The following is a 55,702-nucleotide window of genomic DNA, read 5'->3' as shown; positions in this document are numbered from 1 at the left end:
TTCAGGATCTTGTCGTCGATGTCGGTGACGTTCCGGATGAACGCGACGTCGTAGTCGTGTGCGAGCAGCCAGCGCCGCAGCACGTCGAACGCGACGCCGCTGCGCACATGGCCGATGTGCGGCTCGCCCTGGACGGTCGCCCCACACAGATAGATAGACGCGTGTCCGGGCACCAGCGGAAGGAAATCACGCAGGGCCCGCGTCTCGGTGTCGAATAGGCGCAGGGTCACGACGTGCAATCTTACCGGCCCGAACCGGCGTCAAGTACCAGCGCGGTCGCGACGGCCGCGATGCCCTCGCCCCGGCCGGTGAGCCCGAGACCGTCGGTGGTCGTCGCGGAGACCGAGACGGGGGCCCCGAGCACCTCGGAGAGCACGTCCTGCGCCTCCGCCCGACGGGGACCGATCTTGGGACTGTTGCCGATCACCTGGACCGCGGCGTTGCCGATCCGCAGGCCCTCGGTCTCGATCAGCCTGCGCACCTCGGTCAGCAGCACCGCGCCGCTCGCCCCGCCCCATTCCGGCCTGCCGGTGCCGAACACCGAACCGAGATCGCCCAGGCCCGCCGCCGACAACAGGGCGTCGCACAGCGCGTGCGCGGCGACGTCGCCGTCCGAGTGACCGGCGCAGCCGTCCGCGTCGGCGAACAACAGCCCGGCGATCCAGCACGGCCTGCCGACCTCGATCGGATGGACGTCGGTGCCGATTCCCACTCGCACGGTTGCCCGGCTCCCTACTGCTCGATCGGTTCGTCGTTCGCCAGCGCCCTGGCCAACGCCAGGTCCAGCGGGGTGGTGATCTTGAAGGCCATCGGATCCCCGACGATGGTCCGGACCCGCCCGCCGATCCTCTCGACGAGGCCCGCGTCGTCGGTGGCCAGCGAGTCGGCGGCCGCGTAGGCACGCCGAAGCAGATCCGCGGTGAATCCCTGCGGCGTCTGCACGGCTCGCAGTTCCGAGCGGTCCGGGGTGCCGGTGACCGCGCCGAGCAGGTCCACCGTCTTGATGGTGTCCGAGACCGGCAGGGCGGGAACCACGGCGTCGCGGCCGGCGCGCAGCTCGGCCACGACGCGGGCGATCAGGGACGGCGGGGTCAGGGCACGGGCGGCATCGTGCACGAGCAGCAGGTCCGCATCCTCGGCGGCCGCGATCCCCGCGCGCACCGAGTCTGTCCGCTCGGCGCCACCGGCGACGACGTCGACGCCCTCGGGGAGTTCGGCGCGCACCGAATCGATCCGGTCGGCGGGCACGATCACCACCACGCGGTCGACGACTCCGGACTCGATCAGCCCGTCGACCGCGAGCCGGAGCATGGAAACACCGCACAGGGTGACGAACGCCTTCGGGATGCCCTCCCCGAGACGCTCCCCGCGCCCGGCAGCGGGCACCAAAGCAATGACCCGGCCTCCGCTGCGCACTTCGGCCGGGTCAGTCACGTTGTTCATCTGTCAGGACGCTGCTGCGAGAACCTCATCGAGGATGATCTCGGCCTTGGCGTCGTCGGTGCCCTCGGCGAGCGCGAGCTCACCGACGAGGATCTGACGTGCCTTGGCGAGCATCCGCTTCTCACCTGCCGACAGCCCGCGGTCCTGCTCGCGACGCCACAGGTCGCGGACGACCTCGGCAACCTTGTTCACATCGCCGGAGGCGAGCTTCTCGAGGTTGGCCTTGTACCGGCGCGACCAGTTGGTCGGCTCCTCGGTGTGCGGCGCGCGCAGCACCTGGAAGACCTTGTCCAGGCCCTCCTGCCCAACAACATCACGGACGCCGACGTACTCGGCGTTATCCGCGGGGACCCGGACGGTCAGGTCGCCCTGAGCGACCTTGAGAACGAGATATTCCTTTTGTTCACCCTTGATGGTGCGAGTTTCGATTGCCTCGATCAGCGCCGCTCCGTGGTGGGGGTATACGACGGTGTCTCCGACCTTAAAAATCATCTGTCCCGTGCCCCTTTCGATCTTCACAGTTTAACACGGGGCCCGACGGCACAGTCTCCAACGGCCCTGGTCAGGGGCACAGTGGGGTGATCGGAGGGGTTGACAGCCGGACCTGAACGTGCATCCAGCGGGGCCCAAACCGACCATCTGGCCTCGGGTTTCGCCCGCCGCGACCCCGCCACGACGCCCCGAAGGACGACCCCGGGACCCGGTCCACGGAGCTGACTACTACTCTGCCTAGTGGAGTACGACCCGACGCCGTGGAGGACAACCCGTGACAGCCCTGAATGCGCCGACTCGACGAGTCGCGACCGCCGTTGCCCTGGCCGCAGCCGCGGCGATCTCGCTGTCCGCCTGCAGCGCGGGCCAGATCACCCAGACCGCGACGCAGGTCGCGGCCGTGAATGGCAACTACGCCAACCAGGGCGATATCTCCCTGCGCAACGTGCACATCCTGTACCCCGACAGCGAGGAGTACAGCCTCGAACCGGGTGGCAAGGCCGCCCTCGCGTTCACCGCTGTGAACAACAGCGAGGTGAAGGCCGACCGCCTGACCAAGATCACCACCGAGGCCGCCGGCTCGGTCACCATCGCGGGCGAGGTGGGCGGCCGGGTCATCGATCCGCAGACCTCCCTCGGCGCGGGCGTGCGCGCCGCGACCGTCCTCGACGACCCCGAGGACCCCACCCAGCTGATCCTGGTGGTGCTCGACGACATCAACGAGGGCGTCTACCCCGGCCTGACGGTCCCGATCACCTTCAGCTTCGAGCGGGCGGGCGACATCGTCGTCTCGGTGCCGGTCGATGCCGGGCCGGCGACCGAGCGCCACGAGTCGGACAAGTCCGGCAATGCCGATGCCAAGCCCCTCGGCAGCGGCGGACACTAGTCCCCACGGTTCACGAGAACGGCCCCCGACGCATTGCGTCGGGGGCCGTTCTGGTTTGACTACTCGCCGGCGGGTTGCGAGCCGAGGTCGGTGAGGCCCGGCGCACCACCCAACCCGAGTAAAAGCGACGAAGTCGTCACCGGGTCCGGGGGCGGCGTCAGCTGCGGAAAGGAAGGCTGAGGCCATCTCACCCTCCAGCGGGTCCGTACCAAACTTGACGTACCCAGCGCAACCTCGGTTGCGGAGGACGTCGAGAGCGGTAGTCGACGACGCGGGCCGGCGTCGAGGTCGGGCGGAAAACCGGCCGGCGGGCCTGCGCCTTCCCGAGGACAGCCTGGCCGCAGCACCAGGTTCGGGCGTAGCGGAGAACAGGGCTGTCAGCGGATCACTCGGGCACGTCCAGCAAGGGGCAGGGGTAGGGGTCTCGGTACTCGATGGTCGGCGACACCCATTCGTCCCATTCGGCTCGGGTCATGTTGGCGGTGAGCTTGTCGCAGAGTTCGTCGCGCCAGCTGCTGGGGCCGGGCGACAGCACCCAGCCGTCGTCCACTCCGCGGGACACGATGTTCCTGCCGTCGCCGGTGAAGGCCAGGCCAATCACGCTACCGGTGTGGCCGCCCATTGGGTTGCCGACCGGCCGGGCGGCCTGGACTTCCCAAAGCTGCAGTTGCGATGTTGTGCCGGCGGAAACGGCGTAGGTTCCGTCGGGACTAAAGGCGACGCTACCGACTGATTCGTCGCCTTTGGTTTGCCCGATCCACGGTTCTCCGACCAGCTCACCGGTGGCCACATCATGCAGGCGCAGCCCCTTAGTGGTGCTTACCAGAACGCGTTGGCCGTCGGGGCTGATCGCGGCGGCGCTGATCGGCACTTCGTCCCCTCGTTCCGCGAGGTCCATCACGCGGCCGCCGCGAGCGGTGACGGGTGGGCCAGCAGGCTCGCCGGTGTCAGTGTCCCACACCCGGACAGCTGACGGCGTCATTTCGGGTGAGTCGAAGACATTGCCGGTCTCCTCCACCCTGCTCGGGTCGCCGGAGGCGAAATGCGTCGGCGCCACGGTGATCAGCCGGTGCCCGTCGGCACTGAACCCGACGGTGGACACAAAGTCTTCCTCGACCGGTAGCGCTCTGCCGCGAGGTGGGCGCGTTCCGACATCCCAGAGCCAGGGGTCGGATTCGCCGCCGGAGGCGGCGAGGCGATGCCCGTCCCGGCTGAAGGTCAGACCTGCGATGGTCGTGGCGGGGCCGGTCAGGGGCGGACTTTCGGGCTCACCCGTCTGCGCATCCCAGATCCGGGCCGTATTGGCGAGAACGTCGGCGGATGCGATGGCCTGCCCATCCGGACGCCATGCCAGGGCGGAGACATACCCGACGTGGCCGGTTGCAATCGTGCGTACGAGCTCGCCGGTGTCGATCCGCCACAACGCGATGTCGGATTCGTTCTCCGCGTCACGTGTCGCGGCGATGCGCCCGTCGGGACTGACCGCAGCGGGCGCGAACCCTGCAGATGCGAGGCCCGGCAGCCGTGTCCCGATCCGTTGATCGGGCTCGGCTGCCCACACGTGGATCGTATTGTCACCGCCGCTAATGATCCGAGTGCCGTCGCGACTGTAGGCCACTTTGACAGCATCTGTGTGACCGCTCAGGGGTGGCCCGACCGCCACCCCGGTGTCGGCGTCGCGCACGCGGATTCTGCCATCGGGGCCCCCGATGGCGACCCGTCGCCCGTCGGGGCTGAACGCCAAGTCGTCGGCCCCATAACCGAATTCGGTCAGCCCGTCAACGAATGGCCTGCCCGTGTCGGCGTCGGTGATGTTCAGCTGCAATGCATGGGGTATAGGGGCTCCGTCGGCCAATGTTGCCGTACCACTCGGGTCGCTGCCGATCAGATAGCTCATCGACGCGATCCGTCGGCCGTCAGGGCTGAACTCCACATCGACGACAGGACCCTTGTGGGTGGGCAGCGGCGGGGCCGCCGGTAGGTGGGTGCTGACGTGCCAGAGCCGCACCGCGCCGTCTACTCCGCCGGTGGCCAGCCGGGACCCGTCCGGGCTGAATGCGACCACATATACCCAGCCGTTGTGTCCGCGAATCGGCTCGCCCAACTGCTCGCCGGTTTCCACCTTCCACAGCCGGGCCGTGCCATCGCGGTGCCCTGTAGCGAGCAGGGCTCCATCGGGGCTGATGGCGATACTTGACACGTCGTCGCCGAGACCCGTCAGCATGTGCACGGCGGCGCCGGTATGCGCATCCCAAATGCGCACGGACTTGTCCGCGGCGACCGCGGCAATCCATTGCCCGTTCCTGGTGTACTCGGCGCCCAAAGCCTTCTCCGAGTGACCTTCCAGCGGATCTCCGACCGGCTCCCCGGATTCGAGGTCCCACCTGCGGATGAGGCCGTCATCGCCGGCCGAAAGGACCAGTCGGCCATCGGGACTGATCGCGACGCCGTTGACGTCCGAAGGTGCCGTGATGACCTGCACCAAACGGCGTGTGTCGATCAGCGTGTTCAGCAAGGCATCCGGATCCGATCCGGGCGCCAAGGTCTCAGCTGCGAGCATTTGCTGTATCGCGCGCCGGTCACCGCCCAACCGGGCACCGCCGAGCATCGCGCGTGACTGCCCGACGAGGTTTGCCGCGATCGCCTCCTGGGCCTGTTGGCGGGCCTGCTGCTCGGCGGATTGTGCTCGGTTGAGGTTGATGACGGCGACGGCCGCAACGACGACGATCACCGCGAGCAGCGCGGCCAGCACCTGTGAGCGCCGCCGCAGCGAGCGCGCATGCGCTTCCGCCGCGGACTTCTCGTTCTCCAGCCTTTCGTTGACCCGCCGCCGCGACGCGAGCAGGAACTCACCGGCGGGGTTGAGGCGTGCTCCGAATCCCGGCCGTGCACTTAATGTTTCTGCCCGGGCCAGCCGTTCACCGTCGAGCAGCCAGTCGTCGTGACGGCCGCTTCGCTCCCACGCGACGACGGCCCGCTCGGTCGCGTCGGCGTCGCGCAGGTCCGACGATTCGGCACGTAACCAGCCCGCCAGCTCGTCCCACTGATGCAGCAGACTCTCCAACGCTGCCTCGACAACGATCTGGCCATCACGCTCTCCCTTGACCAGCAGCCGCCGACCGATGAAAGCGTTCAGCAGCGCGTGGCTGTGCTCTGGCAGGTCAGCCCAGCGCGCGATACGGCGCATCGGTTGATCGGTGTCCGAATTCACCGTCGCCAGCCAGGGAATAAAGGCGTCATGCAATCGATCAAGCTGCTCGGAGCGCTCTGCCGGATCCGCCGACAGCAGGTTGTCGATTTCGTTCTGCACTACTCGGCGCATCCCGCCCATCGCCTCGTAGCGGTCGACGGTGACGGCATCCTCGCCGCCGGCATAGTCCTCATAGAGCCGCGACAGGGTCAACGCCAATAGCGGCAACGTGTCGGCCCCGCCGGACGCGTCCTTGGCGAGTCGGTCGACGAGCTCCGGAGCAAGGTCGAACCTGGATCCCGACTCCGCTGCCCGTCGGGCGGGCCCGCAAATGACCTCGGTGAACTGAGCCTGCGGCATCGCCTTCAACCGGTCGAACAGGTGACTCTGCACGGCCGACAACTGCGGCGCGGTCTGCAGTGGCTCATACCGATCCGAGCGAATCGTGGCGACCACGATCATGTCCAGCCCGGTCGAATCGACGTCGCTCAACAGCCAGCCAAGCAGCTCCAGAAATGCTGGCCCCTCTTCCCCCGCATCGGCACCGAACAACTCCTCGGTCTGGTCGAGCGGCAGCACCAGGGTCGGCGGCGTCGTGGACGCCGGCGCATCTAACAGCCGGTTGCGCGCGGCCACGGCCGCCTCGGCCAGCCAGGCCCGGACCGTGCCGTCGTCGGAGATCGCGTTCTTGATCTCACCCAGGCTCGGCTCGATCAGACCGACCTCCTTGCGGAGGTCATGGATCGAGCGGGCCAGACCGGTCTCGCCGGTAAGCGTATGACGTTGCGGGCGCACCACAGTCATCGTCAAGAACCGTCGGTCGTCGCGGCGCAGGCGGGGCAGCAGACCGGCACGCAGAAACGACGACTTCCCGACCCCCGACGGCCCGAGAATGACGAACATCCGCTCGCTGCCCGCGACACGCATTTCGCGAAGTTCGTCCAGCGCACGCATGATCTGTGCGTCCCGTCCGAAATAGACTGCGGCATCGACTGATTCGAGCGGCTGCCAACCCCGATATGGCGATCGGTCCGGGTCTCCGGGCGGCGGCCACGCGAAACTGTCGGCGCCGATCCCTGCCGCCCGCAGCCCCGCCAGCAGCCGATGCAGCCCGTCGACCTGCAGCCGCACCGGCTGCTCATCACCGTCGACGACGACCTCAGCCGCAGGGCCGTCCCCGAACAGGTCGCAGCTCTGCCACGCACGGGTCACATCATTTTCGTCGTATGCTTCAATCCGCGCACAGAAGATCGGTTTGTGCATGCCCTCGGCCTGACGGTACTCGGCGTGACACTCCGCAGAGGTCGCCCAGCTGCTCGACAGCAGGCAAATCACCGCCTCGCAGCGCGCGTTCACCTGCCAAAGCGCCTCCGTCCACCGCATCCCCGTCTGGATACCGGTTTCGGGATCCAGATCGAGGTAAATCTCGTCGGCCAACCCCGGCTCGGCCTGCTCGAGCCAGCGCTTCAATGCGATCGCGTGACGATTGTCCCGTCTCGAATGACTCAGGAAGACGCGCGACATCTGATCACACAGCCCACGAACAGCACGCGTCGTTGAGCCGCGATGAGCCCACGTGCCACATCGTCAACCCCGCGGTCGCGTTTGGCTTCCGACGCACCATCGGCGGGTCCATATTGCCTCACTACGGAACGAAGGAACTTGATGCGGGCAGTAGCTCCCATTTTGAACCGCCACAGCGACTCGGTGAACGAGTAGTCCCATACTCGTTTTCCCAGATGTCACGGGGCTGGCGTCCTCACCAGTCGATATTGCGCTGCTCAGCCCGATGAGGCCCGCCGGCCGTATGAACGATCCGATGAGGCACTCAACGTCTGCGGCTCGCCCTTTCGCGCAGATGGAACGCACCTACACCCTCGAACCCACCGACCACGCCCGAGACGTCGCCACCGCGAGGGTTGGCCTCATAATCGGGGACCTGCCAGCAGTGCTGACGGCGCCAAGAGACATTCAGTCGCCCCCTTAGTTTGGATACCCGGAAAAGAAAACTCCCGAACAACCTGACGGTCTGCTAAAGCCGGGGCATGCTCGGGCCACCGGTTGCAACAAGAGGCCCGAGCAACCGGTCGCGCCGGTCGTGCTCGCTGTCGGACCCCACCCCTAGGCTGCTGTCGTGGCCAAACCCAAATCGAGCTTTCGGTGCTCGTCCTGTCAGCACTCGATGGCCAAATGGGTCGGCCGCTGCCCCGACTGCGGGTCGTGGGGCTCGATCGAGGAGGCCGCGCCGGCGCCGGCGGCGGTCGCCAATCGGCCCGGCTCGACCTCCGCACGTGCGGGCACGGCCCTGGTCCCCAACTCCCCCGCCACGCCGTTGTCTCAGGTCAGCGCAACCATCAGCAAGGCTAAGCCCACCGGCGTCCCGGAACTCGACCGGGTGCTCGGCGGCGGCATCGTGCCCGGATCGGTGGTACTGCTGGCCGGCGAACCCGGCGTCGGCAAGTCCACGCTGTTGCTCGAGGTCGTCCACCGGTGGGCCCGCCGCGGCCCCGACGACCGCTCGCTGTATGTCACCGGCGAGGAATCGGCCGGTCAGGTCCGGCTGCGGGCCGACCGCACGGGCGCGGTGCACGACCGGGTGTTCCTCGCGGCCGAGTCCGACCTGGCGACGATCTTCGGCCACGTCGAACAGGTCAAGCCGACGCTACTGATCGTCGACTCGGTGCAGACCATGCTCGCCGCCGACGTCGAGGGCGTCACCGGCGGCGTCACCCAGGTCCGCGCGATCACCGCCGCGCTGACCACCCTCGCCAAGACCAGCGGCATCCCGGTGCTGCTGATCGGGCACGTCACCAAGGACGGCGCCGTCGCCGGACCGCGCGCGCTCGAACACCTGGTGGACGTCGTGCTGCACTTCGAGGGCGACCGGCACTCCACGCTGCGGATGCTGCGGGGGGTGAAGAACCGGTTCGGCTCCGCCGACGAGGTCGGCTGTTTCGAACTGCACGAGGACGGCATCGAATGCGTCGCCGATCCATCCGGGCTGTTCCTGCACCACCGGGACGACACCGTTCCCGGCACCGCGGTGACCGTCACGATGGACGGCAAGCGGGCCCTGCTCGGCGAGGTGCAGGGCCTGGTGGTGCCCACCCAGAACCCCTCGCCGCGCCGTGCGGTGAGCGGCATGGATGCCGCCCGGGTGGCGATGGTGCTGGCGGTGCTGGCCAAGCACGGCAATATTCGCACCCACGACCGCGAGGTGTACGCCGCGACCGTCGGTGGCATGCGGGTCACCGAACCGTCCGCGGACCTGGCGCTCGCGCTGGCCGTGGCGTCCGCCTACCGCGACACCGCGCTGCCGACCGGGCTCGTGGTGCTCGGCGAGGTCGGCCTGGCCGGTGAGGTCCGTCGGGTCACGGCGGTCGGTCGCCGGCTCGCCGAGGCCAAGCGCCTCGGATTCACCCACGCGGTGGTGCCGGCCGGGTCCGGGCCGCACCCGGCCGGTATGGCGGTCACCGAGGTGGGCAGCCTGCGGGAGGCGATGCGCACGATGGCCCGGCCGGACTGATCTCCCGGTCGCGCTACAGCGAGGAGGACGTCCCGAACGGCGAGGTCGCATCGCCGTCGACGAAATCCTTCATCGGCAGGAAGTGCTCGGGCTTGATGGTCAGGAACAGGCCGCGGGAGGTGGCGACGATGTCATCGCCCGCGGTCGGGCCCTCGACGATCCGGGCCTCGGAGGTGGTGTAGACCTTGCGCCGGATCATGCCGTCGATGCGGGCACGGAACTCGAGCACGGAACCGAGCGGGATCGGCTTCGCGAAGTCGATCTCCAGGTGTCCGGTCACCACGGGCCCGCCGAGCACCATGCACGCCATGCCCTGCACCTCGTCGAACGCGACGGACAGGATGCCGCCGTGGATCACACCCGGGCCGCCCTGGTAGCGGTTCGCCACGGTCAGCCGGCCGGAGACCTCGAGGCCCTCACCCGCGGTGAAGGTCATCGCCATCCCGGCGGGCTGGTCGTCGCCGCATCCGAAGCACTTCGACCAGTGCTGCGGCAGGGCCCCGCCGGGCGCAGGGAAGAAGTCGGGGCGGATCGGCAGTTCGAGATCGTCGGGCAAAGTCCAGGTACTACTCACGGCTAATAAAGTATCGGTTCACCGATCGCGGTCCCGATGCGCCCCTGGCCGGTCCCGCACCGGCGCGTCCGGCCCCGGGGAGGCCGCCACCTCTCCCCCGCTGGGTAACCTGGACGCGACAGCGACGGCGGGTCGACCGACTCCGCCCGGCGATGAGGCGCCACACACGCGAACGAGGGGGACGGCAATGGACGACGTCACGCCGTCGGCCACCGTCCGCGAGACGATCGCCAGGCTGGCACCGGGGACCGAGCTCCGCGACGGCCTGGAACGGATCATGCGCGGCCGCACCGGCGCCCTGATCGTGCTCGGCTACGACGCCGAGATCGAGGAACTCTGTGACGGCGGCTTCGAGCTCGACGTCGAGTTCGCCCCGACGCGGCTGCGGGAGCTGTCCAAGATGGACGGCGCGGTGGTGCTGTCCACCGACGGGACCAGGATCGTGCGCGCCAACGTCCAGTTGGTGCCCGACTACAAGATCCCGACCGTGGAATCGGGCACCCGGCACCGCGCCGCGGAGCGGACGGCGATCCAGACCGGCTACCCGGTGGTCTCGGTGAGCCAGTCGATGAGCATCGTCAGCGTCTATGTCGGCGGCATCCGGCACGTGCTCGAGGGGTCACCGACCATCCTGTCGAGGGCGAACCAGGCGGTCGCCACGCTCGAGCGGTACAAGTCCAGGCTCAATCAGGTCACCAACCAGCTCTCCGTCGTGGAGATCGAGGACTTCGTGACCCTGCGAGACGCGCTCACGGTCGTGCAGCGGCTCGAGATGGTGCGCCGGGTGTCGGAGGAGATCGAGCGCGACGTGCTCGAGCTCGGCACCGACGGCAGGCAGCTGGCCCTGCAGTTGGAGGAGCTCGTCGGCGACAACGACATCGCCCGGCAGCTGGTGGCCCGCGACTACCTGGCCGGCCAGGGGCAGGCCACGACGGAGGCCGTCGAGCGGACGCTCGCGGCGCTGGACAAGCTCACCGACGCGGACCTGCTCGACCTGACCACGCTGGCCCGCGCGTACGGGTACCCGGCGACGATCGAGGCGCTCGAGGCGCCCATGAGCCCCCGCGGTTACCGGGTGCTGACCCGGGTGCCACGGCTGCAGTTCCACCAGATCCACCGGTTGGTCGGGTCCTTCGGGACCCTGCAGGGTCTGCTCGCCGCGACCGCGGCCGATCTGCAGTCGGTGGAGGGCATCGGCGGGCTGTGGGCCCGGCACATCCGGGAGGGGCTGTCCCGGCTGGCGGAGACGTCGATCTCCGGCCCGTTCGACTGACTGACCGTGCGCGATCTGCGCCCCGGTCGGGGAGCAGATCGCGCACGGGCGTCAGCTGATGTTGAACGGCTCCGGCGTACTGCGCAGCGCGCCCAGCTGACCGACGACGGTGTACGCGCCGGGGCCGACCGGGTTGCGCGGCGCGGTGCAGCCGGGCTCGGAAGTCGCGCCCGACCACTTGACCGTGAACGCGGCCTGCTCGCCCGGCTTGAGGGAGCGGATGTCCGGTGCCGTGTTGGGGAAGCAGTCCGTGTTCGACCACACCCGCTGCTGCCCGTCGAGGCTGTAGACCAGCACCTGCTGCATGCCCGCGCCGAGATCGCGCTCGCAGGTGGCGGAGCCGATGTTGGTGACCACGATGCCGAACTGGGGCTCCTGACCGGCCGGATAGTTCGGCTGGTTCGAGCTGGCCTTGATGGCGAGCGACTGATCCGGGCACTGACCCGCCGGGACGGCGGCCGCCGACGATACCGCCGCCTCACCCGAGACCGACCCCGCCACCGAGGACCCACCGCCCGAATCGCCGGACCCGGAGGCACCGGACCCGGAGGCCGACGCCTCACCGGATCCGGACCCGCCCCCGTCCCCAGCGGAACTGGGAGCGGCCTGACCGGAGGAGGGATTGCTCTGCGAGCTGCTGGCCGCCGCGGCCTGTGCCGAGGGTTCATCGTCTCCGCCGCCCAGCGATGTCACGATCCACACCAGCAGGATGAGCGCGACCACGCCGGCCCCGATCGCGAGCGCGCGTCGTCGCCAGTAGATCTCGGGGGGCAGCGGCCCGGTTGGTTCCAACACAGAACCCACGTTAGGTGCCCGGGCCCGGGCGGAGGTCCACCAGGCCCGGCGTGTCGCTCAGTCGGCGACCTCGCCGATGTCGCCGACCACGTTCCGCAGGTGCACGCGACCGTCGGAGAGCTGGTAGGTGGCACCGACGATGGCACACTTCCCGGCCGCGACCCGGTCGGCGATGATCCGCGAGCGCTGCTGCAGCAGGTCGCCGGTCTCGACGACGTGCCTGGTCTCGAGCTGATCCACCGTGGACAGGCCCTCGTTCCGGCCCATCAGGATCGACGGCGCGACCCGCTCGACGACATCGCGGATGAAGCCGCCGGGGATGGCTCCGTTGTCGAGCGCGTTGATCGTGGCCGCGACCGCGCCGCAGCTGTCGTGTCCGAGAACCACGATCAGCGGCACGTTGAGGATCTCGACCGCGTACTCGATCGAGCCGAGCACCGAGCTGTCGATGACGTGGCCGGCCGTGCGCACCACGAACGTGTCGCCGAGGCCCTGGTCGAAGATGATCTCGGCGGCCACACGTGAGTCACCGCAGCCGAAGATCACCGCGGTGGGATGCTGCGCGTCGACGAGCTTCGCGCGGTCGGCGATACCCTGGCTGGGGTGCAGCGAGTTGCCGCTCACGAAGCGGTCGTTACCCTGCTGCAGTGCCTTCCAGGCCGAAATGGGATTTGAGTTGGGCATGTCAGCCATTGTGCACCCGGCCGTCTTCGTGCCTCCACCGCCACCTGGCACAACGTGAAACGAGAGGTGTGAAGTTCCGGTGAACACCTCCGCACTGATCGCCTGGTACGAGCGTCAGGCCCGCGACCTGCCGTGGCGTCGCGACGGCGTCACGGCGTGGCAGATCCTGATGAGCGAGATAATGCTGCAGCAGACGCCGGTGGTCCGCGTCGCGCCGATCTGGGAACAGTGGGTGGACCGCTGGCCGGTGCCCTCGCTGATGGCCGCATCGAGTCAGGGCGAGGTGCTGCGCGCCTGGGGCAAGCTCGGCTATCCGCGGCGGGCGCTGCGGCTGCACGAGTGCGCGCGGGTGCTGGCCGCCGAGCACGGCGATGCGGTCCCGGCCGACGTCGACGTGCTGCTCGGCCTGCCGGGGATCGGCGCCTACACCGCTCGTGCCGTGGCCTGTTTCGCCTACGGGCAGCGGGTCCCGGTGGTGGACACCAACGTTCGGCGCGTGGTCGCCAGGGCGGTGCACGGCGCCGCGGAGCCGGGCAATCCGTCCACCACCCGCGACCTCGCCGACGTCGATGCGCTGCTGCCGCGGACCAGGGCCAGGGCCGCGGTGTTCTCGGCCGCGCTGATGGAACTGGGCGCGACCGTGTGCACCGCGCGGAACGCCGATTGCGACCGCTGCCCGCTGACGGACTGCGCTTGGGTGGACGCGGGCCGACCCGCGCACACCGGGCCACCGCGGAAGGTGCAGAAGTTCGCCGGCACCGACCGTCAGGTGCGCGGCCTGCTGCTGGGCGTGCTGCGCGAGAGCCACGCACCCGTGGAACGCGCGCGGCTGGACCAGGTGTGGCACTCCGACCCGACACAACGCGACCGCGCGCTGGGGTCGCTGTTGGTGGACGGACTGGTCGAGCAGACCGAGGACGGGTTGTTCGCACTGGCCGGCGAGGGCGACACCGAGCGCTGAAACGCACCGGGTGCCGCCCTGACGGATCGGCACGAGGCGGGGATCGCTGCGCCGACGGTCAGCGTTCGCCGGGCTTGCGGATCACCTCGAACAGGCTGGTCCAGCTGTCCCGGCCGTGGCCAGCCGCGATGGCCCGGTCGTAGTGGTCCTTCACCGCCAGCGGCAGCGCGAGGTCGATGCCTGCGGCGCGGCTGGCGCCGACGATGTGGTCGGCGGTCGCCCCCATCATGATGACGTTGGCGCCGTCGTCGCGATGATCGCCGACGTCGAACCGGTTCGAGGACTCCTGCAGCATCCCCGCGGCCAGCGCGAACGTCTCCGCCGAGTACGGCGCGAGCTCCGCGGCGCACACCCCGGCCGAGCCGACCAGCGCGGCGGCATGCGCGAAGCTCGACAGCGCGGTCAGGAACACCTCCAGCTGTGCCTGGTACCAGAGCTGCGCGAGCGCCGGGTCCTCGCCGCGATAGTCGGGCCTGCCGATCGCGGCCAGGGTCTGCCGGTGCGCGTCCATGGTCGCCGCGGAACCGCTGTAGAAGACGTAGGCGCCCTCTCCCCCGACCATCGGGGCGGGCACCATCACCCCGCCGACCAGGAGGTCGGCGCCCCGATCGGCGAGCCAACCGCTCGCTTCCCTTGTCGCCTCGGGGGTGTCGGAGCTGAGGTTGACCACCACCCGCCCGGCCAGTGCGTCCCCGACCGTGTCGAGGATGTCGTACATGGCGCCGTAGTGGGTCAGGCTCAGGATCACCAGTTCGCTCGCCCGCACGGCCTCCGTGGGCGTCTCCGCTCGTGTCGCCCCCCTCGCGACCAGTTCGTCCGCGCGACTCGCCGTCCGGTTCCACACCGTCACCGGGTGCCCCCTGTCGAGGTACGCGCCGACCATGGCCTGCCCCATCGGCCCGAGTCCGATGACCGTGACCGGGGTGTTCGCGCTGCTGTTCATCGTGTGTCCTTCGCTCGTACGGCTGTGTGCTGCTGACGGATCCGAGCCTGCGCGGCCGGCCTTGCGTATCGCTTGTGGTCCGCTGACGCCGGCGGGCGGTGTCGGTGATCTGCACTACCGTGACGGCATGCGGTTCGGAGTCCTTGGCCCACTACGTGTCGAGACCGCACTCGGCGGGCCGATCGCGATCACCGAACGCAAGGTCCGCGCGCTGCTCGCGGCCCTGCTGGTGCGTCCGGGCAGGCCGGTGTCCGCGGATCGACTGATCGAGGCGCTGTGGGGCGACGAGCCACCGGCGAGTGCGCCGAACACCCTGCAGACCAAGGTCTCCCTGCTGCGCCGTGCGTTCGGGGAGGCCGAGCCGGGAGGACGGGAGTTGGTCGCGTTCGAGGCGGCCGGCTACCTGCTCAAGGTCGACGACGATGCGGTGGACGCGGTCCGATTCGAACGGTTGACGGCCCTGGCACGGACCGAACCGGACCAGAGGGGGCGAGTCGCGCTGCTCGGTCAGGCCCTCGGACTCTGGCGCGGTCCGGCGTTCGCCGAATACGCCGACGCCCCGTTCGCCCGAGCCGTCGCGACCCGGCTCGAGGAAGGGCGACTCACCGCGCTCGAGGAGCAGGCCGAGGCCCGCCTCGAGCTCGGCGAGGATTCGACCCTCGTCGCCGAACTGGCCGACCTGGTGGACCGCCATCCCCTCCGAAACAGGTTGCGCGGGGCGCACATGCGGGCGCTGTACCGGGCCGGAAGGCAGCCGGAGGCACTCGCGAGCTACGCGCGGCTGCGTGAGCTCCTGGCCGAGGAACTCGGCCTGGACCCCGACCCGGAACTCGTGGCGCTGCACGGCGCGATCCTGCGCAGCGAACCCGAATCGATCCGAGCGACCGCGAGCGGGGCCGCGCCGCGGGGCAACCTGCCGGTACCGGTCACCGCCCTTGTCGGGCGAGCGGAGGCGGTGGCGGGCATTCGCGCCGCGCTCGACGACTCCCGGTTGGTGACACTCACCGGACCCGGCGGCGTCGGCAAGACCCGGCTCGCCGTGGAAATCGCACGGCAGCTGGAGGATTCGACCCCGGACGGCGCGTGGCTGGTGGAATTGGCCGCGCTGACACCCTCACCGGGACCGGACACCGCGGCGATCGCCGACGCGATACTGACGGCCCTCGCCATCCGTGAGCACATCCCGACCCTGGCCGTCCCTGCGCAGGAAACCACCACTGCCCTCACGCGCCTGACCGAGGTCCTCCGGACCCGGCGCACGCTGCTGGTGATCGACAACTGCGAGCACCTGACGGCCGCGGTGGGCCTTGTCGCCGGCCACCTGCTCGCCGCCGCCCCCGGCCTGCGGATCCTCGCCACCAGTCAGTCCGCGCTGGCGATCGGCGGCGAAACACTGTGGGCCGTGGAACCGTTGGGCCTTCCACGCGACGACGAATCGATTGCCGAATCGAGTGCGGTGCAGCTGTTCGTGTCCCGCGCCGCGGCGTCCGCCCCCGACTTCGCGCTGACGCCGGACAACGCCTCGACGGTGGCGGCGATCTGCATGCGGCTCGACGGCATCCCGCTCGCCCTGGAGCTGGCCGCGCCGCGCGTCCGTGTGCTCGGCGCGGTCCGTCTGTTCGAGCGCCTCGAGGACCGGTTCGGCCTGCTGACAACCGGCTACCGGGACGCTCCCCCGCGCCAGCAGACCCTGCGCGCGATGATCGACTGGAGCAGTTCCCTGCTCACCGCCGCCGAGCGCACCCTGTTTCGTCGGCTCGCCGTCTTCGCGGACGGCTGCACGCTCGAATTCGCCGAGGCGGTGTGCTCGGGTAACGGCATCGAGGAGGCCGACATCCTCGACCTGATCTCCGGCCTCGTCGACCGTTCACTGGTCTCCGTGTCCGGCTCGCCGGACGGACCGAGGTACCGGCTCCTGGAGTCGATACTCGCCTACGCCGCCGAACGCCTGGGCGAGGCGGGCGAACGCGACGCGATGCGCGAGCGGCACTGCCGGCACTTCACGGCGCTGGCCGAGACCGCCCGGCCGCACCTGCATCGGGGATCGCAGCGGACCTGGCTGGCGCGGCTCGACGCGGAGAGCGCCAATCTGCGCGGCGCCCTGTCCGTCGCCGTCGTCGACCACCCGGATCTCGGGCTGCGCCTGGCCGACGCGTTGACCTGGTATTGGGTGCTGCGCGGCCGTTTCACCGAGGCCGACCGCTGGCTCGACGAGACACTGCGGAACGCGGGTGACCCGGAGAACCCGATCGCCATCCGAGCTGCCCACTGGCACAGTGGCATTCGACTGCTTCGTGACGCACCCGCCGTGTCCGGCAACCGGGGATCCAAGCCCGGGCTGCCACCGGTCGCCGGCGAGTTCCCGGGCCGGGGCCGTGCCACCTGGTTCCTCGCGTACGCGATGTACGGGGCGATCGACACGGACGGCGGTCGAGCACTGGCGGACCGGGCACTGGCCCGGCTGAACACAGAGGACGACCCGTGGGCGATGGCCGCCGTCCTGTGCACGCGGGCCCAGTTCCGCGCCGGGCCGGACGGACTGGCTGCGGCCGCCCGCGACGGCGAGCGGGCCATGGCGATCTTCCGCGAACTCGGCGACCGCTGGGGCCAGGCCCAGGCGGCCTACCCGCTCGCCTCCCTCGCGGAGATCGCGGGCGACTACGGTCGCGCACGGGACCTGCACTCCGACGGGCTCCGTGTGGCGCAGGAACTCGGCCTGTGGCGCGAGGTGACCGATCGAATGTGCGGCCTCGCCCGAATCTCGCTCCTGACGGGCGATCTCGCCGGGTCCCGCGAGCTCCACGAGCGGTCGCTGCACCTGGCGCGGGAACACGGGTACCGCAACGGAGAGGTCTCCGCCGAGATCGGGTTGGGCCTGACGGACCGCCGAGCCGGTCGCCTCGAGGAGGCAGAACCCCGCCTCCGGTCGATGCTCGACTGGGGCAGGCGCAGCGACTTCGGGCCGATCACCACGCTCATGCTGGCCGAGCTCGGCTTCATCGCCGAGCTGCGCGGCGACGCCGACCGAGCGCATGCCCTGCACTCGGAGGGGAAGGCCGAGGCACTGCGCCTCGACGACCCCAGGGCCGCGGCCCTGGCGATGGAGGGCCTTGCCGGGGCCGAGGTGCTGGCCGGGAGGTCGGCGGCGGCCGCCCGGCTGCTCGGCGCCGCGGCGACCGCTCGCGAGTCGGTCGACGCGCCCTTGCCCTCGGGCGAGCGCGGCGACGTCAACCGGATCACGGCCGCGGCGACGAGGGTGCTGGGCGCAGCCGATTTCGAGCGCGAGTTCGCCGCGGGTGCAACGCAGGAGCCACCGGCGGGCGCCGATCACCGATCGGAGGCGTGACCCGGCAACTCGTCGAGAAACGCCTCCACCGCGGCCCGATATTCGGCGGGCCGGTCGTCGTGCACCAGGTGCCCGGCGCCGGCCACCAGTTCGTACCGCGTTGCCGATTCCCGTGCCGTCTCGGCCATCGCGCGCATCTGCCCCTCCGGGGTAATGGTGTACTCCCCCTCCAGCAACAGCGCGGGCGCGCGCACCGCCGCCCACTGCGCCCAGAAGTCGCGGGTCCCCCACTCCTCGGAGATGTCCCGCCACACCGGAACCTCGCCGTGCAGGTGGAATCCATCGGGACGTTCCTCGAAGGAATCCATGAAGTACTGCGCCGCAACGGGTCCGAAGAAGTCGATCATGTGGTCGCGGTCGCGGAACGGCTGCGGCCAGGACCCGATCATCTCCGCCCAGTCGCGCGCGGTGCGGCCCTGGAAGTCGGGCGCCATGTCCTCGACGACCAGGGCGCTGACGCGGTCGGGGTGTGCGGCGGCGAAACACCACGCGTGCAGCCCGCCCATCGAATGCCCGATCACCACCATCGGTTCGGTGATCGGCGCCAGCGCAGAGTCGAGATCCTCGACGAAGGCCTCGGTGGTCAATTCGGCAGGCGCGGGCCTGCCGTGCCCGGCCGCGTCAAAGGTGTACACGTGCCCGTGTTCGCGCAGCCATGGCACGTGCCTGCGCCATGTCCTGGCACTGCCCATCAGTCCGTGGAGCAACAGAATCGGCCGACCGGTCCCACCCTCGTCATGCAGCACGGCACCGAGGTTATCTCGGTGCCGTGCTGCGTCCGGTCGGAGTGCGCCCGTCAGGCCCGGCTCTCCGGCACCGCCGTGTATCGACGGCCCCCGATCAGCGGCCAGACGGTGATCGCCAACCCGACCAGCGCCACACCCGTGACCAGGATCAGGCCGGGCCGGAACTGATCGAACCCGGTGGTGCCCGCACCGGTCGCGGTGTGCGACCCCGCGGTGACCAGCGCGGTCGTCAGGGCCAGCACCAGCGCCGCCCCGACCTGCGCGGAGGTCTGCACCAGACCGGACGCCAGTCCCTGCTCGGAGTCGTCGACCCCGGACGTGGCCTGGGCCATGATCGAGGTGAAGCCGAGGGCGAAGCCGATCCCAAGCAGAACTGTGCTCGGAAGGATCGCGACCACGTACGACGGCTGATCGCTGCCGACGAAGAGGAACCACAGGTACCCCAGGCTCAGCGAGGTGAGCGCGGCGATGATCATCCGCGGCGTGCCGAATCGATCGATCAGTCGACCGACGAACGGCGACCCGACCGCCACGATCAGACCCGTCGGGAGCAACGCCAGCGCCATCTTGAGCGGCGACCAGCCGAGCGCCGACTGCAGGAAGATCGTCACCATGAACTGGAAGCTCAGGTAGGACCCGAACAGGGCCATGATGCTGAGATTGGCCCGCACGATGGTGCCCACCTTCAGGATTCCCAGACGCACGAGGGGATGTGCGACGCGCATCTCCACCAGGAAGAACGAGGCCAGCAGCACCGCGGCGAGGGCGAACGAGCCCAACGTCAACGGATCGGCCCAGCCCCGGGCCGGCGCCGAGACGACCGTGTAGACGGTGAGCAGCATGCCGGCCACGAGCGTGACCGCGCCCGCGAGGTCGTGTCCGCCGGTGTCGGCCGGCCGGTCCCGCGGGATGAGGACGACGGCGGCGACGAGGGCCGCGACCGCGAACGGCACCGGCATCAGGAACGTCCACCGCCATCCGGCGCTGGTGAGCAGCCCGCCGAGGATCAGCCCCGAGGAATAGCCGCTGGCACCGAACACCGAGAAGATCGACAGCGCGCGGTTGCGGGCCGGCCCCTCCTTGAAGGTGGTGGTCAGGATCGACATCGCGGTCGGCGCGGTGAAGGCAGCGGCGAGGCCCTTCACGAAGCGGGTCACGATGAGCAGGGTGCCGTTGTCGACGAGCCCGCCGACCAGCGAGGCGAGGGCGAAGACCGCCAACGCGACCAGGAAGACGTTTCGCCTGCCGAGCAGGTCGGCGGTGCGCCCGCCGAGCAACAGCAGGCCGCCGAAGCCGAGCACGTAGCCGTTGATGATCCACTGCAGCGAGGTCGTGTCGAGGCCGAGCTCGGTGCCGATCGACGGCAGCGCGACGCCCACCATCGAGACGTCGAGTCCGTCGAGGAACATCACGACGCACAGCACCGCGAGGATCCCCCAGAGGCGGGCCGTCCATGCCTGCCCCGCGGCAGGAGCGGTCGAACCCGGCGAAGCGGTGAGGTTCGGAGGGGTTTCGGTGATAGTCACGTCGAGGACTGTATGTGCATGTGCAATCAATGCGCAAGCACTAATTTCCTTAACATTTAATTCGCTTGCATCAATCGCATGGCGGAACTACGATGCGGCCATGACGTCAGATGCGGAGCTCCGCGGCACGTGGCGAGCGCTGCTCGAGCGGTACAACGGGATCGCGTGCGAGCTCGATCGCCGGATGCAGGGCGCGCACGGCCTGAGCATGAGCGACTTCGAGACCCTCGACCGCCTGATGAGCGTCACCTGCAAGCACCCGCGGATGCAGGAGCTCGCCGCGGACATGTACCTGAGCCCGAGCGCCCTCTCCCGGAGCGTCGCGAGGCTGGAGAAGGCGGGGCTGGTCGCCCGGTCGCTGTGCGAGTCGGATCGACGCGGCGTGTTCGTCGACGTCACCGACTCCGGCCGCGAGGTCCACGCCGATGCCAGCAAGATCCAATTGGCCGTGCTGACCGAACATCTCGCCGAACCGGACACCACGAGCGCCTGATCCGACCGGAGTACGCTCGCCCGCATGGCAGTCGTGAAGATCAATGCAATCGAGGTCCCCGAGGGCGCCGGCCCCGAACTGGAGAAGCGCTTCGCGAACCGAGCGCACGCGGTCGAGAACTCCCCGGGCTTCCTCGGCTTCCAGTTGCTGCGCCCCGTCAAGGGCGACGAGCGCTACTTCGTCGTGACGCAGTGGGAATCCGAGGAGGCCTTCAAGGCCTGGGCCGAGGGCCCGGCGCGGGCCGCGCACTCGGGTGAGCGCGCCAAGCCGGTGGCGTCCGGCTCCTCCCTGCTCGAGTTCGAGGTCGTGCTCGACGTGGCCGCCGCCGCGAAGGACGCCTGAGCCCGAACCCCGCACCCGACCCACGTCGAACGGCTAGATTCGCCCGTATGACCCGGGCCATCGACTCCGCGAAGCGGCACACCCTGCGGGCACTGCTGTCGATACCGTCGGGCGTGATCCGTCGTATCGCGGGTCGGCCGGTGGAGATCGAGGGCAACGTGCTCGACGCCGAGATGCAGCTGATCCTCGCTCTGCGCGCGGTCGAGGGCGCCCCCATCGAGGAGCGTCCGATCCCGAACGGGCGGCGGGCGCTCCTGGCCGGTTCGAAGGCCGTCGGTGGCGACCTGCCCATCGGGGCCGTCACCGACCTCGACATCGACGGTCCCGGCGGGCCGCTCCGGCTGCGGTTCTACACCCCTCGCGGTCTCACCAGCGCGTCGCCCGCGCTGTTCTACATTCACGGCGGCGGATGGATCTACGGCGACCTCGACAGCCACGACGCCGTGTGCCGCTTCCTCGCGGAGCGGGCGGGGGTCCGGGTCGTCGCCGTCGACTATCGACTCGCCCCCGAGGCACCCTTCCCGGCCGCCGTCCACGACGTCGAGGCGGCGTATTCCTTCGTGACCGCCAACGCCGCCGGCCTGGGCATCGACCCGGACCGGATCGCCGTCGGCGGCGACAGCGCGGGCGGAAACCTCGCCGCGGTGCTCGCCCAGCGGGCCACACGCGGAGGGGTCGGGGTGCCGCCCGTGTTCCAGTTGCTGATCTATCCCGCGGTGGATTTCGCGGTGAAGCGAGCCAGCCGGACGACCTTCGGGTCGGGGTTCATCCTGACCACGAGGTTCATGGACCTCGCCGAGGAGAGCTACGTGCCGGCGGGGGCGGACCGGACCGACCCGCTGCTGTCGCCGATCTATGGCGACCTCACCGGCTTGCCGCCCGCCTATGTCGTCACGGCGGGTTTCGACCCGCTCCGCGACGAGGGCGACGCCTACGCCGAGAAGCTCCGCGAGGCGGGAGTCGAGGTGCAGCACGTCGTCGAGCCCGGGCTGATCCACTCCTTCGCGAACATGGTGGGAGTCGGAAAGTCGGGCCCCGAGGCGATGGGGCGGGCCGCGACCGCATTGCGGCGGGCGCTGTCCCCCGCCGTCAGTGCCCCGCCAGCACAGACAGCATCCCGTCGACTGACGCCGACCAGCTGAACTGTTCGGCCCGCAGTCGCGCCGACTCGCGGCATGCACCCGCCGGGATGGCAAGGACACCGGTGATGGCGTCCGCGAGCGCGACCCCCCGCCCGTGCGCGAGTGCCCCGCATGCCGGGGTGATGATCTCCGCCAGGGCGGACGATCGCGCCGCGACCACAGGCGTTCCCGCCGCCAGCGACTCGAGGGCCGACAGGCAGAACGTCTCGTGCGGGCCGGGTGCCAGGGTGACATCGGCGGAGGCGAACAGCGTCGCCAGCCGATTCGCGTCGCCGATGAAACCCGTGAAATGCACCGGTAGCCCCCTCGCCCTGTGCCGCAACGCTTCTCGCCTCGGCCCGTCGCCCGCGATCACCAACCGGATGTCCTGGCCCTGCCCCACGAGGGACCTGACCGCGTCGATGCTGCGATCGACGTGCTTCTCCACCGACAGCCGCCCGCAGTGCAGCAGCAGCCGTTGCGACTGCCGCGCGTAGCGCTCGCGCACACCCAGGTCCCGCCGATCGGGATGGAACAGCGCGAGGTCGACGCCCAGCGGAACGCGGTACAGGTTCCCGGCACCGATCCGGGTGAACTCCTCGGACGCGAACGCGGTGGTGCAGACCACCGCATCGAAGTCGCGCGCCATCCGCGTATTCGCGCCGTCCGCCCACGAACGCGCGGTCCGCTGGGGCAGCAGCTGCCCGAGCAGCCGGTCGAGCCGCTCGTGAGAGACGACCACGCTCCGGATGTCGCGCCGACCCGCCCACCGCCCGAAACCCCTCAACGTCAGCCGATCGGACACCTCGAGCGCGGCGGGGCGCAGCCCGCGCACGACGTCCGCCACCCGACGCGGATTGACGGCCCGATAGCCACCGGTGCCCGGGATCGGCACGGCCGCCAGAGTGATCCGCAGGACCCCACTCGCCATCACCTCCTCGGCGTCACGCTCACCGGGAACGACCAGGGTCACCTCGTGGCCGCGCTCGCAATACCCGGCACCCCAGTTGTGCAGTGCGGTGCGCAGCCCGCCCGACCGGGGACCGTAGAAGTTGGCCAGCTGCACTATTCGCACCGAACCATCGATCCCTGTCGGCATGGCGATCCCGCCAACGGTCGCCGACCGCCCGATGAAGTACGCGCGAACGTCTCGCCGGCCGACCGAACCGGGTTGCGATTGACACCACCATCGGGTGAATGCGAGAGTGCGCTGGTAACAGCGATGGTTGACGGGAATCCGGTGAGAGTCCGGAGCGGTCGCGCCACTGTGATCGGGGCACACCCTCGACAGCCAGATACCGAGGCCATCGCACGGGCTTTTTAGGGGACGCGAAATCCCAGGAGGAACCATGGCACTCGTACACAATCCCAGCACGGCGACCGATTCAGTCGGCATCGCGATGATCATCGCGGGCGTGGTCCTGCTCGCGATGCTGACCCTCTACCTGGTCGGCTTCGACCAGGGTGCGGTCTCGCGCACCGGCATGTACATGCACGAGCTGATGCATGACGGTCGCCACCTGCTGGGCCTGCCGTGCCACTGACCGGAACCTTCAAGAACCTCCTCATTCGCGGCCTGCTGGCCGGCCTCGTCGCCGGACTGCTCGCCGGTGTCGTCGCGTTCGTGATCGGCGAACCGCACATCGACGCGGCCATCGCGATCGAGGAATCCGCAGCGGCGCCCGTCGAGCCACACGGGCACGACGCCGGCACGGCCGAGGCCGCCACCGGCGGACATTCGCACGGCGACTCCGAGGAACCCCTGGTCAGTCGGGACGGGCAGCGGTTCGGCCTGTTCCTCGCGACCACCCTCGCGGGCCTGGCCCTCGGCGCACTGTTCGCCGCGGTCGCCTACTACGCGCGGCGGGTCAGCAGCCTGTCCGGCCCGATCCTCGCCCTGGCCCTGGCCGGTCTCGGCTGGCTCGCGGTCGAGGCCGTACCGTTCTTCAAGTACCCGGCGAACCCGCCCGCGGTCGGCGATCCGGAGACCATCAACAACCGGACGCTGCTGTGGCTCGCCACGGTGGTGCTCGGCCTCGCGGCGGTGGCCATCGCCGCGTACGTGGCAAAGCGCCTGGCCGCCAACGAGTTCCTGACCGTCCGGATCGCGGCGCCGCTGCTCGCCTTCCTGGTGGTCGTCGGCTTCGGATATCTGGTGCTCCCGGACATCGACGAGGTCGGCCCCGACTTCCCCGCCAGCCTGCTGTGGGAGTTCCGGGTGTCCTCGCTCACGATCCAGGCCACGCTGTGGCTCGCGCTCGGCCTCGCTTTCGCGTTCCTCACCGAGCGCGCCGCGAAGGCGAACTCCCGGTCGGAGGCGCTGACCCGCTGACGGTCTCCACACGAGCGAAGCGGCGGAGCCGGTGCATGCACCGGCTCCGCCGCTTCTTTCGTTGTCCCGCACCGGCTGTCCCCTACCGTGGAGGGAGCCCGGATTCACGCCACAGGGTGATGCGTGACGCGGCCCAGGGGCGGCACGCTCGCAGCCATGACCGCAACCGAAGTCCGCACCCGCCCGCCCCGTCAGGTGGAGCTCTCGTTCAGCCTGCTCTCCGTCGCGCTGCTCGCCGGCCTCGTCGAGGCGATCCTCCAGGCCGCTCGCGCCCTGGAGTCGGGCGCGGCGAGCCCGGCGGCCGTGGCGACGCAGGGCGTGATCCGGCTCGCCGTCTACGGTGCGGTGTTCGCGCTCGCCGCCGCGATGCGGCGCGGATCGAACCCCGCGCGGTTGACCCTGCTGATCGGCCTCGGGACGGTGGGGCTCGGATCCCTTGTCGTCGAACCGGCCGCCTGGCTGTTATCGGCGAACGGATTCGACCCCGCGGGCATCACGGTCGCGTCGGTCCTCATCGGGCTGGCCCGGACGGCCCACGTGGCGGCGGTGATCGCCGGGCTTGGGCTGCTGCTGGGCGCGGACGCCCGGCGGTACTTCGCGCGCCGCTAGACGGCGCAGGAGTCGTCGGCGCAGCTACCGGCGTCGTCGCCGAGCGTGACGATCGCCCCGGACTGCGCGTAGGCCTGCTCGAGCAGCTGGGTGAACACCTCGACGGGCTGTGCACCGGAGACGCCGACCGCCCGGTTGGCGGCGAAGAACGGGACACCGGTGACGCCGAGCAGGCGCGCCTCCTCGATGTCCCCGCGCACCTGCTCCGCCGCGGCGTCGGTCTCGAGCGCGGCGCGGACCGCGGTCGCATCGAGCCCGGTCTCGGCGGCGATCGCGACGAGTTCCTCGCGGTCGTCCACCACCCGGCCGTCGGTGAAGTGGGCACGGAACAGCGCCTCCATCACGTCCTCGCCCCGGTCCCCTGCCAGGTGGACCAGCCGGTGCGCGTCGAAGGTGTTCGCGGCGATCACGGTGTCGAAGTCCATGGTCAGGCCGTCGGCGGCCGCGGTGGACGCCACGTGGGCGAACATCTGCCTGATCTGATCTGCCGGCAGGCCCTTGTGCCGGGCCAGCGCCTCGAGCTCGCTGGCCCCGGCACCGACCGGCGTCTCGGGCGAGAGCTGGTAGGAACGCCACACCACCCGCACCCGGTCGCGGTGCTCGAACTGCTCGAGGGCGGCCGCGAAACGACGCTTACCGATGTAGCACCACGGGCAGGCGATGTCCGACCACACCTCCATCACCACGGCGGGCTCGGGGGCGGATTCGGGCTGGCTGTTCGATTCGAGGCTCACAGATGGTTGAAACGTCCACCATCCCGTTTCTGTTCCTACGTGACCAGCGCGGCGTCGAGGGTGATCGGGACCCCGGTCAGGGCCTTGCTCACCGGGCAGGTCTCCTTGGCGGCCTGCGCCGCCGCGGCGAACCCGGCGGCATCGAGACCGTCGACCTCACCTCGGACGGTGAGCGCGATGCCGGTCAGCTTGAATCCGGGATCGTCGGGACCGAGGGTGACATCCGCGGTGATCTCCAGGCTCTGCGGCGTGCCGCCTGCCTCCCCGATCAACGCGGAGAGCTGCATGGCGTAGCAGGACGAGTGCGCCGCGGCGATCAGCTCCTCCGGACTCGTGGTCCCGTCCGCGTCGTCGGCGGCACGCTTGGGAAACGAGACCTCGAAGGTGCCCGCGCCGGAACTGCTGAGTTCGGCCTGACCGGACCCGTCTTGCAGGGTGCCGTTCCAGGCCGTGCGGGCGGTGCGTGTGGGCATGGGTGTTCCTTCCGTCTGGCGTGAGTTCGGTCAGGACCAGTGTTCCCGCGTTCGCGCCCGGGAACACCCGAATCCGCCACACCGGCCGCGTGCGCTAGCGCACGTCGCTCGACTGCTCCGCCGCGGCGTCCATCTCGTGGTAGCCCGCCAACAGGGTTCGTTCCTCCTCGCGCTTCGGGAAGGCGAAGAAGACGAGGGCGGCGCCGACCAGCACGATGAGGATCGCCGCCGCGTAGGCCTTGGTGTCGCCGTCGAGGAAGGCCGAACGCGCCGCGTTCATGATCGGCTCCGCGTACTGCGGGTACCGCTCGGCGATGTTCGCGGCGCCCGCGAAGGACTTCTCCAGGGTGGACTCCACCTCCGAGCTGATCTGATCGGACTCGGGGGACGCGGCGATGGCCGCGGTGAACGAGGCCGTGTACCCGGCGGTGAGCAGTGCTCCGAGAATGGACTGGACGATCGCGCCGCCGAGGTCGCGCTGCAGATCCGCCGTGCCCGAGGCCATCCCGGCCCTGGACACCGGCACCGAGCCCGTCAGCGACCGGGAAGCCGGCGTGCCGGCGAGGCCCACACCGATGCCGAGGAAGATGTAGCCGAGCGCGATCTTCCAGTACTGCGCGTCCTCCTTCCACAGCAGTAGCGCCACCAGCAGCCCCAGCACGATCGCCGCGTACCCGAGCAGCAGGGTGAACCGGGCGCCGTGGGACTCGACCAGCTTCGCGGAATGCGGTGCGACCAGGACCATCACCGCGGCGGCGGGCAGCCCCGCCGATCCCGCCGCGAGCGTGGAATAGCCCAGGACGTTCTGCATGAACTGCTGACCGATGTACATCGTGCCCATCAACGTCCCGAACACCACGATGCCCGCGACCGCGGCGACCCAGAATATCCGGCGACGAGCGACACCAAGGTCGAAAAGCGGTGCGGGCGCCCGTAGTTGACGCCAGAAGAACACCACCCCGGCCGCGAGTGCGATCGACAACAGACCCAGCGCGGTGGCGCCCATCCCGTCCACGGGCGCGAAGTTGATGCCCAGCACGAGGGCAGCGACCAGCACCACGGACACCATGCCACCGAAGTGGTCGACCGGATCCGTGGACTCGTTCACGTGGCTGGGCACGAAGACGATCGAGAGGCCGAGGGCGATCAGCGCGAGGGGCAGCGTGATGAAGAAGACCGAGCCCCACTCGAACCATTGCAGCAACGCCCCGGAGGCAAGCGGCCCGAGCGCCGAGATGCCGCCCCCGATCGCCGACCACAGCGCGATCGCCTTGGTCCGCTCCGCCCCCGACCACAGCGCCGTAATGAGCGCGAGCGTGGTCGGGAAGGCCAGGCCGGCGCTGATGCCACCGAACAGCCTGGCCGCGAACAGCACCTCCACGTTCGGCGCGAACGCGGCGATCAGGCTGGCCGGCAACGACAGCACCATGCCGAGCACCAGCATCGTCTTGCGCCCGTACCGGTCGCCGATGGCGCCCAGATACAGGACGGACGCGGCGAGCCCGACCGAGTAGCCGACCGCGATCAGGTTGAGCTGCGTCTGGCTCGCGTCGAAGGCCCTTCCGATGTCCGGCAGCGCGACGTTGGCCACCGCCAGGTTCAGGTTCGCGACGGCGGCGACGATGATCAGCGACAGCAGGACGAGCCGCGGCCGTGCGGGCTGGTCTCCGAGGGATGTGATTGCCACGCGCCCAGTTCACACCATCGATGTCCCGCTGGTGCGATTTGCGGCCGTGGCGCGGTTGCCATTTCCGGAAGAAACCCGAAAGCGCCCTCGGCAGGCGGTGTAATCTCAGGAGGCCGCGACACTGCGATCGGGGATCTGCTCCCCGACCGCGAGAACACGCCGACCTTCGTAGGAATCACGGGATGCCCCGTAACCAGGAGGAACCATGGCAGTAGTCCATTCACCAAGCGGGGCAGCGGAATCGCTGGGCGCGATCGTCCTCACCGTCGGCGCGATCCTGCTCGCACTGCTGACCCTCTACCTTGTCGGATTCGACCAGGGAGCGATCTCCCGCTCCGGCATGTACATGCACGAACTGATGCACGACGGCCGTCACCTGCTCGGCCTGCCCTGCCACTAGCCGAACCGGAGAATATGAATCACCGGTTCGGACGAGCCGGCCACCGCCCCTGACGATCGGCCGACGGCTCGACGAACGACGGAGATCTCGATGAGTTCACCGAACAGTTTCGACGCGCTGCAGACTCGCGTCGCAGATATCGCACCGGTCTACCGCAATCCGTTGGACTCGCCCTACGAGATCTCCAACGAGATGTTCGCCGCACTGCGGCATGTCCTCCACGACGTCGGCGGCCAGCCCGACCTGCCGATCGAGTACAAGGAGAAGGACGAAGAACCCTGGGAGATGCGCACCTACGTCACCTGCGAATGCCTGGGGTGGCGAGGCGTGTGGAACTCGGAGGAACGCCGCCGAGCCGAGAACGATCTCGGCGCAACGCTCTACTTCGGGCTCCCGTACTACGCGCGCTGGGCCACCGTCGCCGCGAAGACCTTGATCAACAAGGGCCTGATCACCCCCGACGAACTGTCGGCCAAGCTGGACGAGGTGCGGGCGCGTTCGGGGGCGACATCATGACGAAGTTCCAGATCGGAGACCGCGTCACGGTCCGTGATGCGACCTCGATGTTCCACACCAGGACCCAGGCGTACACCCGCGGGCGGACCGGGGTGGTGGTGGAGCACCGCCCGGAGTGGGTGATTCCGGAGGACGAGGCGTGGGGGCGCGACGACGGCCGGAAGGAACCCTTCTACGTCGTGCGATTCAAGCAGCGCGACCTCTGGCCGCAGTACACCGGATTTGATGTCGACACCCTCGAGACCGAGTGCTCGGAGAGGTGGCTGGAACCCGCCCAGGAGGAGCCGAAGTGAGCCAGACACACGATCACCACGCACCGATCCAGGAATCCGGCGAGATCAGCGAGTTCGAGATCCTCGAGACCGCCGTCCGGGAGCTGGCGATCGAGAAGGGCCTGTTCTCTGCGGAGGATCATCGCCGCTTCTCGGAGTGGGCCGAGTCCGTCGGCCCCGCCGGCGGGTCACGACTGGTCGCCAAGGCCTGGACCGACCCCGAGTTCAAGGCGCGACTGCTCGCCGACGGCACCGAGACCTGCAAGGAGGTCGGGATCGACTGGCGGGACCCGACCGGCTCCGGGACACCGAGTGACTACACGTATTTCTACGTCCTGGAGAACACCCCGACGGTGCACAACGTGATCGTCTGCACGCTGTGTTCCTGCTACCCGAGGCCGGTGCTCGGGATGTCGCCGGACTGGTACCGCACCCCCAACTATCGGCGGCGTCTGGTCCGCTGGCCGCGAGAGGTGCTCGCGGAGTTCGGGTTACACATCCCGCCCGAGGTCGAGGTGCGGGTGCACGACTCGAACCAGAAGTCGCGATTCATGGTGATGCCGATGCGGCCCGAGGGCACCGAGGGATGGACCGAGGAAGAGCTCGCCGCCATCGTCACCCGCGACACCATGATCGGGGTCGCCGTGCCCCAGGTGGACTGGACCGCCTCCGAGCCCCCGTCGAAGGTGGGTGCGTGATGAGCGACGGATATCGGGTGCTGTTCCAGACGCTCGAGCCCGGATCCCGGCGCGAGTCGAGCCTGCCCGAGCTGGAGGGGAAGCCGGCGCCGTGGGAGTCGAGCATGCAGGCCACCTGCGAGTGCCTGTCCTGGCGGGGGACGCTCGACAACCTGGAGCGCCGCGAGGCCGAGGACGAGCTCGGCGAGACCATCTACCTCGATTTCCCGGTCCGTGCCCGCTCGGCGGTGGTGACCGCGCACGCCCTGCTGGACCTGGGCATCATCGACGAAGGGGAACTGCGGTCGAAGATGAAGGCGGTGCGGGAGCGGTTCGAGCGCGAATGACACCACCGGCGAGAATCGCCGTCGCTCAGCCGACCTGATACGTCCCCATGCCCCTGGCCACCAGCGTGCCCCCGGCCGTGGTCACGATGTCCACGGAGCAGCTGCTCAGCCGGCGGCCCTGGCGTACGCGCGTTCCGACGATGTCGACGTCCGCGGCGAACGCCGGCTCCAGGAACTGGATCGACATGGAGACGGTGACGCCCCGCAGCTTCTCGGGAACCCTCGGTCCGGCCCACGCCGCGGCCATGATCCCGATGTCGATGCACCCGGCGAGCGCGCCGCCGTGGACCATCTCGCCGACCGTGACCAGGTTTTCCCGGAAGGGCATGCGCAGGCGTGCGTGATCGTCGCCGATGTCGACGAGCTCGATACCGAGGTGTTGCACGAAGGGCGATTGCGGGAGGAACAGCCGCATCGCCTCGGACCCCGTGGTGGGCGCCTGGATTGTTGTCTCGGACATGACCTCACCCCTTAATCAGAGTTTGACTACGTTTCCGGAACTGTACTACGGTTTCTGCCATGAGCCTAGACCCGCCCGCCGACCGCAGGCGCCGCCGCACCCACACCGCGGTCCTCGACGCCGCGGACCTGCTGTTCACCAGGGACGGCTACCGCGCGACGAGCGTCGATGCCCTGGCGAACGAGGCAGATGTCGCGCTCAGTTCGATCTACGCGAACTTTCCCGGCGGTAAGACCGATGTGTACGCGGCGCTCGCCTGCCGCACGGCGGACGAGCACGCGGTCGGCATGCGCGCGACCTTGGCGGGAGACACCGCCGTGGATCGCCTGCTCGCCGCCTTCGACGCATACGTGGCATTCCACCGAAGCCGTCCGCTGGCGTTCCGGATCCTGGGGCTGACCGATGTCGACGACCGGGAGTCCGAGGTCGTGACGGAGGCCCGGACCCGCATCGACAGGACGCTGATCGGGATCACCCACGATCTGGCGGCCGCGATCGGTGCGCAGCTCCCGGGGACCGAGGAGCTCGTGCTGCTGACGTGGGCGAGCGTCAACGGCGTGCTCAGCCTCGAGCATCGCCATACGATCACCCGCGCCACCGCGGATTCGCTCATCGACATGGCGCGCGCGGACGGCGCCCGCCGGCTGGAGGAGTTGACACGTGCTCAGGGGTGAGCTCGGCCGGGCAGACCGGCTGCGGGTGATGCTGCAGGCGGCCACCATCCAGACCCGTGCGTTGCCAAGCCAATTGGCGGGAGTGCCGAGGCCCGGCACGTCGACCCCGCCGCTGTTCGATCCGCCCGACTCCGCCCTGGCACGGGACGCGCTCGCGCACGCCCGCGAGGTGCTCAGCCCGGGCATTCTCGCGCACAGCCTGCGGTGCTGGCAGTGGGCCATGCGATTTTGCGAGGTGGACGGCGTCCACCCCGACCCCGAGGCGCTGTTCGTCGCCTGCGCCCTGCACGACACGGCGCTGGGCGCACCGGCCGACGCGCACGTCGGCTGCTTCGCACTGCTGGGCGCCGAGATCGCGGAGCGGTTCGTCGCCGGGCGGGGCGACCCCACCACCGCCGCGACGGTGGCCACCGCGATCGCGCGCCACATGGACCCGCGCACTCCCACCGGGCACGGCCCCGAGGCCGCCCTGCTGCACGACGCCGCCCACCTCGACGTCGCGGGATATCGGGTATGGGACCTACCGCCGGACTTTCTGCGCACCGTCGTCGCGGCGCTGCCCCGCGACGGGCTGGGTGCGGAGTTCGCCCAGCTCGCCCGGCACGAGAGCCGGGTCCGGCCCCGCTCCGCGATCGCCGTGCTGTGGCGCGGCGGGATGCGAATCCCCCTGCGCCTCAACCCCCTCGACCGACTCGGAGATGCGTGACCTCGACGACCGCGGCATAACGTGTTGTTCATGACCACCGATGACGATCCGACGAGCCCGGCGCTGACCGGCGGCGGCGCCCGGACCGTGGCGCTGGCGCACGCCGCCCACCGGCGGCGGCATCGGGGGCACGGGCCGATCCTGGTGGGCATAGACGGTCCCGCGGGCGCCGGGAAATCGACCGTGGCCGAGCGGGTCGCCGCGGCTTTGGACGACGCGCCGATCGTCCGGATGGACGACCTCTACGCCGGCTGGGGCGGCCTCGCCGCGTCGATTCCGCGACTCATCCGGTGGGTCCTCTCCCCCGCCGAGCACGGCCGGATCCCGCGTTATCGGCGCTACGACTGGCACGGCGGCGGATACGCGGAGTGGCGCGCGGTCCGCCGCCACCGCTACCTGATCGTCGAGGGCGCCGGCTCGACCTGCGGTCCCGCACGCGAATACTTCGCGGTCCGGGTGTTCGTCGACGCCGACCCGGACGAGCGGATGCGACGCGCCCTGCGGCGCGACGGGGAGATGTTCCGGCCACACTGGGCCGACTGGGCCCGACAGGAGGCGGCGCTGTTCGGGGCGGACCGACCCCGGCGGGCGGCCCACGTCCTGATTCTCAACAATATTGTCTAACAGTACTTTCCGGAGCAGGTTCTGACGCTGCGCGTGACACGGCGGGTTCCCACACCCTGCTGTTCGCCCCGACGACGGCAGTTGGTCACCCGGTGGCCCTAGGTTCAGCCGTCATGCGCACTCACACAACCATCTCGACCGCGGCGGCCGTCGCGGTCCTTGCCGCCGCCGTCGCCGCTCCCGCCGCTGCCGCGCCGCAGGCCGCCCCGATCGTGAAGTCGTCCGCGACGTTGCCCGCCACCCCGCTGTCCGACGTCGAGCGACAGATCGCCGACGACCGGGGCGTCGACCTCGGTGGCATCGGCAGCGGACTCTTCCACCTCGGTGGGAACGAGTACTGGACCGTCACCGATCGCGGACCCAACGGCGAGGTGAAGGTGGACGGCGCGGACCGCCGCACCTTCGTCGTCCCGGAGTTCACCCCCGCACTGGTCAGGATCCGGGTCCAGGGCGACCGGATAGTCGTCCTCGAGACGCTGCCGTTGACCACCCCCGGCGGCGCGCCCGTCACCGGCCTGTCGAACCTGCCGCGCGACGAGAAGCCGTACGCCGCCGACGCCGCCACCCCGCTCCCGCTCAACCCCAACGGCCTCGACACCGAGGGCGTGGTCCGCACCCCGGACGGCCACTTCTGGCTGGTCGACGAGTACGGCCCGTCCATCGTCGAGGCCGACGCCCACGGCCGCGTCGTCGCCCGGCACGTGCCCGCCGGCCTCGAGGACGACTACGCCGCGGCCGGTGTCGCGTACCCGGTCACCGGCAGCCTGCCCGCGGGCCTGGCCGACCGGCGCAGCAACCGCGGCTTCGAGGACATCGCCCTGCTGCCGGACGGCCGCACCGTCGCCGTCGCGCTGCAGAGCTCGGTCGTGGTCAGCGGCGAGCGAGACCGCACCGTCACCGAGCTGCTCACCTTCGACACCGCGACCCGCGCCACCGTGCACGAATTCGGGTACCAGTTCGACGACCCGTCCACGTTCGCGGCGGGCACCAGGGGCCGGGACCTGAAGATCTCGGCGCTGATCCCGCTGTCGCAGACCCGGGTCCTGGTCGAGGAACGCACCGACACCGAGGCCCGATTCCACGCCGTCGACCTGGATCCGAGCCGTGCGCTGATCACCAGCGCCGACAAGACGCTCTTCGCGAACCTCGCCGGGGTCGCGGGTGTGCCCGGGAAGGTCGAGGGCGCCGCGTTGCGCGGCAACCGATTGATCCTGATCTCCGACAACGACTTCGGGTTCGACGGCTCCCGCGCCTACCCGGCCGGACAGGACGTCGCCGACAGCGGGATCGAGACGGTTCTGGTCGAGGTGAAGGTCGACGACGATCCGTTCGGATCCGTCGAGACGCCGGGTATCGGTCTCGGCTCCTGAGCGGGCCGAGAAACGACAACGCCCCGCGGGCTTTCGCTCGCGGGGCGTTGACGTTCGTGAAACCTACTCGGCGGAGCCACCCTCGACGGGGGCCTCACCGGCACCGGCCAGCGCCTCGGCAGGCGAGTCCGGGACCTTGACCGGCTTCGGGTTTCCGGTGAAGGTGAACTTCGCGTTCTCGCCGGAGCCCTCGCCGTCCCAGCCCTCGACGTCGACCAGCACGATCTGGCCGGCACCGAGCTCGTTGAAGAGGATCTTCTCCGAGAGCTGGTCCTCGATCTCGCGCTGGATCGTGCGACGCAGCGGCCGCGCACCCAGCACCGGATCGAACCCGCGCTTGGCGAGCAGCGACTTCGCCTGCTCGGTCAGCTCGATGTCCATGTCCTTGTTCTTCAGCTGCTTCTCGACGCGGCTGATCATCAGGTCCACCATCTGGATGATCTGATCCTTGGTCAGCTGGTGGAAGACGATGATGTCGTCGATGCGGTTGAGGAACTCGGGCCGGAAGTGCTTCTTGAGCTCGTCGTTGACCTTGAGCTTCATCCGCTCGTAGTTCGACTCGCTGCCCGTTCCGGACGAGAAGCCCAGTCCGACGGCCTTCGAGATGTCCGAGGTGCCCAGGTTCGAGGTGAAGATCAGCACGGTGTTCTTGAAGTCGACCGTGCGACCCTGACCGTCGGTGAGACGGCCGTCCTCGAGCACCTGCAGGAGGGTGTTGTAGATCTCCTGGTGCGCCTTCTCGATCTCGTCAAACAGCACCACCGAGAACGGCTTGCGCCGGACCTTCTCCGTGAGCTGGCCGCCCTCCTCGTAGCCGACGTACCCGGGAGGGGCACCGAACAGCCGCGAGGCGGTGAAGCGGTCGTGGAACTCGCCCATGTCGATCTGGATGAGCGCGTCGTCGTCGCCGAACAGGAAGTTCGCCAACGCCTTGGACAGCTCGGTCTTTCCGACACCGGACGGGCCGGCGAAGATGAACGATCCGGACGGACGCTTCGGGTCCTTCAGGCCGGCGCGGGTGCGGCGGATCGCCTTGGAGACCGCCTTGACGGCGTCCTCCTGGCCGATGATCCGCTTGTGCAGCTCGTCCTCCATGCGGAGCAGACGGGTGGTCTCCTCCTCGGTGAGCTTGAACACCGGGATGCCGGTCCAGTTGCCCAGGACCTCGGCGATCTGCTCGTCGTCGACCTCGGCGATGACGTCCAGGTCGCCGGAACGCCACTGCTTCTCCCGCTCGGAGCGCTGGGCGACCAGCTGCTTCTCCTTGTCACGGAGGTTCGCGGCCTTCTCGAAGTCCTGCGCGTCGATCGCGGACTCCTTCTCCCGGCGCGCGTCGGCGATCTTGTCGTCGAACTCGCGCAGGTCCGGCGGCGCGGTCATCCGGCGGATGCGCATCCGGGCACCGGCCTCGTCGATGAGGTCGATCGCCTTGTCCGGCAGGAAGCGGTCGTTGATGTACCGGTCGGCCAGGGTGGCCGCCGCCACCAGGGCGCCGTCGGTGATCGAGACGCGGTGATGCGCCTCGTAGCGGTCCCGCAGACCCTTGAGGATCTCGATGGTGTGCTCGACCGTCGGCTCGCCGACCTGGACCGGCTGGAACCGGCGCTCGAGGGCGGCGTCCTTCTCGATGTACTTGCGGTACTCGTCGAGGGTGGTCGCACCGATGGTCTGCAGCTCGCCGCGGGCCAGCTTGGGCTTGAGGATCGAGGCCGCGTCGATGGCGCCCTCGGCCGCGCCCGCACCGACCAGCGTGTGCAGCTCGTCGATGAACAGGATGATGTCGCCGCGGGTGTTGATCTCCTTGAGCACCTTCTTCAGGCGCTCCTCGAAGTCACCGCGGTAGCGGCTGCCCGCGACCAGGGAACCCAGGTCGAGGGTGTACAGCTGCTTGTCCTTGAGCGTCTCCGGGACCTCGCCGTTGACGATGGCCTGTGCCAGGCCCTCGACGACGGCGGTCTTGCCGACGCCGGGCTCACCGATGAGGACCGGGTTGTTCTTGGTCCGGCGGCTGAGCACCTGCATGACCCGCTCGATCTCCTTCGAGCGGCCGATGACCGGGTCGAGCTTGCCCTCGAGGGCGGCCTGGGTCAGGTTCCGGCCGAACTGGTCGAGGACCAGCGACGTCGACGGGGTGCCCGCCTCGCCGCGGGTGCCGCCCGACTCGGAGGGCTCCTTGCCCTGGTAGCCGGACAGCAGCTGGATGACCTGCTGACGGACCCTGTTCAGGTCGGCGCCCAGCTTCACCAGCACCTGGGCGGCGACGCCCTCGCCCTCACGGATGAGGCCGAGCAGGATGTGCTCGGTGCCGATGTAGTTGTGGCCGAGCTGCAGCGCCTCGCGCAGGCTCAGCTCCAGCACCTTCTTGGCGCGCGGGGTGAAGGGGATGTGACCGGACGGGGCCTGCTGACCCTGGCCGATGATCTCTTCCACCTGGCTGCGCACGCCTTCAAGGGAGATACCCAACGACTCCAGCGACTTCGCCGCCACGCCCTCACCCTCGTGGATGAGGCCGAGCAGGATGTGCTCTGTGCCGATGTAGTTGTGGTTGAGCATCCGGGCCTCTTCTTGGGCCAGGACAACAACGCGCCGCGCGCGGTCGGTGAACCTCTCGAACATCGCTCTCCCTCACGTTCTTCTTGGGGTAGATCCCTACACGGAATCCACGAGCCGCACCTCTACTCTAGTGGCCAGTGGTACGACCTGCGCCGCCTCCATCCCATTCACTGCGGGACAGTGTGCCTGCTTACTGGTCCTAACGCAGCAGCCAGGGGTTTCGTTTCCCGGTCGCGCTACGCCCGCAGCGAACAGCGGCAGACCGGGCGATTCGGTAACCGGCTCCCGCCACGGTCGTGGCGCAACGTGTGCGAGCGCGCCAAGATGAGGCATGGCGACTTCTGTGGCCCCGCTGCGCGTCGGCTCCGCGCTGCCCGATCCCCCCTTCGAGCTGCTCGACGCAGGGAAGCCCACCGGATTCGACGTCGAGTTCACCCGGGAACTCGCGGCCCGGCTCGACCGGCCGTGGCAGCTCGTGCCCTTCACCGGGTCGGATTTCAACGAGATCTTCACCGCGCTGCGCGCGGGGGCGTTCGACTGCATAGCCTCGGGCACCACGATCACCCCGGAGCGGGCGGGACTGGCCGACTTCTGCTCGCCCTACTTCACGTCCGGGCAGTCGCTGGCGGTCGACGTCGCACGTCACCCGAATGTCCGCGGCGTCGACGACCTCGCCGGTCTGACCATCGGGGTCCAGCGCGGCAACACCAGTGCGCCCATCGCGGAGCGGCTGGTCGCCGACGGCAAGGCCGCCGGCGTTCACCTCTACGAGTATCACCAGATCGGGCAGGCCATCGATGACCTCTCGACCGGGCGCTGCGATGCGGTCATGAAGCTCGCTCCGGTGTTGACCTGGCTCGTCCGGGACCGCCCGCACGTCGTGGTGGTGCAGCGGGACCTCTCGCGCGAGGAGATCGCGATCGCGGTCCGCGCGGGCGATCGTGCCCTCCGGGAGCGGATCGAGGAGGCACAACGGACCCTCGAGGCCGACGGAACGCTGGGGCGGCTCACCGCCACGTGGCTCGGCGGCTGACAGCGGTCACGCACCCCTTCCCGAGATCGCACAGCCAGTGGACGCCCAACGCGTGTGCGATGCCGTCACAAGGTGTGCACCGCGACCTGAGCGCTCAGCCGGCCACCGGCGGCACGAACAGGCAGGGCACCTCGCGCTGATGTGTGGGGTCGAGCGCGTTGAGCACCATCGTCCGCGCCCGACGCGCGCCCGCGATCGAGAGGTGATCGGAGTAATCCTGTTCGCAGCCGTCCTGCACCACGATGTTCGTCGCCAGCGGCCCGGGCTCGATACCGGAGGTGTACGGGACCACGATCTCGTCATAGCGCGTGACGATGTTCGTGTACTCGATGCCCGGCACGTACAGCCCGCCGGACCGCAGTCGGTCCACGAGCCCCGAGCCGTGCATCAACTCGGTACAGGCCTTGCACACCGGGAACCCGAGCTGGAACTCGTCGTCGACGCCCAACCCGCGCACCGCGGCACCGAGGCTGAACCCATCGACCCCGTAGGTCCCGTCCCAGGGCGGGGCCAGCGACACGATCCTGCCCACCTTGCCGGCGCCACCGCGGAACTTCGCATAGTTGTTGGCCAGCACGGTGCCCTGCGAGTGGCCGACCAGGTCCACCTTCGTCGCGCCCGTCGCGGCGAGTACCTCGTCCACGAAGGTCGCGAGCTGGCCGGAGCTCACATCCACGGGCAGCATGCCGCCGATCGCGCTCAGTGGCCACGGCAGGTCGGCGAAGTTGCCGTAGGTCAGGGAGAATACGCAGAAGCCCTCGTTCGCCAGCATCGGCGCGTAGGCGGCCCAGTTGTCCTGCCGATTGCCGCCGGTGCCGTGCACCAGGACGACGGGTGAGGGGTGCTCCGCGCTCGGCCGGCACGACCAGTCATTGCTGCCGGGGGCCGATCCGCCCGGATTGGTCAGTTCCGGCAGGACCCCGGAAAGAAAGGTGTCGGGTTCGGGCAGAGGTGCCGCCCCGACGGCGCCTGTGCCCCAGAACAACGCGGCCGTCGAAATCAATGAACCGATCACAATTCGCCAGCGCATCGCACTCCCCCTCGAGTTGCTCCCACGTCCGCCCGCCCGAGCGCGAGGCTAACAGCCGCTACGCGATGGGGCGGGCGAAACGAGGAGCAAATTCCCGGAGATCAGTTGGCTTTGTTGTACGCCTCGGTGATTTCCGCCGAGATACGACCGCGGGCCGATACCTTATGGCCGTTGCGCCGCGCCCACTCGCGAATCGCCGCACTCTGCTCGCGGTCGATCGCCACCCGACTCTTGCCACCGGCGACGGCGGACTTGGCCCGCCGACGCCCGGTCGACCGTCGTGCATGAGAAACCCAAACCTCAAGCTGCTCGCGCAGTTTTGCGGCGTTCGCGGACGACAGGTCGATTTCGTAGGTGACCCCGTCGAGACCGAACTCGACCGTTTCGTCGGCGGCCGCCTCCTGGTCCACATCATCGATCAGGGTGACGGTGACCTTTTTCGCCATGGATCGAGAGTCCTTTCAATGAACTGCAATTTTGCGCTTCCCCGCGCCGGCTGCGACGAGTCTACGCCCCGTCGGACGAATGCAATACCGGAGAAAAGCAAATTAGCAATTGAAAGAGGTCAGCGAGCCGCGGGTCGCACAATTGGGAAGAGGATTGTTTCGCGGATTCCCAATCCCGTCAATGCCATCAACAGGCGATCGATCCCCATCCCGGTCCCCGTCGTGGGCGGCATTCCCTGCTCCATCGCGGCGAGGAACTCCTCGTCCAGGGCCATCGCCTCGTCGTCCCCCGCCGAGGCCAGCCGCGCCTGATCGACGAAACGCTCCCGCTGGATCACCGGGTCGACGAGCTCCGAATAGCCGGTGGCCAGCTCGAAACCGCGCACGTACAGGTCCCACTTCTCCGTCACGCCCGCCTCGCTGCGGTGCTGACGCGTCAGCGGCGACGTCTCCACCGGGAAGTTCCGCACGAAGGTGGGGGCGAAGAGCTGGTCGCCGCACTGGTGTTCCCACAGCTCCTCGACGAGCTTGCCGTGCCCGTACCCCTTGTCCTTGGGCACCTCGAGTCCGACCTTCTCCGCGAGTGCGAGCAGCTCGTCGACGGTCGTCTCGGGAGTGACGGACACCCCGATCGCCTCGGAAAGCGACGGATACATCTCGAACGTCTTCCACTCGCCGCCGAGGTCGTACTCGGTGCCATCCGCGAGCGTCACGAGCTGGGTCCCGAAGGCGGCCTGCGCCACTTCCTGGATCAATTCGCGGATCATCGTCGCGGAATCGTCGTAGGTGCCGTATGCCTCGTACGTCTCGAGCATCGCGAACTCCGGCGAGTGCGTCGAATCGCTGCCCTCGTTGCGGAAGTTACGGTTGATCTCGAAGACCTTCTCGATACCGCCGACAACGCAACGCTTGAGGAACAGTTCCGGGGCGATCCGCAGATACAGATCGATGTCCAGGGCGTTTGAATGGGTGATGAACGGGCGCGCCGCGGCCCCGCCGGCCAGCGTCTGCAGCATCGGGGTCTCCACCTCGAGGAACCCGCGCCGCTCGAGCGCATTGCGCAGCTCCCGGACCACCGCGACGCGCTTACGCGCGTTGTCGCGGGCCTCGGGCCGCACGATCAGGTCGGCGTACCGCTGACGGACCCGCGACTCCTCGCTCATCTCCTTGTGCGCGACCGGCAGCGGGCGCAGCGACTTGGCGGCCATCTGCCAGGCGTCGGCCATCACGCTGAGCTCACCGCGGCGGGAGCTGATCACCTCACCGCTGACGAAGACGAAGTCGCCCAGGTCCACGTCCGACTTCCACGCGGCCAGCGCGTCCTCGCCGACGGACGCCAGGCTGATCATGGCCTGCAGCTGGGTGCCGTCGCCCTCCTGCAGCGTGGCGAAGCAGAGCTTGCCGGTGTTGCGGACGAAGATCACCCGGCCGACGACGCCGACCTGCGTGCCGGTGGCGGTGTCCGGCTCCAGGTCAGGGTGCTGCGCGCGGACCTGCGCGAGCGTGTGGGTGCGCGGAACCGAGACCGGGTACGGCTCCTGCCCCTGCGCCAGGATCCGGTCCCGCTTCTCTCGGCGGATCCGGAGCTGCTCGGGGGTGTCGTCGGCCTGGTGGATTGCTGCATCACTCACGGGTGACCAGCATAATGCGCCCTCAGTGCGCGGCGACCGCCGCGGCCTCCCGAACGTAGTGCCGGGCCCGGGTCGCGACGCCGAGCAGGCCGGCGGAACGGAGCGCCTGGTACCCGCCGACGAGATCCGTCGCCCGGTGCAGACCCAGTTCCTGCAGCGCCGCGGCCGCCAGGCTGGAGGTGTAGCCCTCCGAGCAGACCACGATCCACTCCACGTCGTGATCGACGGCCAGCGCGATGCGCGCGCTGCTCGCCGGGTCCAGGCGCCACTCGAGCACATTCCGCTCGATCGCCAGCGCGCCCGGCAGCGCGCCCTCGGCGGCGCGCTGGGCCTGCGGCCGGATGTCGACGACGATCGCGCCCCGGGCGACGGCCTCGGCGACCTCGAACACGTACATGCGGCGGTAGCTGCTGCGGGCCTTCTCGAGCATCTCGTCGATGGTCATGCCGACTGTCCTTCCGGGAGATCGGTCAGCTCGGTGCGGGTACGGCGCAGGGTGCCCTGATCGGTCACCTCGTAGTAGGACATCGCCGTGAGCGGCGGCGAGTAGGCGTGCACGCTCAGCGTCGGAGCGGCCGGATCCACCGGGTGGCCGGGGGCCTGCATGACGTCGTGCACCCAGCCGAGCGGGAACGAGGCCTGATCGCCCGCGTCGAGTGTTCGGTACTTCAGTTCACCAGCGCTCCAACGGTATTCGGCCAGGGAACCACTGAGAACGGTGAGTGCGCCGAGCGATCCGGCATGGTCGTGCAGCTCGGTCGCCAGGCCCGGCGCCCAACTGATCAGCCAGACGTCGACATCATCATCGGCGTGCAGGCGGGTGGACCAGCGCTCGTCCACCGGCCACGACTCGGCCTCGGGCAGCAGATCGGCGAAACGGCCGTCGAGCACGTCCTGCGCGCCCTGATCGGTGATGCGCAGCAGGTCGGCCGGCCGCAGACGGCTCGGCGAGGACTTCGCGGTGACTGGCGATGGTGCCAAAGAAGAGACCACAGATGTGGAAAGCATGGGACAGACTCCAGGAGGGTGAATTGGTCAAGGCGGTGAGACGTGCCTCAACGAATCGAGGCGGCGTTCAGCCTCGACAACACTCCTGGGCAACCATGCGGCGATTCACGCCCACCAGTGTGACATAGAACCGCGGATCGGCAAACCCTCCGGTCATCGGCCGCTCAACCGACCGGCGGGTGCTTCGCGGCCCGTCGGGCCTGGTTGCGCTCGTAGACGATCCGCAGGCCCTCCAGCGCGAGGTCGCGTTCGATGTGCGCGATGGTCTCCGATTCCGGCATCACCAGCGGTGCGCTCTCCCCCGTGGCGATCACGTTCACGTCGTCACCCGCGAAGGCCGGGACCTCGGCACGCACCCGACGAACGAGACCGTCCACCAGGCCGGCGAACCCGAAGATCGCCCCGGCCTGCATGCACTCGACGCTGTTCTTGCCGACCACCGCCCGCGGCCGCACCAGCTCGAACTTCCGCAGCGCCGCCGAGTGCGAGGCGAGCGCGTCCGTCGACGTCTCCAGGCCTGGCGCGATCGCGCCGCCGAGGAACTCGCCCTTCGCGGAGACCACGTCGACACAGGTCGCCACGCCGAAATCCACGACGATGCACGGTCCCCCGTAGAGGTGATGCGCGGCAAGGCTGTTGACGATGCGGTCGGCGCCGACCTCCTTGGGGTTGTCGACCAGCAGCGGCACCCCGGTTCGCACGCCGGGTTCGACCACCACGTGCGGGACGTGCTCCCAGTACCGGGCCAGCATCACCCGCAGCTCCCGCAGCACCGATGGCACGGTGGACAGCGCCGACACCCCGACGATCTGGTCCACGTTCTGGCCGAGCAGGCCGCGCAGCATCCAGGCCAACTCGTCCGCCGTCATCCGCGGATCGGTGCGCATCCGCCAGTCCCGCACCAACTTCGAGTGATCCCCCGTGCCGGTGAACAGCCCGAGCGAGATGTTGGTGTTGCGGACGTCGACGGTGAGCAGCACGGTTACACCAGCGCCGAGGCGTCTTCGAGGGTCGACAGCATCCGCGGCGTGATCAGGCCCGAGCCCTCGGGGGCGTGGGCCGGGTCGGCGCCGAGCTCGATGGCCTTGTTGTCGGCGTCGACGAAGACCACGCGCGGCTGGTAGTCGCGGACCTCCTGCTCGTTCATCACGCCGTAGGCGATGAGGATGACCAGGTCGCCCGGGTGCACCAAGTGCGCTGCCGCACCGTTGATCCCGATCACGCCGGAGCCGCGCTCGCCCGCGATGACATAGGTCTCCAGGCGGGCACCGTTGTTGATGTCGACGATGCACACCTGCTCCCCCTCGAGCAGATCGGCGGCGTCCATCAGGTCCTGGTCGACGGTGACCGAACCGACGTAGTGCAGATCGGCATGGGTGACGGTGGCGCGGTGGATCTTCGACTTCATCATGGTGCGAAACATGTTGTGTCCTTACGGTCTGGCTGGAAATTCAGGTCTGGGGAGGGGCGCTCTTACCCGGCCGCTGTCGTCTGAGAGGTACGGGAATCCTCTTCCCGTTCGAGGAATCCGGTGCCGACGGCGACGCCGACGTTGTCGATCAATCGGGTGCTCCCGACCCTGGCCGCGACGAGCAGTCGCCCGTCCCCACGCTCGGGCGCGGGACCCAAGTCGACGCCGCGGACCTCGAGGTAGTCGACCTCCACCTCCGGGGTGGTCGCCAGCACCTCGCGGGCGGTGGCCAGGATCGCCTCCGGCCCGCCCGCCGCCGCGTGCGCGCCCGCCACCAGCGCGGCCGAGATGGTCGCGGCCGCGGCGCGCTGGTTCTCGTCGAGGTAGCGGTTGCGAGAGGACAGCGCCAGGCCGTCCTGCTCGCGGACCGTGGGGACACCGAAGATCTCGACGTCGATGTTCAGGTCGCGGACCATCTGCCGGATCAGCGTGAGCTGCTGGTAGTCCTTCTCGCCGAAGTACGCGAGGTGGGGCCCGACGATCTGGAGCAGCTTGGCGACGACGGTCAGCATGCCGGCGAAATGCGTCGGGCGACTGGCTCCCTCGAGCTCGCTGCCGAGCGGGCCGGGATGGATCATGGTGCGCCTGCCTGCGGGGTACATCGCGGCCACCGACGGCGCGAACACCAACTCCACGCCCGCCTCGCGCAGCAATTCGAGGTCCCGATCCAGGGTGCGCGGGTAGGCGTCGAGGTCCTCGCCCGCACCGAACTGCAGCGGGTTGACGAAGATGGACACCACCACCACGCTGCCGCGGAGCTTTGCCTGGCGCACGATCTCCAGATGCCCCGCGTGCAGCGCGCCCATGGTCGGCACCAATGCCACCTGGCGGCCGACGCCGCGCAACGCCTTGGTGACCTTGGCCAGCTCGGCGGGGTCGTGGTGCACGGTCAGTTCACCGCGTGCGTAGCCGTTCACGAGTGACCCTCCAGGATCTCGATCAGTTCGGGCTTGGACCCGGTCCGCTGAGCGGACCGAAGCGAGAGGGCGCGGTAGCCGGCCGCGATCCGCGGGTCGACCTCCTGCAGGACCCGGAGGTGGGTGGCCACCGCGGCGGCGTCACCGCGGGCCACCGGTCCGGTCAGTGCGGCCGGACCGCGGCGCAGCGCGTTGTCCAGGGCGGCCGACAGCAACGGGCCCAGGACCCGCTCGGCCACCCCGTTGGGCTGGTCGTCGATCAGCTGCTGGCCGAGGAGCTCGTCGCCGGCCAGCGCGACGCGGAGCGCGGCAACGGCGTCCACGACCAGCGTGACCAGGTGATTGCTGCCGTGCGCGAGGGCTGCGTGGTACAGCGGCCGGGCCTCCTCGCGGACCCGGACGGGCTCGCCGCCGATCTCCAGCACGAGGGACTGCGCGATCGCGTAGCCGATCTCGTCCGCGGCGGTGATACCGAAACACGCCGACGACAGCCGAGCGGTGTCCTCGTCGTGTCCGGTGAAGGTCATGGCCGGATGGATCGCCATCGGCAGCGCGCCGAGGGCGATCAGCGGCTCGAGCACGCCGATGCCGTTGGCGCCCGAGGTGTGTGCCACGAGGGTGCCCGGCTTCACCGAACCGGTGGCGGCCAGGCCGCCGACCAGACCCGCGAGCTCGGCGTCCGGCACGGCCAGGAGCAACAGCTCGCAGCGCGAGGCCACCTCGGCGGCGGGCAGGATCTCGGTCTCGGGAAGCCTGGTCTCGGCCCGGCGAATCGACGCATCGGACACCGCGGAACAGGCGACGACGATGTGACCGACGCGCTCGAGCGCGGCACCGATCGCCGTTCCCACGCGTCCCGCCGAGACGATTCCGATGGTCAATCGTGCGGGCGCGGGGTCTTGAGTGATCTCGAAGGAGGTCACCGTAGTCCTCTCGTTCGTTCCAGTCCCGCAGGGCGGGTACCAGACGTTCACAGCGAGGATAGCCGCCGCGCCGTGACGGCCGCCATGGCGGAACACAGTGATCTAGGGCACGCCCCGGACGCGATCCGGCTCAGTCGCGGCGGCGGCGACCGGACCTCGGCCCGTCCGTCCCCGACTCCGTGGAGTTCATGTTCGCCATGATCTCCGCGACCGAGAGCCCCGTCGAATGGGCTCCCGCGGGAACGGCCGCCTCGGACTCGAGCTCCGCTGCGGGCTCCGGCTCGGCGGCCCGGCGTCGCGACCTGCGGGACGGTCCGTCGACGGCGGACGTCGGCACCGGTTCCGGCTCGGGGGCGGGCGCCGGCTCGGGTTCGGGCAGCGGCGCGGGCGCCGGGGTGGGCGGCATCGGCTCCGGCACCGGGATCGGGGGTGCCGGCTCCGGGATCGGGGGTGCGGGCTCCGGGATCGGGGGCACCGGCCCCGGGGGCGGCTGCGTCGCCGCGGGCCGGGCGGTGGACCTCGGCGCAGGACGGGGCGGGGGCACGGGCCGTGGGATCGGCGACGCCGCGGCGGCGGGAATGGGCTCCGGCTCCGGCTCCGGCTCGGACTCCCCGACGACGAGGACCTCGGCGGTCACCGGATCGTCGAAAGGCGTCGCGAAGGTCGGCCCGGCACCCGGGGTCGCCGAATAGGCGGGGTCGGGAGTGAACGTCCTCGGACGCGAGGCGCTCGCGAGTTCCGGGATCCGGGTGGCATCGGCCTGCAACGCGACCCGGTCGACAGGCAGCCTGCCCTCGAACAACACCTCGAGGCTGCCGCGCAGGGCCGCCAACTCCGCACGGAGGGCGGCGATCTCCGAGACGTCGAGATTCGCCTCGCCGCGGACCTTGGCCTCGACGCCCATCTCGTACTCGCGCCTGGCGGTGATCTCCCGCTCGAGCTGCAACTCGTACACGGTCTGCAGGTCGCGCACCTTCGCCTTGTCGGCGGCCGATTCGCGCCGATACTTGGTCATGGCGATGGCGGCGATGACCGCCGCCCACAGGGCGACGACCAGGCCGACGCGCAGCAATTGGACGCTGTTGCTGAAGATCATGAAGAGACTGGCGGTCACCGCCAGCGCCACCAGCGCGGCGACGATCATCTGGCTCGTGCTGCGCTTGTTCCGCCGAAGCGAGCTCGCGCGACCAGAAACCGTCATGCAGCCGAGGATAGCCGTCCGGACCGACCGACCGCCGCCACGGCGGGCGACACGCGCGTCCTCCCCGGGTGGCGATCCCTTAGACGGCCGGCTCGTCCGGCGGCTCGTCCGGGGCCTTGCAGCAGTGCTCGAGCCAGAGCGCCGCGGCGGCCAACGCCACTCCCGCGACCAGGCCGACGACGACCCCTGCGGTGTCGTCCGATGCGGCCTGAATCGTCGATCGCTGGGGCAGCAGATACAGCAACAGCCCGAGCCAGACTCCCGCGGTGGCCGCCCCCACCAGCGCCGAGGCCTTGGCCAGCGCGACCGCCCTCGCCGCGGTGATGGGGTGCAGCTGGCGCGGGCCCTGCCCGAGCTGATGCCCCCGGACCCGCGTGCGGATCATGAACGCGACCCCCACCTCGATGGCGGCGACCGGATACAGAGAGGCACCGGCGAAGAACGGGATCGGGGGCAGCGATCCGTAGAAGGCGCGGACCAGGAGCCACGTGGCGATGGCCGCGAACGCCGCCAGACCGAGCAGGTCCCGGACCCGGGTCGTCGTCATCATCTGCGCATCCCCATCACGCCCGCATCAGCCGGAGGTCGGTCCGCCGCACCCCGTCACGCTCGCCCTCGTCGAGTTCGCCGAGGAGCTCTCGCGCGGGCACGGTCGCGCCCCGCACCACCAGCGTGGCATCGGGGTCCACTTCGAGCCATGGGATGAGCACGAAGGCCCGTTCGTGGGCGCGTGGATGCGGCAGCGTCAATTCCGGGTCGGCACTGACGATGCCGTCACAGTCGATCACGTCCACGTCCAGGCTGCGGGGCCCCCACCGCTGATCGCGCACCCGATCCGCGGCGGCCTCCAGCTCCTGGCCGAGCCGCAGCCAGCCGCGGCAGTCCAGCTCGGTATCGTCGACCACCAGCGTCGCGTTGAGGAAGTCCTGCTGATCGACGCCGCCCCACGGCGCGGTCGCGTACACACTCGAGGCGGCGAGCAGCCGACCGCCGAGCCCGTCGACGACGGACCGCAGGTTCTCGAGCGGGTCGCCGAGATTCGACCCGATGGAGAGCACGGCGCGGCTCATCCGCGCTGGCCCTTGCGGGAGCGACGCGCCACGACGGCGACGTCGCCGAACGTCAGCGGGATCGGCGCGGACGGCTTGTGGACGGTCACCTCCACGGCATTGACCCGATCATCGGCGAGCACCGCGTCGGCGATCTCGCCCGCCACCGTCTCGATGAGGTCGCGCGATGGGCCCGCCACGATCGCGGCCGCCGTCTCGGCGAGCTCGCCGTAGTGCATGGTGTCGGCGAGATCGTCCGACGCGGCGGCGATGCTCAGGTCCATCCACACCGTGATGTCGACAAGGAAGTCCTGGCCATCCCTCTTCTCGTGCTCGAACACTCCGTGGTTGCCGCGAACACGCAAGCCGCGCAATTCGATTCGGTCAGACATCGGCCCTCCCCTCAGCCGCACTCCAGGCGTTCGCCACCGCGATCGCGTCGAGGGAACCCCGCGCATCGTGCACCCGAACACCCCACGCGCCACCCCGCGCGGCGAGCGCCGAGACGGCAGCCGTCGCGACCTCACGCCCGTCGGGGGCACGGTCACCGTGCGCGTCCGCGAGCAGACTGCCGAGGAACCGCTTCCTGGAGGCCCCGATCAGCACCGGGAAGCCCAGCGCATTGAGCCGGGGCAACGCGCCGAGCAACGCCCAGTTGTGTTCGGCGGTCTTCGCGAATCCCAGCCCGGGGTCGAGGATCAGCCGCGCCGGATCGACGCCGGCCCGGACCGCCGCATCGACCTGGGTGAGCAGTTCGGCACTGACCTCCCCCACCACGTCGTCGTAGTGTTCGACGCCGCCGGCGTGCACGTACGCGCCCGGAGAGCGCCAGTGCATCAGGATCCAGGGCAGGCCCGCGTCCGCCATCACCGCGGCCATCGCGGCGTCAGCACGACCACCGGACACGTCGTTGACGATCGCGGCCCCGGCCTCGATCGCGGATGCGGCCACCGAGGCGCGCATGGTGTCGACGCTGACCGTGATCTTCTCGGCCGTGAGCGCCTCGATCACCGGGCGGATCCGCTCGGCCTCGACCGCGGGATCCACCCGGGTCGCGCCGGGGCGGGTCGATTCGCCGCCGACGTCCACGATGTCCACGCCCAACCGGCTCAGCTCGACACCGTGTGCGATCGCGGCGTCCCGATCGAGGTAGCGACCGCCATCGGAGAAGGAGTCGCTGGTGACGTTGAGGACTCCCATCACCACACATCGGCCGGGCATCGGCACCGTCACTTGCGCAGGATCAGGTCCAGAGCCTCGGCACGCGAGGCTGCACTGGACTGCAGCAGACCGCGCACCGCCGAGGTGGTGGTGCTGGCGCCCGGCTTCCTGATGCCGCGCATCGCCATGCACAGGTGCTCGGCCTCCACCACGACGATCACGCCGCGAGGATCGAGCTTGCGCACCATCGCGTCGGCGATCTGGCTGGTCAACCGCTCCTGCACCTGCGGACGCTTCGCGTACAGATCGACCAGTCGCGCGAGCTTCGAGAGTCCGGTGACCCGGCCGGTCGAGCCGGGGATGTAGCCGACGTGCGCGACGCCGTGGAACGACACCAGGTGATGCTCGCAGGTGGAGTACAGCGGGATGTCGCGGACGAGCACCAACTCCTGGTGTCCCTCGTCGAAGGTGGTGTTGAGCACCGAATCCGGGTCGGTGTAGAGGCCGGCGAAGACCTCCCGGTACGCCCGCGCCACCCGGGCCGGGGTGTCGAGCAGGCCGGGCCGGTCCGGGTTCTCGCCGACCGCGATCAGGAGTTCGCGGATCGCGGCCTCGGCGCGCGGCTGGTCGAAGACACGCCCGGTCTCGAGGCACTCGAGCGTGGCCGCGGCGCCGCGCTCCGGGGACTCCGCTGCGTCGCGCTCCTGTGACACCGACTCGCTTCGCTCCTGCGACGACGATGCGTCACGGGAATTCGCACCACCGAGTTGATTGACCGACACCCGACCGAACCTCCACTCTCGCCGACCGATACCCACCGACCGCGCCGGTGCGACGCGATCAGTGGGTAAGCCTAGTGACCGCCGGACTACTGCTGGCCGTTCGGCCCTTCCCAGCGCTCGGTTGCCGCACCGCCCTCGTCCGCGGGCTGTTGCTGCGGCGGATTCCACTGCGGATACCCGGCGTACGGGTTCTGCGGGTTCTGCGCGTGCTGCGGGTTCTGCGCGTGCTGCGGGTTCTGCGGATACTGCTGGCCCTCGCCCGCATCCCGTGGCGGCCAACCTGGCGCAGACCAACCGGCAGGCGCACCGTAATCCGGCATCGAGCCCTGGTGCGGCTGCTGCCGCGGATCCGGGTACGGCTGGTAACCGCCGTTCGGAGCGGGCATCGGGTAGCCGTTCTGCGGACCCGGACCGGCAGGCGCAGGCGGAACCGTCTCGCGGGGCTTGCTGAAGGTCGGCTTCCGCACGGAATCGTCGGGCAACGGCTCCCCGCGCTCGATCGCCAGCTCACGCGGCGTCTTCACCGGCGGCTTGTCGGACGGCGTCCGGCCACCGAAGTCGTTGAACGCGGTGATCCGGGGACGCTTCTCCACACTCGAGAAGATCTGCTCCAGATCCTTACGCGTGAGGGTCTCGCGCTCGAGCAGTTCCGTGGCAACCACGTCGAGCAGGTCGCGGTACTCGTTGAGGATCGCCCACGCCTCGGTGTGGGCCGCCTCGATGAGGTTTCGCACCTCCTCGTCGATCTCCCGGGCCACCTCGTGTGAGTACTCGGAGCTCATGCCCATCGACCGGCCGAGGAAGGGATCGCCCTGTTCCTGCCCGTACCGGACCGCACCCAGCTTGGCGCTCATGCCGTACTCGGTGACCATCGCGCGGGCGATCTTGGTGGCCTGGTCGATATCGGAGGAGGCACCCGTGGTCGGCTCGTGGAAGACGAGCTCCTCGGCCGCGCGTCCGCCCATCGCCATCACCAGGCGGGCGATCATCTCGGACCGGGTCATCAGGCCCTTGTCGTCCTCGGGGACCGTCATGGCGTGGCCGCCGGTGCGGCCACGGGCCAGGATGGTGACCTTGTAGATCGGCTCGATGTCCGGCATCGCCCACGCGGCCAGGGTGTGCCCGCCCTCGTGGTACGCGGTGATCTTCTTCTCGTGCTCGCTGATGATCCGGCTCTTGCGGCGCGGGCCGCCGATGACGCGGTCCACCGACTCCTCGAGCGCCGCCTCCGTGATCAGGGCGCCGTTCTCGCGGGCGGTCAGCAGCGCGGCCTCGTTGATGACGTTCGCCAGGTCCGCGCCGGACATGCCGACGGTGCGCTTTGCCAGGCCCTCGAGGTCGGCGTGCTGGTCGAGCGGCTTGCCCTGCGAATGCACCTTGAGGATCGCCCGCCGACCCGCCAGGTCCGGGTTGCTCACCGGGATCTGGCGGTCGAAGCGGCCCGGACGCAGCAGCGCCGGATCGAGGATGTCGGGACGGTTGGTCGCGGCGATCAGGATGATGCCGGTGCGGTCGCCGAACCCGTCCATCTCGACCAGCAACTGGTTGAGGGTCTGCTCGCGCTCGTCGTGCCCGCCGCCCAGGCCTGCACCGCGCTGGCGGCCGACCGCGTCGATCTCGTCGACGAAGATGATGCAGGGGCTGTTCTGCTTGGCCTGCTCGAACAGGTCGCGCACCCGGGAGGCACCGACGCCGACGAACATCTCGACGAAGTCCGAACCGGAGATGGTGAAGAACGGCACCCCGGCCTCGCCGGCGACGGCCCTCGCGAGCAGCGTCTTACCCGTTCCGGGCGGGCCGTAGAGCAGCACACCCTTCGGGATCTTCGCGCCGAGCGCCTGATAGCGGGCGGGGTTCTGCAGGAAGTCCTTGATCTCGTACAGCTCTTCGACGGCCTCGTCGGCGCCCGCCACGTCCGCGAACGTGGTCTTGGGCATGTCCTTGGTGAGCTGCTTGGCCTTCGACTTGCCGAAGCCCATCACGCCGCCCCGGCCACCGCCCTGCATCCGTCCCATCACGAACACGAACAGGCCGAGCAGGATCACCATCGGCAGCACGAACAGCAGGATCGAGGTCAGCCAGCTCTCCTGGCTCACCATGGTGTTGTACTTCTCCACGCCCGCGTTCTGGACGGCGGTGAAGATCTGCTCCGAGGCCGCGCTGGGGTACTTCGCGAGGATCTGATTCGAGTTGTCGGTCGCGTCGTTGCCCTGCTTCAAGGTGAGGCGGAGCTGCTGCTCGCGATCGTCGATCTGCGCATCGGTGACGTTCTTGGCATCGAGCTGGGCGATGGCCACCGAGGTGTCGACGTTCTTGTACCCGCGGGTGTCGTTACCGAAATAGCTGAACGCGTAAATGATCAGCAGGATGCCGGCGACAATCGCCAGGTTGCGAAACACAGTCTTGCGATTCATACAGGTTCAGCCTCTGCAGGCCAGTCCTTTCCAGTTCCGGTCGAGCACAGTGCGCCGGGTTCCGGCTGCTCACCGGAGGTTCAAGGTTACCGCGACCGCTGCGGGCGGTGTCCGTTAGCGCGGGCATCCACGCGGAGCGGCTGCAACGGCGGCTTCTGCCCAGTAGAACGCGTGGGCGCGCCGGATGGTTCCGTGAGCCACGCCACGGCAGGAAGTCGGGGTCGCGTGCCGATAGGCTGCCGCCATGACGCTGCCGTTCTCCGAGGTCCTGGCCGAGATCGAGCTCTCGCAGGCGCGGGTGGAATCAGCGATCGCCGGACTGTCGGACGAGCAGGCTCGCGGGGCATCGCTGCTGCCCGGCTGGAGCCGCGGTCATGTCGCCACCCACCTCGCCCGCAATGCCGACGCGCTGAACCGACTCGCCGTCGGCGTGTCGTCCGGAACCCGACCCGAGATGTATCCGGGCGGACCCGAGGCACGGGCCGCCGCCATCGAGGAGGGCGCCGACCGGCCCGTCGATCTGCTGGCCGCAGACACCCGATTCGCCGGGCGACGGGTGATCGACTCGCTGCGGCGGATCGGACCGGACCGCCTCGACACCCCCGTGACCTGGCGCAAGCCCGTCACCGCACGGGACATCCCGGTGCTGCGCTGGTGCGAGCTCGAGATCCATCACCTCGACCTGGGCACCGGGTACACCGCCCAGGCCTGGCCCGACGCGTTCGTCGAGGCGATCCTGGCGCGGGATCTGCCCGAACTGGCCGAGGCGGTGCCCGACGTCGTGGCCCCCGACCTGCCCCGGGCCGAACTGCTGGCCTGGCTCATCGGTCGGCCGACGCGGGCCGGGCTCCCCCAGCTCCCTGCCTGGCCGTTCTGACCCGCGGCCCTCACCCACCGCGACCCGCGGCCGTCACCCCACCGCGACCCGCGGCCAGGGCTGCAGTGCCTCCAGCTGTGCGGCCAGCGCCAGGATCCGGGCCTCCCCGCCGGGCGGGGCCGCGATCTGCACACCGAGCGGCGTTCCGGACTCCGGATGCATCCCCACCGGGACGGTCGCGGCGGGCCAGCCGACCAGGTTCCAGACCGGGGTGAACGGCGCATGGCGCGCGGCGGCCAGAACGTTCGAGAGCCAGGACCGCTCGCTCCAGCGGTGCGCATCCATCGGCGGCCCGGCCAGCGTCGGGGTCAGCACCACGTCGAAGTCCGCGAACAACCCGCGCAGCGCGGTCTCCATCCGCTCCACGTGCCGTGGCCTGACGAGCCCGCGCATCGCGTGCCCGACCGCGACATGCGTCCTGGTGCGCGGCTGTAGCAATGATCGATCGAGCCCCTCCGCGTAGGCGGCCGTGCCCGCCGTCCAGCGCGACAGCAGCGGTATCGGGTTCAGCGAGTACGGCACCTTCCCGGTCGTGACCGTGTGCCCGGCACCGCCGAGCACCCGCGCGGTGCGTTCCGCCCCTTCCCGCCAGTGCCGGTCCACCGGCGTCATCGGCATCGGTGAACCCGTCGCCACCGCGACTCGCAGCCGACCCGGATCGGCGAGCTCCGCCAGCTCCGGGCGGTCCGCCATCACCGACAACACCAGCGCGGCGTCCTCAACTGTCGTCGTCAGCGGGCCGTTCTCCGCCATCCCGAACCAGGAATTCGCACCGAGTTCGCGGGGCACCAGGCCGCTGCCGGGTTTGACGCCGACCAGCCCGCAGGCCGCGGCCGGGATCCGGATCGAGCCGAGGCAATCCGAGCCGTGGGCCACCGGCACCATCCCGGCGGCCACCGAGGCGCCCGCCCCGCCGGAGGAGCCGCCCGCCGTCCGCTCGTGGTTCCACGGGTTCTTGACGATCGAATCGTGCGAGTCGGTCGAGGGCCACACACACAGCTCGGGCAGCCTGGTCAATCCCACCGGCACCGCGCCCGCCCGGCGCAGCCGGTCGAGCACGGGATGGTCCTCGGTCGAGGGCTCCGCACCGGTGGCGGCTGATCCGTTCCCCAGCGGATGCCCCACGATGGGGATGTTGTCCTTGATCGCGATCGGCACCCCCGCCAAGGGCAACGCCGACAGGTCCGGCCGGGCGGCCAGGGCCACGGCCTCGGCCCGGGCCTGCTCGCCGCGCACGATCACGAACGCGTCCAGCTCGGGATCGCGTTCGGAGATCCGGCTCAACGCACCTTCGACGGCGTCGATCGGTGACAGTGCACCCGAGCGCACCCGAGCCGCGATCGCGGCAGCGGTCGATTCGAGTTGGATGCCGGCGAACTGGGCGTCCACCGAGGAGTTGTACATACGCAATAACCGCCTCACCTGGTTGGTCACTCGATCGTCCGGCCTCACGGCGCCGGTCGCCAGATACCCAGGGGTTGCGATCGACCACCCCGCGGACGGCCACGAAGACGCCTGGTGTAGAGCGAAAACGGTTGCTGACGCCCGACCGGAGTGCGATCGTTGCAGGGCAAGCCCCAACCATCCACGTCACGCGGAGGTAGGCATGGCTGACGCAATCGTGGCCGAGGGACTGGTCAAGCGGTACGGCAAGATCGTGGCCCTCAACGGACTCGACCTCGCGGTGCCCGAGGCCTCCGTCCTCGCACTGCTCGGCCCCAACGGTGCGGGGAAGACGACGGCGGTACGTGTGTTCACGACGCTGCTCGAACCCGACGCCGGGCATGCCACCGTCAACGGACTGGACGTGGTCGCCGACGCCAAGGAGTTGCGCTCGCGGATCGGCGCGTCCGGGCAGTACGCCGCGGTGGACGAGTACCTGACCGGCTTCGAGAACCTGGAGATGGTCGGACGGCTGTACCACCTCGGCACCAAGTTCAGCAGGGACCGGGCGCGCGAACTGCTGGAGCAGTTCGACCTCGTGGAGGCAGGCGACCGGCCGGTCCGGGGATACTCCGGCGGCATGCGGCGGCGCCTCGACCTCGCCGGGGCACTGGTCGCGAACCCGCCGGTGCTGTTCCTCGACGAGCCGACGACCGGCCTCGACCCCCGGGCGCGACTCGGCCTGTGGGATGTCATCGAGGAACTCGTCGCGGGGGGCACCACGCTGCTGCTCACCAGCCAGTACATGGACGAGGCCGACCGGCTGGCCGACTCCATCGCCGTGGTCGACCACGGCAAGGTGATCGCACGGGGAACCTCGGATCAGCTCAAGGACCAGGTCGGGGGCGAGCGGATCGAGCTGGCGCTGGACCCGGGCGCCAGCCTCGACGATGCGCGGGCAGCGCTGGCCCCGCTGTCCGACGGAGACCTCCAGGTGGACCACCACGCCCGCCGGATCACCGTTCCGGTCGCCGAGGGTTCGAGCGCACTCGTCGAGGCCATCGGCAGCCTGTCGAGGCGGAACGTGACCGTCACCGACGTCGCGCTGCGCAGGCCCTCCCTGGACGATGTGTTCCTCGCACTGACCGGCCATCAAGCCGACACGAGCGGGAACGACGCCGACGATGTCGACCGGATCGAGAGCGTCGAGCGTGTCGGTGGCGCCCACCGGAAGGAGCGTGCGTCGTGAACGGGATCGAGATGGCGGTTCGCGACGGGGCGACGATCGCCAAACGCAATGTCATCAAGATCAGACGGGTGCCGGACCTGCTGATCTTCACGACCCTGTCACCGATCATGTTCGTGCTGCTGTTCGCGTACGTCTTCGGCAGCTCCATCGAGGTGCCGGGGATGTCGTACCGGGAGTTCCTGATCGCGGGCATCTTCACCCAGTCGGTCATCTTCGGCGCCACCTGGACGGGCCTCGGGCTCGCCGAGGACATCCAGAAGGGGTTCATCGACAGGTTCCGGTCGCTGCCGATGGCCCAGTCGGCGGTGCTCGTCGGGCGCACCACCAGCGACGTGCTGATCAACGTCGTGAG

General features: G+C 69.7%; 58 protein-coding genes and 1 riboswitch (2 of these 59 running past the window's edge). Of the genes, 24 read left to right on the top strand and 34 right to left on the bottom strand.

All coding sequences use genetic code 11. From position 1 onward, the window contains the following. The 4 genes in view from cysS to carD are tightly spaced (at most 14 nt apart) and all read right to left on the bottom strand, a layout consistent with a single transcriptional unit that may run on beyond the window. Positions 1-230: the 5' end (the start) of a cysteine--tRNA ligase gene (cysS, locus tag ACFQS9_RS26270; RefSeq protein WP_378409469.1), read on the bottom strand. 1,180 nt of this gene lie to the left of the window's left edge; the window shows 230 of its 1,410 coding nt (coding positions 1-230); it begins with the start codon at positions 228-230; the stop codon falls past the left edge of the window. Between the two features lie 11 nt (positions 231-241). Continuing rightward, entirely contained in the window at positions 242-718 is a 477-nt protein-coding gene (gene ispF / locus ACFQS9_RS26265) for a 2-C-methyl-D-erythritol 2,4-cyclodiphosphate synthase (RefSeq protein ID WP_378409468.1), read from the bottom strand. A gap of 14 nt (positions 719-732) precedes the next feature. After that, positions 733-1,443 (bottom strand): 2-C-methyl-D-erythritol 4-phosphate cytidylyltransferase, encoded by a 711-nt coding sequence (ispD, locus tag ACFQS9_RS26260; RefSeq protein ID WP_378409467.1) that lies wholly within the window; start codon positions 1,441-1,443, stop codon positions 733-735. 3 nt (positions 1,444-1,446) lie between these two features. After that, on the bottom strand, positions 1,447-1,935 hold the full coding sequence (gene carD, locus ACFQS9_RS26255) for an RNA polymerase-binding transcription factor CarD (protein WP_007528440.1): 489 nt from the start codon (positions 1,933-1,935) through the stop codon (positions 1,447-1,449). Between the two features lie 274 nt (positions 1,936-2,209). On the opposite strand from carD, the gene ACFQS9_RS26250 reads away from it, so the two are divergent. Next, positions 2,210-2,821, top strand: a complete 612-nt coding sequence (locus tag ACFQS9_RS26250) for a copper chaperone PCu(A)C domain-containing protein (protein ID WP_378409466.1) — start codon at positions 2,210-2,212, stop codon at positions 2,819-2,821. A 385-nt stretch (positions 2,822-3,206) separates the two neighbouring features. Here ACFQS9_RS26250 and ACFQS9_RS26245 read toward each other — a convergent pair whose 3' ends face one another. Then, entirely contained in the window at positions 3,207-7,535 is a 4,329-nt protein-coding gene (locus tag ACFQS9_RS26245; RefSeq protein WP_378409465.1) for an nSTAND1 domain-containing NTPase, read from the bottom strand. Positions 7,536-8,145: 610 nt separating this feature from the next. Here ACFQS9_RS26245 and radA point away from each other — a divergent pair. Beyond that, positions 8,146-9,537, top strand: a complete 1,392-nt coding sequence (gene radA, locus ACFQS9_RS26240) for a DNA repair protein RadA (protein ID WP_378409464.1) — start codon at positions 8,146-8,148, stop codon at positions 9,535-9,537. Between the two features lie 13 nt (positions 9,538-9,550). On the opposite strand, the gene ACFQS9_RS26235 is transcribed toward radA, so the two are convergent. Next, positions 9,551-10,111 carry a PaaI family thioesterase gene (locus ACFQS9_RS26235; protein ID WP_378409463.1) on the bottom strand — a complete coding sequence of 187 codons (561 nt, stop codon included), beginning with the start codon at positions 10,109-10,111 and terminating at the stop codon, positions 9,551-9,553. A 187-nt stretch (positions 10,112-10,298) separates the two neighbouring features. On the opposite strand from ACFQS9_RS26235, the gene disA reads away from it, so the two are divergent. Then, on the top strand, positions 10,299-11,384 hold the full coding sequence (disA, locus tag ACFQS9_RS26230; RefSeq protein WP_378409462.1) for a DNA integrity scanning diadenylate cyclase DisA: 1,086 nt from the start codon (positions 10,299-10,301) through the stop codon (positions 11,382-11,384). A 51-nt stretch (positions 11,385-11,435) separates the two neighbouring features. On the opposite strand, the gene ACFQS9_RS26225 is transcribed toward disA, so the two are convergent. Together ACFQS9_RS26225 and ACFQS9_RS26220 are read right to left on the bottom strand one after the other, a co-directional pair. After that, positions 11,436-12,179 carry a hypothetical protein gene (locus ACFQS9_RS26225; RefSeq protein WP_378409461.1) on the bottom strand — a complete coding sequence of 248 codons (744 nt, stop codon included), beginning with the start codon at positions 12,177-12,179 and terminating at the stop codon, positions 11,436-11,438. Positions 12,180-12,236: 57 nt separating this feature from the next. Continuing rightward, on the bottom strand, positions 12,237-12,863 hold the full coding sequence (locus ACFQS9_RS26220; protein ID WP_378409460.1) for a carbonic anhydrase: 627 nt from the start codon (positions 12,861-12,863) through the stop codon (positions 12,237-12,239). Between the two features lie 79 nt (positions 12,864-12,942). On the opposite strand from ACFQS9_RS26220, the gene ACFQS9_RS26215 reads away from it, so the two are divergent. After that, positions 12,943-13,824 carry an HhH-GPD family protein gene (locus ACFQS9_RS26215; protein WP_378409459.1) on the top strand — a complete coding sequence of 294 codons (882 nt, stop codon included), beginning with the start codon at positions 12,943-12,945 and terminating at the stop codon, positions 13,822-13,824. A gap of 58 nt (positions 13,825-13,882) precedes the next feature. Here the strand turns inward: ACFQS9_RS26215 and ACFQS9_RS26210 are convergent, their stop codons facing one another. Beyond that, complete coding sequence (locus tag ACFQS9_RS26210) at positions 13,883-14,767, bottom strand: NAD(P)-dependent oxidoreductase (RefSeq protein ID WP_378409458.1); 885 nt, start codon at positions 14,765-14,767, stop codon at positions 13,883-13,885. 127 nt (positions 14,768-14,894) lie between these two features. Here ACFQS9_RS26210 and ACFQS9_RS26205 point away from each other — a divergent pair, with 127 nt between their 5' ends. Beyond that, positions 14,895-18,113 carry an AfsR/SARP family transcriptional regulator gene (locus tag ACFQS9_RS26205; protein WP_378409457.1) on the top strand — a complete coding sequence of 1,073 codons (3,219 nt, stop codon included), beginning with the start codon at positions 14,895-14,897 and terminating at the stop codon, positions 18,111-18,113. Here ACFQS9_RS26205 and ACFQS9_RS26200 read toward each other — a convergent pair. Both ACFQS9_RS26200 and ACFQS9_RS26195 read right to left on the bottom strand, forming a co-directional pair. Continuing rightward, on the bottom strand, positions 18,095-18,859 hold the full coding sequence (locus ACFQS9_RS26200; RefSeq protein WP_378409456.1) for an alpha/beta fold hydrolase: 765 nt from the start codon (positions 18,857-18,859) through the stop codon (positions 18,095-18,097). The two genes, ACFQS9_RS26205 and ACFQS9_RS26200, sit on opposite strands and share 19 nt — an antisense overlap. A gap of 50 nt (positions 18,860-18,909) precedes the next feature. Beyond that, the gene (locus ACFQS9_RS26195; protein WP_378409514.1) at positions 18,910-20,268 is read right to left on the bottom strand and encodes an MFS transporter; all 1,359 of its coding nucleotides are present in this window, start codon (positions 20,266-20,268) and stop codon (positions 18,910-18,912) included. Between the two features lie 217 nt (positions 20,269-20,485). Here ACFQS9_RS26195 and ACFQS9_RS26190 point away from each other — a divergent pair, with 217 nt between their 5' ends. Genes ACFQS9_RS26190 through ACFQS9_RS26180 form a run of 3 tightly spaced genes read left to right on the top strand, consistent with a single transcriptional unit; the run spans position 20,486 to position 22,362 of the window. After that, positions 20,486-20,878 carry a MarR family winged helix-turn-helix transcriptional regulator gene (locus tag ACFQS9_RS26190; protein ID WP_378409455.1) on the top strand — a complete coding sequence of 131 codons (393 nt, stop codon included), beginning with the start codon at positions 20,486-20,488 and terminating at the stop codon, positions 20,876-20,878. Between the two features lie 24 nt (positions 20,879-20,902). After that, positions 20,903-21,220, top strand: coding sequence for a mycobilin-forming heme oxygenase MhuD (mhuD, locus tag ACFQS9_RS26185; RefSeq protein ID WP_378409454.1), 318 nt, complete (start codon positions 20,903-20,905; stop codon positions 21,218-21,220). A 47-nt stretch (positions 21,221-21,267) separates the two neighbouring features. Beyond that, positions 21,268-22,362, top strand: coding sequence for an alpha/beta hydrolase (locus ACFQS9_RS26180; protein WP_378409453.1), 1,095 nt, complete (start codon positions 21,268-21,270; stop codon positions 22,360-22,362). Here ACFQS9_RS26180 and ACFQS9_RS26175 read toward each other — a convergent pair. After that, entirely contained in the window at positions 22,310-23,416 is a 1,107-nt protein-coding gene (locus ACFQS9_RS26175; RefSeq protein ID WP_378409452.1) for a glycosyltransferase, read from the bottom strand. The genes ACFQS9_RS26180 and ACFQS9_RS26175 overlap by 53 nt on opposite strands. A gap of 119 nt (positions 23,417-23,535) precedes the next feature. Next, positions 23,536-23,664: riboswitch (cobalamin riboswitch) on the top strand. A 26-nt stretch (positions 23,665-23,690) separates the two neighbouring features. Between ACFQS9_RS26175 and ACFQS9_RS26170 the strand changes: the two genes are divergently transcribed. The 3 genes from ACFQS9_RS26170 to ACFQS9_RS26160 all read left to right on the top strand — a co-directional run bounded on the left by ACFQS9_RS26170 (position 23,691) and on the right by ACFQS9_RS26160 (position 25,282). Beyond that, complete coding sequence (locus tag ACFQS9_RS26170) at positions 23,691-23,885, top strand: CbtB domain-containing protein (protein ID WP_027500515.1); 195 nt, start codon at positions 23,691-23,693, stop codon at positions 23,883-23,885. After that, positions 23,876-24,673, top strand: a complete 798-nt coding sequence (locus ACFQS9_RS26165) for a CbtA family protein (RefSeq protein ID WP_378409451.1) — start codon at positions 23,876-23,878, stop codon at positions 24,671-24,673. The genes ACFQS9_RS26170 and ACFQS9_RS26165 overlap by 10 nt, the downstream gene beginning before the upstream one ends. Before the next feature lie 156 nt (positions 24,674-24,829). Next, positions 24,830-25,282 (top strand): hypothetical protein, encoded by a 453-nt coding sequence (locus ACFQS9_RS26160; protein ID WP_378409450.1) that lies wholly within the window; start codon positions 24,830-24,832, stop codon positions 25,280-25,282. Here the strand turns inward: ACFQS9_RS26160 and ACFQS9_RS26155 are convergent. The 3 genes from ACFQS9_RS26155 to ACFQS9_RS26145 form a co-directional block, all read right to left on the bottom strand. Further along, positions 25,279-25,962, bottom strand: coding sequence for a DsbA family oxidoreductase (locus ACFQS9_RS26155; protein WP_378409513.1), 684 nt, complete (start codon positions 25,960-25,962; stop codon positions 25,279-25,281). The two genes, ACFQS9_RS26160 and ACFQS9_RS26155, sit on opposite strands and share 4 nt — an antisense overlap. Positions 25,963-26,051: 89 nt before the next feature. Continuing rightward, positions 26,052-26,489, bottom strand: a complete 438-nt coding sequence (locus ACFQS9_RS26150) for an OsmC family peroxiredoxin (RefSeq protein ID WP_378409449.1) — start codon at positions 26,487-26,489, stop codon at positions 26,052-26,054. A 94-nt stretch (positions 26,490-26,583) separates the two neighbouring features. Next, positions 26,584-28,176: an MFS transporter gene (locus tag ACFQS9_RS26145; RefSeq protein WP_378409448.1), complete on the bottom strand. Its 1,593-nt coding sequence runs from the start codon at positions 28,174-28,176 to the stop codon at positions 26,584-26,586. A 205-nt stretch (positions 28,177-28,381) separates the two neighbouring features. Between ACFQS9_RS26145 and ACFQS9_RS26140 the strand changes: the two genes are divergently transcribed. From ACFQS9_RS26140 to ACFQS9_RS26120, 5 genes are all read left to right on the top strand, one after another. After that, the gene (locus tag ACFQS9_RS26140; protein ID WP_378409447.1) at positions 28,382-28,576 is read left to right on the top strand and encodes a CbtB domain-containing protein; all 195 of its coding nucleotides are present in this window, start codon (positions 28,382-28,384) and stop codon (positions 28,574-28,576) included. Positions 28,577-28,666: 90 nt separating this feature from the next. After that, positions 28,667-29,092 carry a hypothetical protein gene (locus tag ACFQS9_RS26135; protein WP_378409446.1) on the top strand — a complete coding sequence of 142 codons (426 nt, stop codon included), beginning with the start codon at positions 28,667-28,669 and terminating at the stop codon, positions 29,090-29,092. After that, positions 29,089-29,385 (top strand): SH3-like domain-containing protein, encoded by a 297-nt coding sequence (locus ACFQS9_RS26130; protein ID WP_378409445.1) that lies wholly within the window; start codon positions 29,089-29,091, stop codon positions 29,383-29,385. The genes ACFQS9_RS26135 and ACFQS9_RS26130 overlap by 4 nt, the downstream gene beginning before the upstream one ends. Further along, on the top strand, positions 29,382-30,062 hold the full coding sequence (gene scnC / locus ACFQS9_RS26125) for a thiocyanate hydrolase subunit gamma (protein WP_378409444.1): 681 nt from the start codon (positions 29,382-29,384) through the stop codon (positions 30,060-30,062). The genes ACFQS9_RS26130 and scnC overlap by 4 nt, the downstream gene beginning before the upstream one ends. Beyond that, positions 30,059-30,388: a ScnB gene (locus ACFQS9_RS26120; protein WP_378409443.1), complete on the top strand. Its 330-nt coding sequence runs from the start codon at positions 30,059-30,061 to the stop codon at positions 30,386-30,388. The genes scnC and ACFQS9_RS26120 overlap by 4 nt, the downstream gene beginning before the upstream one ends. Before the next feature lie 25 nt (positions 30,389-30,413). Here the strand turns inward: ACFQS9_RS26120 and ACFQS9_RS26115 are convergent, their stop codons facing one another. Beyond that, positions 30,414-30,848 (bottom strand): PaaI family thioesterase, encoded by a 435-nt coding sequence (locus ACFQS9_RS26115; protein WP_378409442.1) that lies wholly within the window; start codon positions 30,846-30,848, stop codon positions 30,414-30,416. A gap of 59 nt (positions 30,849-30,907) precedes the next feature. On the opposite strand from ACFQS9_RS26115, the gene ACFQS9_RS26110 reads away from it, so the two are divergent. The 4 genes from ACFQS9_RS26110 to ACFQS9_RS26095 all read left to right on the top strand — a co-directional run bounded on the left by ACFQS9_RS26110 (position 30,908) and on the right by ACFQS9_RS26095 (position 34,222). Further along, the gene (locus ACFQS9_RS26110) at positions 30,908-31,522 is read left to right on the top strand and encodes a TetR/AcrR family transcriptional regulator (protein WP_378409441.1); all 615 of its coding nucleotides are present in this window, start codon (positions 30,908-30,910) and stop codon (positions 31,520-31,522) included. Next, on the top strand, positions 31,509-32,228 hold the full coding sequence (locus ACFQS9_RS26105; protein ID WP_378409440.1) for an HD domain-containing protein: 720 nt from the start codon (positions 31,509-31,511) through the stop codon (positions 32,226-32,228). Before ACFQS9_RS26110 ends, ACFQS9_RS26105 begins: the two co-directional genes overlap by 14 nt. 30 nt (positions 32,229-32,258) lie before the next feature. Beyond that, positions 32,259-32,852, top strand: coding sequence for a nucleoside/nucleotide kinase family protein (locus ACFQS9_RS26100; RefSeq protein WP_378409439.1), 594 nt, complete (start codon positions 32,259-32,261; stop codon positions 32,850-32,852). A 113-nt stretch (positions 32,853-32,965) separates the two neighbouring features. Further along, the gene (locus tag ACFQS9_RS26095; protein ID WP_378409438.1) at positions 32,966-34,222 is read left to right on the top strand and encodes an esterase-like activity of phytase family protein; all 1,257 of its coding nucleotides are present in this window, start codon (positions 32,966-32,968) and stop codon (positions 34,220-34,222) included. Positions 34,223-34,285: 63 nt separating this feature from the next. On the opposite strand, the gene ACFQS9_RS26090 is transcribed toward ACFQS9_RS26095, so the two are convergent. Continuing rightward, a complete protein-coding gene (locus ACFQS9_RS26090; protein ID WP_378409437.1) occupies positions 34,286-36,838 on the bottom strand; it encodes an ATP-dependent Clp protease ATP-binding subunit in 2,553 nt (850 codons plus the stop codon). A gap of 268 nt (positions 36,839-37,106) precedes the next feature. Here ACFQS9_RS26090 and ACFQS9_RS26085 point away from each other — a divergent pair, with 268 nt between their 5' ends. Next, entirely contained in the window at positions 37,107-37,808 is a 702-nt protein-coding gene (locus ACFQS9_RS26085) for an ABC transporter substrate-binding protein (protein WP_378409436.1), read from the top strand. 94 nt (positions 37,809-37,902) lie between these two features. On the opposite strand, the gene ACFQS9_RS26080 is transcribed toward ACFQS9_RS26085, so the two are convergent. The 16 genes from ACFQS9_RS26080 to ftsH all read right to left on the bottom strand — a co-directional run bounded on the left by ACFQS9_RS26080 (position 37,903) and on the right by ftsH (position 51,841). Beyond that, on the bottom strand, positions 37,903-38,838 hold the full coding sequence (locus ACFQS9_RS26080) for an esterase/lipase family protein (RefSeq protein WP_378409435.1): 936 nt from the start codon (positions 38,836-38,838) through the stop codon (positions 37,903-37,905). 101 nt (positions 38,839-38,939) lie between these two features. Then, on the bottom strand, positions 38,940-39,284 hold the full coding sequence (locus ACFQS9_RS26075) for a histone-like nucleoid-structuring protein Lsr2 (protein WP_378409434.1): 345 nt from the start codon (positions 39,282-39,284) through the stop codon (positions 38,940-38,942). Positions 39,285-39,403: 119 nt separating this feature from the next. Then, positions 39,404-40,915, bottom strand: coding sequence for a lysine--tRNA ligase (gene lysS, locus ACFQS9_RS26070; RefSeq protein WP_378409433.1), 1,512 nt, complete (start codon positions 40,913-40,915; stop codon positions 39,404-39,406). Positions 40,916-40,937: 22 nt separating this feature from the next. Further along, the gene (locus ACFQS9_RS26065; RefSeq protein ID WP_378409432.1) at positions 40,938-41,360 is read right to left on the bottom strand and encodes a rhodanese-like domain-containing protein; all 423 of its coding nucleotides are present in this window, start codon (positions 41,358-41,360) and stop codon (positions 40,938-40,940) included. Then, complete coding sequence (locus ACFQS9_RS26060) at positions 41,357-41,923, bottom strand: cysteine dioxygenase (RefSeq protein ID WP_378409431.1); 567 nt, start codon at positions 41,921-41,923, stop codon at positions 41,357-41,359. The genes ACFQS9_RS26065 and ACFQS9_RS26060 overlap by 4 nt, the downstream gene beginning before the upstream one ends. Before the next feature lie 164 nt (positions 41,924-42,087). Next, positions 42,088-42,903 (bottom strand): type III pantothenate kinase, encoded by an 816-nt coding sequence (locus ACFQS9_RS26055; protein ID WP_378409430.1) that lies wholly within the window; start codon positions 42,901-42,903, stop codon positions 42,088-42,090. A gap of 2 nt (positions 42,904-42,905) precedes the next feature. After that, entirely contained in the window at positions 42,906-43,346 is a 441-nt protein-coding gene (panD, locus tag ACFQS9_RS26050) for an aspartate 1-decarboxylase (RefSeq protein ID WP_027500490.1), read from the bottom strand. A gap of 50 nt (positions 43,347-43,396) precedes the next feature. Next, on the bottom strand, positions 43,397-44,311 hold the full coding sequence (gene panC, locus ACFQS9_RS26045) for a pantoate--beta-alanine ligase (protein WP_378409429.1): 915 nt from the start codon (positions 44,309-44,311) through the stop codon (positions 43,397-43,399). Next, on the bottom strand, positions 44,308-45,234 hold the full coding sequence (locus ACFQS9_RS26040) for a Rossmann-like and DUF2520 domain-containing protein (protein WP_378409428.1): 927 nt from the start codon (positions 45,232-45,234) through the stop codon (positions 44,308-44,310). The genes panC and ACFQS9_RS26040 overlap by 4 nt, the downstream gene beginning before the upstream one ends. 130 nt (positions 45,235-45,364) lie before the next feature. Further along, positions 45,365-46,435, bottom strand: coding sequence for a DUF6779 domain-containing protein (locus ACFQS9_RS26035; protein WP_378409427.1), 1,071 nt, complete (start codon positions 46,433-46,435; stop codon positions 45,365-45,367). 79 nt (positions 46,436-46,514) lie between these two features. Then, positions 46,515-46,985 carry a DUF3180 domain-containing protein gene (locus ACFQS9_RS26030; protein WP_378409426.1) on the bottom strand — a complete coding sequence of 157 codons (471 nt, stop codon included), beginning with the start codon at positions 46,983-46,985 and terminating at the stop codon, positions 46,515-46,517. A gap of 13 nt (positions 46,986-46,998) precedes the next feature. Further along, on the bottom strand, positions 46,999-47,505 hold the full coding sequence (folK, locus tag ACFQS9_RS26025) for a 2-amino-4-hydroxy-6-hydroxymethyldihydropteridine diphosphokinase (RefSeq protein ID WP_378409425.1): 507 nt from the start codon (positions 47,503-47,505) through the stop codon (positions 46,999-47,001). Continuing rightward, positions 47,502-47,876 (bottom strand): dihydroneopterin aldolase, encoded by a 375-nt coding sequence (folB, locus tag ACFQS9_RS26020; RefSeq protein ID WP_378409424.1) that lies wholly within the window; start codon positions 47,874-47,876, stop codon positions 47,502-47,504. Before folB ends, folK begins: the two co-directional genes overlap by 4 nt. Beyond that, a complete protein-coding gene (gene folP / locus ACFQS9_RS26015) occupies positions 47,869-48,705 on the bottom strand; it encodes a dihydropteroate synthase (RefSeq protein WP_378409512.1) in 837 nt (278 codons plus the stop codon). Before folP ends, folB begins: the two co-directional genes overlap by 8 nt. An 8-nt stretch (positions 48,706-48,713) precedes the next feature. Continuing rightward, entirely contained in the window at positions 48,714-49,358 is a 645-nt protein-coding gene (gene folE, locus ACFQS9_RS26010) for a GTP cyclohydrolase I FolE (protein ID WP_378409423.1), read from the bottom strand. A gap of 155 nt (positions 49,359-49,513) precedes the next feature. Next, positions 49,514-51,841 (bottom strand): ATP-dependent zinc metalloprotease FtsH, encoded by a 2,328-nt coding sequence (gene ftsH / locus ACFQS9_RS26005; protein ID WP_378409422.1) that lies wholly within the window; start codon positions 51,839-51,841, stop codon positions 49,514-49,516. A 244-nt stretch (positions 51,842-52,085) separates the two neighbouring features. On the opposite strand from ftsH, the gene ACFQS9_RS26000 reads away from it, so the two are divergent. Then, positions 52,086-52,718, top strand: a complete 633-nt coding sequence (locus tag ACFQS9_RS26000) for a maleylpyruvate isomerase family mycothiol-dependent enzyme (protein WP_378409421.1) — start codon at positions 52,086-52,088, stop codon at positions 52,716-52,718. 33 nt (positions 52,719-52,751) lie between these two features. Here ACFQS9_RS26000 and ACFQS9_RS25995 read toward each other — a convergent pair whose 3' ends face one another. Beyond that, positions 52,752-54,122 carry an amidase gene (locus tag ACFQS9_RS25995; protein WP_378409420.1) on the bottom strand — a complete coding sequence of 457 codons (1,371 nt, stop codon included), beginning with the start codon at positions 54,120-54,122 and terminating at the stop codon, positions 52,752-52,754. 202 nt (positions 54,123-54,324) lie between these two features. Between ACFQS9_RS25995 and ACFQS9_RS25990 the strand changes: the two genes are divergently transcribed. Both ACFQS9_RS25990 and ACFQS9_RS25985 read left to right on the top strand, forming a co-directional pair. Further along, positions 54,325-55,350 carry an ATP-binding cassette domain-containing protein gene (locus ACFQS9_RS25990; RefSeq protein ID WP_378409419.1) on the top strand — a complete coding sequence of 342 codons (1,026 nt, stop codon included), beginning with the start codon at positions 54,325-54,327 and terminating at the stop codon, positions 55,348-55,350. An 11-nt stretch (positions 55,351-55,361) separates the two neighbouring features. Then, positions 55,362-55,702: the beginning of an ABC transporter permease gene (locus ACFQS9_RS25985; protein ID WP_378409511.1), read on the top strand. It continues 448 nt past the right edge of the window; only the first 341 of its 789 coding nucleotides appear in the window; its start codon is at positions 55,362-55,364; the stop codon falls past the right edge of the window.

This window comes from Rhodococcus daqingensis, assembly GCF_042665615.1.
Lineage (GTDB): Bacteria > Actinomycetota > Actinomycetes > Mycobacteriales > Mycobacteriaceae > Rhodococcus_G > Rhodococcus_G daqingensis.
This window is presented reverse-complemented; position numbering and strand designations above follow the sequence as displayed.

Bases quoted from the DNA above. Each gene is read 5' to 3' on its own strand.
- ACFQS9_RS26210 (WP_378409458.1), bottom strand. From the start codon at position 14,767: ATGAACAGCAGCGCGAACACCCCGGTCACGGTCATCGGACTCGGGCCG.
- ACFQS9_RS26190 (WP_378409455.1), top strand. From the start codon at position 20,486: ATGACGTCAGATGCGGAGCTCCGCGGCACGTGGCGAGCGCTGCTCGAG.
- ACFQS9_RS26150 (WP_378409449.1), bottom strand. From the start codon at position 26,489: ATGCCCACACGCACCGCCCGCACGGCCTGGAACGGCACCCTGCAAGAC.
- ACFQS9_RS26155 (WP_378409513.1), bottom strand. From the start codon at position 25,962: ATGGAGGTGTGGTCGGACATCGCCTGCCCGTGGTGCTACATCGGTAAG.
- ACFQS9_RS26030 (WP_378409426.1), bottom strand. From the start codon at position 46,985: ATGATGACGACGACCCGGGTCCGGGACCTGCTCGGTCTGGCGGCGTTC.
- ACFQS9_RS26115 (WP_378409442.1), bottom strand. From the start codon at position 30,848: ATGTCCGAGACAACAATCCAGGCGCCCACCACGGGGTCCGAGGCGATG.
- mhuD (WP_378409454.1), top strand. From the start codon at position 20,903: ATGGCAGTCGTGAAGATCAATGCAATCGAGGTCCCCGAGGGCGCCGGC.
- disA (WP_378409462.1), top strand. From the start codon at position 10,299: ATGGACGACGTCACGCCGTCGGCCACCGTCCGCGAGACGATCGCCAGG.
- ACFQS9_RS26180 (WP_378409453.1), top strand. From the start codon at position 21,268: ATGACCCGGGCCATCGACTCCGCGAAGCGGCACACCCTGCGGGCACTG.
- ACFQS9_RS26090 (WP_378409437.1), bottom strand. From the start codon at position 36,838: ATGTTCGAGAGGTTCACCGACCGCGCGCGGCGCGTTGTTGTCCTGGCC.
- ACFQS9_RS26130 (WP_378409445.1), top strand. From the start codon at position 29,089: ATGACGAAGTTCCAGATCGGAGACCGCGTCACGGTCCGTGATGCGACC.
- ACFQS9_RS26035 (WP_378409427.1), bottom strand. From the start codon at position 46,435: ATGACGGTTTCTGGTCGCGCGAGCTCGCTTCGGCGGAACAAGCGCAGC.
- folB (WP_378409424.1), bottom strand. From the start codon at position 47,876: ATGTCTGACCGAATCGAATTGCGCGGCTTGCGTGTTCGCGGCAACCAC.
- ACFQS9_RS26205 (WP_378409457.1), top strand. From the start codon at position 14,895: ATGCGGTTCGGAGTCCTTGGCCCACTACGTGTCGAGACCGCACTCGGC.
- ACFQS9_RS26060 (WP_378409431.1), bottom strand. From the start codon at position 41,923: ATGCTTTCCACATCTGTGGTCTCTTCTTTGGCACCATCGCCAGTCACC.
- ACFQS9_RS26160 (WP_378409450.1), top strand. From the start codon at position 24,830: ATGACCGCAACCGAAGTCCGCACCCGCCCGCCCCGTCAGGTGGAGCTC.
- ACFQS9_RS26080 (WP_378409435.1), bottom strand. From the start codon at position 38,838: ATGCGCTGGCGAATTGTGATCGGTTCATTGATTTCGACGGCCGCGTTG.
- ACFQS9_RS26065 (WP_378409432.1), bottom strand. From the start codon at position 41,360: ATGACCATCGACGAGATGCTCGAGAAGGCCCGCAGCAGCTACCGCCGC.
- ispD (WP_378409467.1), bottom strand. From the start codon at position 1,443: ATGAACAACGTGACTGACCCGGCCGAAGTGCGCAGCGGAGGCCGGGTC.
- ACFQS9_RS26135 (WP_378409446.1), top strand. From the start codon at position 28,667: ATGAGTTCACCGAACAGTTTCGACGCGCTGCAGACTCGCGTCGCAGAT.
- folP (WP_378409512.1), bottom strand. From the start codon at position 48,705: ATGCCCGGCCGATGTGTGGTGATGGGAGTCCTCAACGTCACCAGCGAC.
- ACFQS9_RS26075 (WP_378409434.1), bottom strand. From the start codon at position 39,284: ATGGCGAAAAAGGTCACCGTCACCCTGATCGATGATGTGGACCAGGAG.
- ACFQS9_RS26085 (WP_378409436.1), top strand. From the start codon at position 37,107: ATGGCGACTTCTGTGGCCCCGCTGCGCGTCGGCTCCGCGCTGCCCGAT.
- ACFQS9_RS26140 (WP_378409447.1), top strand. From the start codon at position 28,382: ATGGCAGTAGTCCATTCACCAAGCGGGGCAGCGGAATCGCTGGGCGCG.
- ACFQS9_RS26245 (WP_378409465.1), bottom strand. From the start codon at position 7,535: ATGTCGCGCGTCTTCCTGAGTCATTCGAGACGGGACAATCGTCACGCG.
- ACFQS9_RS26170 (WP_027500515.1), top strand. From the start codon at position 23,691: ATGGCACTCGTACACAATCCCAGCACGGCGACCGATTCAGTCGGCATC.
- ACFQS9_RS26095 (WP_378409438.1), top strand. From the start codon at position 32,966: ATGCGCACTCACACAACCATCTCGACCGCGGCGGCCGTCGCGGTCCTT.
- ftsH (WP_378409422.1), bottom strand. From the start codon at position 51,841: ATGAATCGCAAGACTGTGTTTCGCAACCTGGCGATTGTCGCCGGCATC.
- ACFQS9_RS25995 (WP_378409420.1), bottom strand. From the start codon at position 54,122: ATGTACAACTCCTCGGTGGACGCCCAGTTCGCCGGCATCCAACTCGAA.
- ACFQS9_RS26000 (WP_378409421.1), top strand. From the start codon at position 52,086: ATGACGCTGCCGTTCTCCGAGGTCCTGGCCGAGATCGAGCTCTCGCAG.
- ACFQS9_RS26100 (WP_378409439.1), top strand. From the start codon at position 32,259: ATGACCACCGATGACGATCCGACGAGCCCGGCGCTGACCGGCGGCGGC.
- folK (WP_378409425.1), bottom strand. From the start codon at position 47,505: ATGAGCCGCGCCGTGCTCTCCATCGGGTCGAATCTCGGCGACCCGCTC.
- ACFQS9_RS26110 (WP_378409441.1), top strand. From the start codon at position 30,908: ATGAGCCTAGACCCGCCCGCCGACCGCAGGCGCCGCCGCACCCACACC.
- ACFQS9_RS26195 (WP_378409514.1), bottom strand. From the start codon at position 20,268: ATGTTCCTCGACGGACTCGACGTCTCGATGGTGGGCGTCGCGCTGCCG.
- ACFQS9_RS25990 (WP_378409419.1), top strand. From the start codon at position 54,325: ATGGCTGACGCAATCGTGGCCGAGGGACTGGTCAAGCGGTACGGCAAG.
- panD (WP_027500490.1), bottom strand. From the start codon at position 43,346: ATGTTTCGCACCATGATGAAGTCGAAGATCCACCGCGCCACCGTCACC.
- ACFQS9_RS26220 (WP_378409460.1), bottom strand. From the start codon at position 12,863: ATGCCCAACTCAAATCCCATTTCGGCCTGGAAGGCACTGCAGCAGGGT.
- carD (WP_007528440.1), bottom strand. From the start codon at position 1,935: ATGATTTTTAAGGTCGGAGACACCGTCGTATACCCCCACCACGGAGCG.